The organism is Desulfovibrio sp. SGI.169, assembly GCF_050313595.1.
Lineage (GTDB): Bacteria > Desulfobacterota > Desulfovibrionia > Desulfovibrionales > Desulfovibrionaceae > Desulfovibrio.
In genome coordinates, this window is record NZ_JBNPLS010000009.1 from 1 (window position 1) to 54,396 (window position 54,396).

Sequence of the window (54,396 nt, forward strand, 5' to 3'; positions counted from 1 at the left end):
AAAATTGGAGTTTTTAACTTCAAATAACAAACTGCCGAACCTCAAAAAACAAACGAGGAAAGGCGGATCAAGTAACCAAGAGCTATCTCTCTTAAAGACCTGACACAGCCGTGGCTCATATCGGTAATACTGACGCACTGCCTCCTGCATTTGTACGGAAGTTTATCCACGTGGGCAGGTTACTCCATCGGCTCCGGCCAGACACAGCCGCCCCTTCTTCTGATGCGGATACCGGTAGGTATCTTGGTGGGCATCCTCTGCCTAGGCGGCTGTATGATTGAGGGCATTCTCGCAGCAAAAGCCTGTGGCGAGGGCAGCGGCATATGGCGCAAGCACGCACTTGCGGCGATGGTTCTGCTCGTGCCGGGCACATGGAGCATTAGCATGGTTGTGTTCCGAGCAATGACGATTTTTTGTTATTTTAGATAGTTATGAACAGCACCTCGTGACTCTTTTCAGCGTCCATTCGAGCAAGGTATGCTACCTTCAGGAGAATAGAACCTTCCCTCATTGAACACGGAGAACCATCGGGAGGATTATTTTCAACTTACATAATCCTACCACTGCCGCTCGAAAATCCCACATGCTACAGCTTATGTCCGAAAACCGATTTCTCGGAGGTTGTAGCTATGCAAGGACTCTCAAGACGACAGAGGCAAATTGTCATGCTGATGGTGATGGGGAAGTGCCCCAAAAGAGATTGCCCGCATGTTATCCATTCAATGCACAACTGTTTACAGGCATCAAGCGACCATCAGGAAATTATATGGCGTGAATGGAAGCATTAAACTTATGCGGGAAATTCTATCTGAAACGACAAAAGCGCTATCTCAACTTGTCCTTACTCCTCGTGGAAAGGAAGTTTTTGAACTCATTCTGGATGGAAAAACAAGTAACGAAATTTCCAGATTCCTCGGCATAAGTTATAGTGGAGTTCTTCGCCACAGAGAAAAAATCCTGGAACAAAATGATTGTCACAGCATGAACGAACTTGTCGCAAAATATTACGGGCTGTTAGCTGATTCACTCCCTGATTGTATCGGAGCCTGATATATGCTTACAGAAAAACACACAGTCATCGTCACCACTCCTGAAGAATTGCTTCCCCTGCTTATGGAAGCTATACGGGCAGTGGAAGAAGAGAGAAAGACTGATGATGTCGGTTCACAAGGAAAAAGACTGCTTTCTCCAAAAGATGTCGAATACGAGTTCGGTATCCACAGGAAAATGCTGGCCGAATGGCGTGCAGAGGGGATTGGCCCAGCGTACACCACATTCGGCAGACGCATCCTCTATGAACGGGCAGTCGTCGAAAACTACATCATTTCCAAACGGATCAAAACTTCCGGGTACTCTGGCATATGACGATTTCAGGCCAGCATCTCTCCTATAATCGAAAGCTTCTCGCTTTCCTGCCCTGGGAAAAGGTGGGCGTATCTCATGGTCATGGTGATATTCTTGTGACGCATGAGCTTTTGCAGCTCCATGAGCGAGACCTTGCCGGATTGCGCCAACCAGGAGGCGAAGGTGTGCCTCATGGTGTGCAGGGTAACAGCGTACAGGCTGTCGCCATCTTCCGACGCCAGTCCGAGCTTCCTGACTGCGGTCTGGAAGCAGGCGGGCGTCTTGTCAAACGCCGTCCGTTTGCGGGGCTGCTGGAAAATAGGTTCCACAGGCTTGCGCCTGTATGCCTGAAGCATCTGGATCATATCTTCCGGCACACGGACGAAAACACGTTTTCCCCCTTTCTGAATGACATAGAGGCCGCAGGCGTTGGCATCCACATCCTGCCCGCGCAGCTTGAAAATCTCCGTGGGCCGGAGGCCCGTTCGCAACGAGAGCAGGGCCATGTCGTGCAACTGAGGATGACGCTTTTCGAGATCATCCAGAAGGGCTTTGGCTTCCTCTCTGGTCAGGAAGCGCAATCTTTCATTGTTGGCTTTGACCATCTTCCATGTGCCGCTCTTGGTGGACAGCGGATTGACGCCGCTCCATGCGCCGGTGGCGATGGCACGGTTTATGGCGGAGCGCATGAACGAAAAAATATTGTTCACGGTCTGCCCGGCAAGCGTTTTCCTGGGCTTTGTCTTGGAGACGGACTTGACGGCGCTGCTCTTTTTGGGCTTTGTATTCCCGGTGGGTGTGGCGAGCAATTCAGCCTTGAGATTGGAGAGCAGCCCGGCACTCAGATCGGAAACCGGCAAATCGTGAATTTTGGCCTTGAGGTGGGCGCTGTACTGGCTGTAGTGCTGGTCAACATACTTCCCTTCGCTTCTGCCCCATTCAAGGTAGGCGTCCACGAGTTGGCCGACCGCCACTCTGTCGCGGGCTGCCGGGTCTATGCCTGTGACGGCGATCTCGGCAATGAATTTTGCCCGCTCGCTTTTGACCATTGGAGGTCGAACGCCTTCGCTGTGCCTGCCGACCGTCTTCCAATGGCCTTTGCCTTGGGCATCGGTGTAGCAGAAACAATAGATTCGATCCGGCTCTCCCGTCTTGGGGTTGCGTTTTTTGGAAGACAGGCGGTAGTACACGCCCTCGAACTTGGTTTTTATGTATTTTCTATCGGTTACGTCGCTCATGGAGACATGATAACGACGAAAAACTTAAAAGGAAAGATGGTTATCCATCCATTATCCAAAATGGATTTTCGGGATAAAAATGATGAAGATAACTACTTGTTTTTATTGATAATATTAGCAATATTCATGGCAGTATGTGAGAGAGATTCGCTCTCAAGCGAGCAAGGCTATGGAGAGTTACCCAAGCGCGATCATATATCTTGCGTCGTCGGGCGTTCAACAGAATTTTTTCAATATCCTGTTTTAAGGATTGCGAACCGTGAAAGCGGATAAGCGCGGCATGGATATCATCCTCTGACGCGCCTGGATTTCAGCCAAGGGGGGCATAAAGATCACGCATTGGTCAGCCTCTCGTATGCAGCCTTAATGCGGGAAAATGATTCCCCTGCCTCGCGCATGGCCTCCTCCCCAAGAATCTGATACTTATCAGGATGGTGAATTTTTACGAGGCGCACATATGCCTTACGGATTTCTTCTTTTGTGGCCCCTTCATCCAGACCAAGCAAGCCAAGATCGTGGAGTCTTATATTCTTGGGCGCTGTGGCGTCAGATGATGGGCTGTTGTCTGTGCCTTCGCGCTTTTGCCACCATGAAACATCATCTAGTTGGGGTAACTCTGGCAACGGACAACCACCAGAAACCTCTTTAAAAGCGCTTTCTAGCTCATTAGGTTGAAAGCGGAGAAGTCGAGTAAGGAACAGGAGAAATTCATGTTCAGATATGGTCAGATACCCATCGTCTATAGCTATGGCACACATGAGATTAATGATTGAAATCCTTTGCTGATAATCGGCGGATGCAATTACCTCACAGGCAAGCTGAAGACTGGCAAGATCATGTTCCGCAACGGATACTACCAACGTCTTTTGCTCTGTTTCCGTAAGGTCAGGGCAAAGTTTGTGCATCGTTTTCAGCAATTCAACTGGATCCCTACCACCGAATTTTGCCATCCACATTCCAAGCGAGGCTAAGGCACACTGGCGAGCATGCGGGGCGCAATCTATCATAAATGGGGCGAGCAGGGCATCAAGGAGCTTTGGCATCCTATTTTCCTCTTTTACCTTCTCCCTACCAGCAAACCGATAGGGGTGCAACGGGCGCGGATTTTTCTTGAGAAAGTCGAGAGAGTAGGGGCAAGAAAAAGCTCTTGATTTTTGTAGCTGATTAGCTACATTCATTTCATGAACACCATCTACCAGTCCGAAATTTTTACCCGATGGTTGAACTACCTGACTGACATGCGCGCCAAGTTCGCCATCCTTGCCAGAATACGGCGGGCCGAATTGGGAAATTTCGGAGATTGCAAGCCAGTGAGAGAAGGTGTTTCCGAAATGCGTATTCATGTGGGCAAGGGATACCGCGTTTACTTCATGCAAGATGGTGAGCGTGTATATCTGCTTCTCGCCGGGGGAGACAAGGCCAGACAGAGGAAAGACATCGCAACTGCCCTTGCTCTGGCGCGTGATAGGAGGGAATTACCGTGAAGTTCGCGAAGTTTGATATAACGGATTACCTTGATAATGAAGAGGCTCTTGCGGCCTACCTTTCCGCTGTTATGGAGGAGAACGACCCTGATTTGCTGCTTGTCGCGCTGGGAGACATTGCACGAGCCAGAGGCATGGCAAAGCTGGCGGAAGATTCCGGCTTGAATAGGGAGAGCCTTTACAAGGCGTTGCGTCCCGGGGCCAAACCGCGTTTTGATACGGTGTTCCGTATCATGACCGCGCTGAATATCAAGATGCAAGCAACGACAACATCATGAAGAATATGATTGAGGGCAAGAAAAAGCCGCCCGGAGGCGGCTGGAAAAATATGGGGGAGGGGACTACTTGAGGAAGGCGAACAGCGCGACGATGAACGCGATTTGGCCGGCGGCGATCCCCAGCATCCAGCGCAAAAGATCGTGCTTCAGTTCCGCCAGGCGGATATCAAGATGTTCCTTGGTGACCAGCTTGGAGTCAACTAGGTCGCGCAAAGCGTCTGTCTGCACCTTGGCTTGCGCTTCAGGCACTCCGGCGGCCTTCAATTTTTCAAAGTATCCAAGGGTATCAAATGTCGTGGTGGTCATGTTGGCCTCCTACAGCCCAGAGATAACCATTTCCAGGGCGGGTGTCCACAGAAAGCCGGGAGATTGAGGGCGGGTGAGCTTTGAGCGGGTCAAAACGCGGACAAATTTGCAGGTCTGGCCAGGTTTGGCCAAACCTGCGACTTAAAGGCTGACAAAAATTCCCACATGGGCAAAATGATTTTGAAAGCGGATATCCCGCTTTCGGAACCATTTCATCTCATCTGGAGGAATATCATGGCTGAATATGCAAGCAAGGGTGTGGCCGGTTCCGGTCTTGGTCTGGGCATTGCGGGCACCGCTCTTGGTCTGCTCAACGGCGGTTTCTTTAACGGTTTCGGCGGCTGCTTGGGCGGCAACGGCGCCGCGGCCATGGCCGGGCAGGGCACCTATCAGGTTGCCATCTCCGCCAAGGATGCGGAAATCGGTCAGCTCAAGGCCGAACGCTATGCCGACGGCGTGGGCGTCAACACGTTCAAGGAAGCCCTGACCGCCATGGACAAGCGCTTTGACGAAAACCGCGCTCGCATCGCCGCCCTGGAACGGCTCGTGGCCGAAGGCGCCGTACGCGAAGAGGCCATGCGCGGCGAAATCCGTCTGCTGCGCTGCCAGATGCAGGGCGCCTATGTTCCCGGCAAGCTGGTGATGCCCGCCGACGCCATCTGCCCCGAACAGATGCCGCGCTACAATTCGTGGGCGGTCCCTACCACTCCGCCGAAAAAACCGAGGAAAAGGCGCTCAAGACCGTTGACCACATCCTTGAGGAGAGCAACGGCCACCTGGACAGCGAGGAGCTGGACGACCTCAAGGACGCCTGGAAGATCATCTGCATGGCTTCTGGCTGCCATCACCATGAGATGAAGGCCGGAACCGCAGCCGGCAAATAGTCTTGACATCCTGCAAAATGGCCCCCGGTTCCCTATTGTGGCTCCGGGGGCTGTGTATTTTGGGGAGGGGAGGATTGCCCGAGCGGGCTGAGGATGTGCCCTTGGCACGTAGGGGAAAAGAGAAGTTGCACCACGGTGCTTGGTGCATGATTTATATAACTATATGAAATTATTAAATGGCATCTGGGACTTAGAATCCAGCACCTACGGTATGGGGGTTCAAGTCCCCCCTCTCGCACCATTAAGCTTCCTCTTGTCGCGGCCAAAACCTCGCTTCAGGCCCAGACCTCATAAAAAATACGTTATGGGTTTTGTTGGCGGGTAAAGAGAGAATCTTCCGCGCGCCGCCCGAAGCGGGCGAAGGGCGGGGCTGTCGCCGCAACAATCCAGAAAAGCAGGAATTTTCGCGCTGACAAGCAAATGGGCGATTTTTGGAGGGAGCGCACTCATGCGCATGACCGACAAAAATCGCACAGTGACGCGGCCAGCGCGCAAGCGGACGTTTTTGACGGATAATTGTGGCGGAACAACCCCCCTGGTCAGCGGCACATAAGAGAGTCTGACATGGAGCCTTTCAGGAAGGCATTTTCGCATGGCGCTCCTTGCATGGCGAATTCCGGCCTGATCTGGGAGCGTGAGAGACCGCCCCGCCGCCGAATGTCCACCCTCTTTTTGGCCCGACCGGGCGCGCACGGCCAGGCCATGCTCCCGGCTTCACAAAATCTGCCATGGACCGGGTGAGCCCGCTTGACGCCGTCGCGGCATACAGCTAGTATTTATATGTATTTCTATAAGATGAGTTCCTTGGTTGTGGTTAAGCGCATGAATTTTCCGGGCAGTATTTAGCGTCTTCCACAGGCTTGTTCCGTTGGCGTCATGCCTCTTTGAGAGAATATGGCCTTTTGCCGTTCAAGGGAAAATCGGGGCTGGGCTTGGCTTTGTCAGGTCAGAAGATCACGGCGTGTCGGGTTTTTTCTCTGTAAGGTCCTTGGGAGCTTTTCAAGAGAGGATGTCATGAGCATAGCCAAAGTCATAAAGATTTCCAATATCACCATATTGTTATCTATTTTTATGCTATCAGCCATTATCTATCAGTCTGTATCCAGCATTTATGAATATGTTGAGAAGGAAAACTTGAATTACAAATCAATAATGCTGGCTGGCGAATTGAGACATTCGTCAAGGGAACTGACGGAGAATTTCAGACTTTACATCATGACTGGAAATGATGAATATAATAAAGCATATTGGAACATAGCCAAAGAGCGTTCCGGAATAATACCCCGGTCACATGATAAAGCGGTGTCGCCTGGCGAAAAAACTGAACTTTCCACCGTTATAGAAAAAATTATACCTCACGAATATTTTTATATGGTAAAAAGAGCGCTGATGCTGTCAGATGATCTTATTCATTTTGAAAATGACGCCATGAATATAATAAAAAAACACGATCGTACGGAACAAGATGTTTTGAAGGCTAAGGAGTTGGCGTATAGTCCGTATTATATATTAAAAACACATGAAATAATGTCGATTATTGCTCAATTTTATACTGAAATCAATAATAAATCAAAAAATCCGTGGGGGATTTAAAAAACGTTATTTGATCATATTCTATTACTTTGTGCTATCTATATAATTTTTATAATCATGATAATATCATTTTTAATATATGTAAGAAAGAATGTGTGTAGTCAAATAGAAATGATAACACGTTTTGTCAGTGGTATTACTGACGGAAATCATTTGGAAAGAATTAAGATAATTTCAGATGATGAAATGGGAAAGCTGTCTCATTCCTTAAATGTAATGCTTGATAGGCTTCAGGATGAAACAATCAAGTCCAGTACGGATCATCTGACGCATCTCTATAACCGAAGAGTATTTGAAAAAAATCTCGAACAACTCAATGAGCGGCAACTTTTTTCCCTTCTCGTGCTGGACCTCGATTTGTTCAAGCATGTGAACGACCGTTTCGGTCATCTCTGCGGTGATGATGTTCTGCGGCATTTGGCGGAAATAATGCAAAAAAGCTGTCGAAAGGGGGATATTGTCGCGCGCCTTGGCGGAGAGGAGTTTGCCATTCTTCTGCCCGCGCCGGCTTCCGAGGCCGCCATTCTTGCCGAGCGCATCCGCGACGCCATGGAAAAGGCGGCCATACTTCCTGACGGCTCCTCAGTGACATGCAGCATCGGCGTTACGCAATATATTCCCGGAGAAAAGGGGAAGGAATTTTTGGGTCGCGCGGATCAGGCGCTCTACAGGGCCAAGGAGAACGGGCGCAACAGAGTGCATGTGGTGTGACGCTGCCGGAGCCTGATCGCCAGGTTCAGACCTCATTAAAAAAGATGTTCCGGGGTTTTGTCGCAAACGAAGCCATGAAACCCGACGGCGCGCGGAAGTGGCGGGCAATTTGCCTGACAGTCGCGGTTCTGATGCCGGTTGCGGCTCGTCTGGGACGCCTCCCGGGGGAAAAAAGTGGGCGGGAGCGGCATATCGGCATGAAAACGTTTAACCCGACCGAGGGAAGCCCTAACCGCTTGAGCCACTCAAGGCGCGAAAGATTCTGCCCGCTGCCGCTGATTACTTCCCGCCGAACAGACCGCCCAGAATGCCCCGGATAAGGGACTGGCCGATTTTGCGGCCCACGGCGCCGGTCACGGTGCGCCGGGTGGAGCGGGCCACTTCGCCGAGCAGCGCGCCGAAGACGTCATTCTTTTCCTCTTCCTTGCGGCGGCGGGTTTCTTCCCGTTCGCGCTCGCGTTCAAGGCGCGCCATTTCCTTTTCGCGTTTATGCTCTTCCCTGCGGCGCTTTTCCTGCTCTTTTTCGCGGCGCAGGGCGTCTTCTTCTCGCTGTCGCGCGGTAAAGCGGTCAGTCAGCATTTCATAGGCGGATTCCCTGTCAATGGGCGTATCGTACCGCCCCGCCATGCGGGAAGAGGCCATGGCGGCGGCGCGTTGCGCATCGCTCGCCGGGCCGACCAGCGATTCCGGCGGCAGAACCAGCGCGCGTTCCACCATTTCCGGCGCGCCCTTGGCGTTGAGGAAGGAAACAAGCGCCTCGCCGGTTTTCAGATCGGCAATGGCCCGCGCCGTGTCAATATTCGGATTGGGGCGAAAGCTTTCCGCCGCCGCGCGCACGGCTTTTTGGTCGCGTGGGGTATAGGCGCGCAAGGCGTGCTGCACCCGGTTCCCCAGTTGGGAAAGCACCGTGTCAGGTATGTCCGCCGGGTTCTGGGTAATGAAGCAGACGCCCACGCCCTTGGAGCGGATCAGGCGCGTCACCTGCTCCATCTTGCTCAGCAGGACGTCGGACACGTCGTCAAACAGCAGATGGGCTTCGTCAAACATGAGCACAAGCCGGGGAATCTCCCGGTCGCCCACCTCGGGCAATTGTTCGTAAAGCTCGGAGAGCAGCCAGAGCAGCAGGGCGGCGTAGGCGCGCGGCTGGTTGATCAGGCGGTCGGCGGCGAGAATGTTGATAATGCCCCGCCCTTCAATGTCGTTCAGCATGAGGTCTTCAATGCGCAGGGCGGGTTCGCCGAAAAAGGCGTCCGCGCCGTCCGCCTCCAGCTGGAGCAGCGCGCGTTGAATCGCCCCCAGGCTGGCCGTGGAGATATGCCCGTAGTCTTTGAAACTGTCCCTGTCTTCCCGCGCAAGGGCAAGCATGGCCCGCAGGTCTTTAAGATCAAGAAGCAGCAGCCCCTGATCGTCAGCCGCCCGGAACACGATATTCAGGATGCCGCTCTGCGCCTCGCTGAGGTTGAGCAGGCGGGCCAGAAGCAGCGGCCCCATGTCGCTGATGGCGGCACGCAGCGGGTGCCCCTTTTGTCCGCTTACGTCCCAGAAGCAGACCGGGCAGGCCCGGTTCACATAGCCGTGGGCCGGCAGGCCGAGCTCCGCGATGCGGGCCGCGATGCCGCCTTCGGGGTTGCCCGGCAGCATGAGGCCGGAAAGGTCGCCCTTGATGTCGGTGAGAAAGACCGGCACGCCGAGCGCGCTGAAGCTCTCCGCCATGTTCTGAAGCGTCACGGTCTTGCCCGTGCCGGTGGCGCCGGTGATCAGCCCGTGACGGTTGACCATGCGGGGGTTGAGACAGAGTTCTTTCATGGTTCCGTCTTTCTGCGGGGCGGAAGCGATGAACAGGCGTTTGTCGGATGTGAGCATGGAAACCTCCAGGACGAAATGCGGAACATGCAAAAGCGGCGCTTGCCTTCAATGTAGAAACAGGGCGGGCTCTTGTCCAGCGCGTGCAATGCGCTCCCCTGCGCTGATTTTTCCACCATGGGTTGAAAAAGCCGTGGCGCGTCGCGAGGAACGCCTTTTGCGGGCAAGAAAGCTGTGCCGGACCAGGCCGTTTTGCTATGGATATGTCCAGACGGCATACACGGCCTCCCGGCGGCGGGCTTGCGCGACGCTGGGCGTCAACCGCGGTATTGTGCGGCGCCCTCCTCCACAGGACCGGGATGCGGACCTCCGCCGACGCCTGCGGGAACTGGCGGAGGAACGGCGGCGTTTCGGCGTTCAGCGGCTGCATGTCCTGTTGCGGCGTGGGGGGCTTGTGGTAATCACAAAAGGACGGAGCGGCTCTCTTCATGGCGCGCAGGGCCACAGCTCAAAGGGCTCCGCTGGCAGACCGCTTTCGGCGCGCATAAAAAAACGCCCCGCTGGGGGCGTTTTTTTATGCGGCAATGTCGGAGCGGGCTTATTCAGCGGCCTTGGCGGCCTGATGTTCGGCAATGACCTTTTCGGCCACAGGCTGCGGCGCTTCCTCGTAGTGGTCAAACTCCATAGTGAAGAAGCCCTGGCCGCCGGTCATGGAACGCAGGTCGGGCGCGTAGCGCAGCACTTCGCTCATGGGCACATGGGCCTTGATTTCGGTGACGCCCGCCTGGGAGTCGGAACCCAGCACCTTGCCCCGGCGGGAGGAAAGGTCGCCGATCACGTCACCCATGCTTTCATCGGGAATGGATACGGTCAGCAGCACGATGGGTTCCAGCAACATGGGCTTGAGGCTTTCCATGGCTTTTTTGAAAGCCAGAGAGCCGGCCACCTTGAAGGCCATTTCCGAGGAGTCCACGGTGTGGTAGCTGCCGTCGTACACCTTGACGCGGAAGTCCACCACCTGGCAGCCGGCCAGAAAGCCGCGCGCCGCCGCCTCCTGAATGCCCTTGTCAATGGCCGGAATGTACTGGCGCGGGATGACGCCGCCCACGATGGCGTCTTCAAAGACATAGCCCGAACCCCGCGGCAGGCCCTCCATCTCGATCCAGCAATCACCGAACTGGCCGCGCCCGCCAGACTGCTTTTTGTGACGTCCCTGCACCTGGCATTTGCCGCGCACGGTTTCGCGGTAAGGCACTTTGGGCGTCTTGAGCACAATATCAATCTTGAAGCGGCGTTTGGCCTTCTCCACGGAAAGTTCGATATGCAGCTGACCCATGCCGGAGAGCAGGATGTCGCCGTTTTCTTCGTCGCGGCCCAGGCGAAGGGTGATGTCTTCGTCCAGCAGGCGCTGGATGGCCGCGTAAACCTTGTCTTCCTCGCCTTTTTCTTTGGGGGCCAGGGCATAGGTGATCAGTTGCGGCGGCAGCTCCGGCATGGGCAGGGCGAAAGGCGCTTTTTCGTCGCAGAGGGTGTCGCCGGTGCGCGTATTTTTAAGCTTGGCCACGGCCACAATGGCGCCCGGCCCCGCGGGTTCTTTGCAGGGGGTCTGGTTTTTGCCCACCAGATAGAGCAGGTTGCCCAGGCGCTCATTCTCTTCGCTGCGCATGTTTTTGAGCGTGGCGTCGCCGCTGATGACGCCGGAAAGCACCCGCATGATGGAAAGCTGCCCGGCAAAGGGATCAGCCAGGGTCTTGAACACAAAGCAGGCCAGCGGGCCGTCCGGGTCGGGCGCGCGTTCGGCCCCGGCGGCGTCTTTAAAGGGCGGCCGGTCCAGCGGCGAGGGCAGCAGGGCTTCCACCGCATCCAGCACGGCTTTGCCGCCCTTGTTCTCCAGGGCGGAGCAGACCAGCACCGGGGTCAGTTCGCCGCTGAGCACGCCCTTGCGCAGACCCGATTGCAGGTCTTCCAGAGAAAGGCCGCCTTCTTCCAGATATTTTTCCATCAGGGCTTCATCGCTTTCAGCGATGTTTTCCACCGTGACGTCGCGCAGCAGGCTCATGTCGTCCAGCAGTTCGGCGGGAACTTCCGTTTCGCTGACGGAACCGTTTTCGCCAAAGGTGAAGGCCTTGCCCGCCAGCACGTCCACCATGCCGGTAAACGCCTCGTTCTGCCGGATGGGCAGTTGCAGGGCCACGGGCTTGACGCCCAGGGCCGCCAGGCCGTCAAAGGCCATGTGAAAGTCGGCCCGGTCGCGATCCAGCTTGTTGATGACGATCATGGCCGGCAGGTTCTGCGCGCGCGTCATGCTCCAGAACTTTTTGCTCAGGGGGCGCACGCCGTCCACGGCATCCAGCACAAAGAGCACGCTGTCCACGCCCTTGAGCAGGCACTCCATATCGCCGGTAAAGTTGCCGTCGCCGGGGATATCCAGCAGAAAATGGCGGTTCTTGTTCCAGAGATAGGTGGCGCAGGCGGGCTGCACCGAACCGCGGCGGCGCACTTCCTCGGGTTCGTAGTCAAGGCAGGTGGCGCCGTCTTCAATGGCTCCCATGCGGGTCACGGTCCCGGCGTTGAACAGCAGCATTTCGGCCAGCGACGTTTTGCCGCAGCCGCCGGTGCCGACGAGAGCGAAAGTGCGTTGCATTTCCAGAGGGGTTGGCATGGTTTTCTCCCTATAGTAGGCGATATGGCGGCGCGAAAAGAAGAGCGCGCAAGCCGGGTGAACGAAGCCAGGGAAGGCCCGCGCGCGGGCCGCGCGCGCCAATCAGGGGTAACGATACAGTCTTGCACGGAAAAAGGGAAGAGCCTCGCGCCCCTGTCGTGGCCCCGCCGGATACGGTCGCGGCGCTTGACAGGGGCGCCGGCAATGACGAGAGTAGCCGCAAAGGGAGGATCGTGCCGATGCTTCTGGAATGGGCCGTGGCCGGAGCGGTAATTCTGGCGGGCCTGATTTTCTGTCTGCGCATCATGCGGCGCGGCATCACCACGCTGGAGCAGGATCGGGATCAGTATCTGGAGCGCATCCGGGCCGGCGAGCTTCAACTGCGCGAGGACAGAAAGAATATTTCCCTGGAAGAACAGTGCCGGGTGCTGCGTGCGGCGGTGGAGGATCTGCTGCGTCTGGCGGGCAACCCGCCCGGCCATGAACTGTCCGGCGACGGCCCGCGCCTGCTGCTGCGCACCCCGACAGGGGAGTGGCGTCTGGAGCTGAACATGCGCGAGCGGTCGCTGCGCACCACCCGCAAGGTTCCGCACGGCCGCAGCCGCTGGCTGTTGAGCGGCGGCGGCCATGAAGAAAGCTTTGACGACCTGGCCGACCTCATGCGCAGTCTTAATGCCCGCTTGCGCGGCGACGAAACGACGCCGACCGGGCTGGAGCACCTGGCGCGCCGTCTTTCCCGCCGGCGTTGACGCCGCCCGCGACAGGCCGGCAGCGCGGGCTGTCCGGTCGCGGCGCGGCCCCGCGTCAGTCTCTGTCTTTCACGCACAAGCTCCGAAACCAGTCCGGCACGGGCACGGGGCGTCCCTGGGCGTTGACCAGGGCGTGCTGGGTCATGCCTTCGGCCAGCAGGCGCGTCTTGTCCTCGTTCCATATCTCATATACAAAACGCAGTGACGCCCGCCTCCATTCGCTGACGGCCGCGCGCGCCAGCACCAGATCATCGTAACGCGCCGGCGCGCGGTAGCGGCACTGGGCCTCGCGCACGGGCAGGATAATCCCCTTTTTCTCCACGTCCGCATAGCTCATGCCACATTGCCGGATGTAGGCGCTGCGGGCGCGCTCAAAAAGATGCAGGTATTCCGCGTAATATAAAACCCCCATGGTGTCCGTTTCGCCGTAGGACACGCGATGGGGCAGCCACACTTCTGGAGAGGGAAAGTCATGCACGGGCAAGCTCCTTGTTTCGACGCGCGCCGCAAAGGGCGCGCGACAGTATGGGGGGGCGCGTTGCGCCCGGCCTTGATTGTGGTTTTGCTGGCGAGTCTCGCGCTTTCCGCCTGCGCCGGCAAAAAGCCGCGGCCCGAGGAACCGCCGCCGGGGCCGGCGGTGGCCGCGCGGGAAAGCCCGGAATTTTTCGTCGCCAATCTGGCCCCCCGCAACCAGGATTTGAGCAGTTGGAAGGACATGGCGCCTACCGTGCGCAAGTCTTTGCGCTATGTCAACAGCAAGCCGCGGGACGCCGTGGCCGTCAAACGGCCGGGCCTGACCGTGACCTGGGGCGAACTTGCCCGCAGCCTGACCCGTCTGCGGGATTTGCTGCCGCGCCTGGATGCGGAACCCGGCCTGCTGCTGGCGAACTTTCGCTGGGTGGAAGTGACGGGCGGCATCAACTATTCCGGCTACTACGAACCGCAGGTGCGGGCCAGCCGCACGCGCAAGCCGGGCTATACCCAGGCCATCTACGGCTTGCCGCCGGATCTTGGGCGGGTGCGCGCCAAACGCGGCCGCTACTATGACCGCCGCGCCATTGAGGAAAAACAGGTGCTGGCCAATCGGGGCCTGGAACTGGCCTGGGCCGCGGACCCTGTGGATGTCTTTTTTCTGGAAATTCAGGGGTCGGGCCGTCTGATTTTTGATGACGGCACACAGGCCTATGTGAACTACGCCGGGCAGAACGGGCACAAGTACAAGAGTTCGGGCCGGATCATGCGTGAAAAGGGTCTGCTCAGGCGCGGCGACATTTTTGAGCAGCGCGAGTGGTTCAGAAACAACCCCGGACGGGTGCGCGAAATTCTCAATGACAACCCCAGTTACGTCTTTTTCAAATTCGGCGGCCGCGGCCCCACCGGAGCCATGGGGCATGAGGTGGACGACTGGCTCTCCCTAGCCACGGACCGTTCTTTCATCCCCCTGGGATCGCTGGTGGCTTACGGAGTAAACGCGCCGGACGAGCGGCGCGGCAGCCTGCCCCTGCGCGGGATCGGCTTTGCCCAGGATGTGGGCGGGGCCATCAAGCGCAACCGCATTGATATTTTCTGCGGCGGCGATGCGCGGGCCAATTATGTGGCCAGTCATCTGGACGCCAAGGGGCCGGCCTGGGTGCTGCTGGCCCGCTGAGGGCGCAACCCAGCCGCGTCAGCATGCCGCCAAACCGCGAAGCGGCTCAGACGGCGCAAACAGCGCAAAGCTGGTTTTGTCATCAATAAGGCCCCGGCGGTCGCCGGGGCCACGGTGCAATGCGGTGCGGTGGGGCGTCATGCCTCCAGAAATGCCTTGTAGGCTTCCAGCGTGGCGTGCAGGTCCGCCACGCTGGTCAGCTCAAAGGGGCTGTGCATGGAAAGCACGGCCGGGCCCAGATCAATGACCCGCATGCCATAGGCCGCCAGAAAAAGGGCCACCGTGCCGCCGCCGCCCAGATCCACCCTGCCCAGTTCGGCCGCTTGCCAGGGAATGCCCCTGGCGTTGCACAGGCCGCGCAGCTCGCCGAAAAATTCGGCGTCCGCCTCGCTGGCGCCGTATTTGCCGCGCGAGCCCGTGAATTTGGAGAAGCAGGGGCCGTAGCCCAGCTGGGCGGCGTTCTGCTTTTCATGCGCCTCCTGAAAATCCGGGTCCAGAGCGGCCTGAACATCGGCGGACAGGGCGCGGCTGCGCAACAGCACATGCGAGGCGGACGCGCCCGGAGCCCAGGCCCGGGCCAGATCCTCCACGCAGTACTGGAAAAAGCGCGAGGAGGCGCCCGTGGCCCCGTCCGAGCCGATTTCCTCCTTATCCCAGAAAATCACGGCCATGTTGCCTTGCCCTTCAGCCGTGAGCAGGGCTTCCAGGGCCGTGAACACGCAGATGCGGTCATCCTGCCCGTAACCGCCCACCAGCGCCCTGTCAAAGCCCACGAAACGCGCCGGCCCGGCGGGCACGGCCTGAAGCTCGGCGGTGATCAGGTCTTCTTCGCTGACGCCGTATTTTTTGTGCAGGATGTCCAGCAGCTGTTCCTTGATCGGCTCCTTGGGCGCGTCCTTGCCTTTTTTGCCGCCCCTGGCCTGCTTGGGGCTGTGCGCCAGGATGAGATTCAGCTTTTCGGCCTCAAAGGCTTCGCTGATGGTCTGGCCGTTCTGTTTCTGGGCCAGATGGGGCAGCAGGTCGGCGATGCAGAACACCGGCTCGCCCGGCTTTTCACCAATGTTTACCGCGATGCTCTCGCCGTTTTCGCGAATGATTACCCCATGCAGGGCCAGAGGCCGCGCCAGCCACTGATACTTGCGTATGCCGCCGTAATAGTGGGTCTTGGCCTGGGCCACGCCGGGCTGCTCGATGAGCGGGCGCTGCTTGAAATCCAGGCGCGGGGCGTCGGCATGGGCCGCGATGAGCGCCAGACCTTTCTCCAGCGGGCGGGAGCCGCGCCGGGCCGCGAACAGGGCCTTGCCGCGCAGGGGCCGCAGCACGCGGTCGGCGGCGAAGTCTTCGCTGTATCCGGCCTGGGCCAGACGTTCACGCGCGTAGGCCACGGTTTCGCGCTCGGTCTTGCAATGGGTCAGAAAGTCGATGTAGCGGGCGGCCAGGGCTTCCATGTCTTTGCGACGTCTGGCGCCGGCATAAGTCTCCCAGGCGTTTTGCGGTTTGTAAGCCAGTGTCTTTTCCATGTTTTTTCCTTTTCCGCTATGCGGTGCGCTTGTTGTCCGCCGTGCGCAACGCCGTTTGCAGGGCGCGCAGAAGCGGCGGGTATTCGTTGCTTTCCAGGGTGCGCGGGTCCAGACAGAAGTGATCGTCCTCCAGGCGGCCCAGCAGGGGGGGGTCAGCGTCCAGCAGGGCCTTTTTCAGGGCAGTGGCGCTGAGCCGCGCGGGTTTGAGGCAGACCAGGCTGGTGGGCAGGTCGTACTGCGGAAAGGCCCCGCCGCCCACGCGCGAAACATCCGGGCGCACGCTCACGGCGCAGCTCTCGCCCAGGGCCTTGCGCAGCCGGGCGGCCAGGGCGCGGGCGCGCCTGCTCAGCTCTTCGGGGCGCAGGCAGATGCGGCGCAGGGTGGGAATGCGCTGGCGGGCCTGTTCCGGGTCCAGATAAAGGCGCAGGGTGGCTTCCAGAGCGGCCAGGCAGAGTTTGTCGCAGCGCAGGGCGCGGGTCAGGGGGTCGCGCTTCAGCGCGTCCACCATTTCTTTGCGTCCGGCGATGATTCCGGCCTGCGGGCCGCCCAGCACCTTGTCGCCGGAAAAAGTCACCAGATCAGCGCCGCCCGCCAGCACCGAAGGCACGGTGGGCTCGTTGGGCAGACCGTGGGAGGAAAAATCCATAAAGCTGCCGCTGCCCAGGTCTTCAAAAAGCGGCAGGCCGCGCTCATGCGCCAGGGCGGCCAGCTCCGGCAGGGGCACGGCGGCGTGAAAGCCCACTATGCGGTAATTGGAGGTGTGCACGCGCAGCAGGGCGCGGGTGTTTTCGTTGATGGCCGCCGCATAGTCGCGCAGATGAGTGCGGTTGGTGGCGCCCACCTCGCGCAGTCGCGCGCCGCTTTTTTCCATGACTTCGGGGATGCGAAAACTGCCGCCGATCTCCACCAGTTCGCCGCGCGAAACGATCACCTCGCCGCCCTTGCAGAAGCCGTCCAGCATCAGCAGCACGGCGGCCGCGTTATTGTTGACCGCCAGGGCGGCTTCGGCCCCGCTCAGGCGGCAGATCAGCTCTTCCACCAGTTCGTAACGGCTGCCGCGCCCGCCGGTGTCCAGGTCAAGTTCCAGATTGCAGTAGCCTCCGGCGGCCAGGGCCACGGCCTGCCGGGCCTCCCGGGCCAGCACCGAGCGCCCCAGGTTGGTGTGCACCACCACGCCCGTGGCGTTGAGCACCGGCCTGAGCCGGGGCCGCAGCCCGGCGCGCGCATGGGCCAGCAGGCCGGGCAGTTGGGCGTCCAGGCTTAACAGGGCGGCCTCGCGGCAGCGTCCGGCGCGGATGTCCTGTCGCCGGGCCTCCCAGAAGGCGGCGACCAGTTCGCGCAACAGGGCGCGCGGAGCCGCCTCCAGTTGGGGATCGGCCCTGGTCAGGGCGTCAAGGCAGAGGTCGGCGGCGGGTATGGCGCGGAAGAGTTCGTTCATGGCAGTGCCTTTGGCGGCGCGGCCGCCGCCAGATTGGGGAAAAGGGTGAAAAATTCGGCCAGCAGATAAAGAGAGCCGGTCAGCAATATGGGCCGCTCAGGGCTTGCGCCTTTCACGCGGCGCGCGGCGGCCAGGGCTCGCGGCAGGGCGTTCGGGCCCTCCAGGGGCCGGGCGGTGGCCGGGGGGAGGCTGTCGCAGGCGGCGGCCACGTTGTGGATATCGGCGGCGCGCGGATTGTCCAGAGCGGGGATGAACAGGGGGGCCGCGCCCAATCGGCGTTTGAGCATCAGTGCCGAGGTGCGCCAGTCCTTGTCGCCCAGGCAGGAAAAAACGGCCCCGGCGGGGCGGACGCCCGACGACTGTTCCAGATAATCCAGCGAGCGCAGCAGGGCGCGCATGCCGTGGGGGTTGTGCGCGCCGTCCAGCAAGAGGGGCGGATACTCCTCCGCAGCGGGTACGCGCTGCAAACGGCCTGCCAAAAAGGCGCGGGTAAGGCCGCGTGTCTGGGCGGCGGCATCGTCGGCCCGTCTGCCCAGCAGCGGGGCCAGTTGCCGCCAGGCCGCGAGGGCCAGCCCGGCATTGACCAGTTGGTGCGGCCCGGCCAGCCCGAGACGGGGCAGCCATGCGGCGGGCAGAGCCTCGGCCTGATGCAGGGGCGCATGGCGGGCGCGCGCGGCTTCTTCCAGACAACGCGCGGCCGCGGGAAATTGCGGGGCCGTGCAGAGCGGGGCCGGGCCGCGCACGGCGGCGGCCTTGTCCGAGGCAATGGCCGCGAGGGTGGGGCCCAGAATGTCCCTGTGATCCAGGGCAATGGGCGTGTAGCAAAGCAGGTCGGCATCCAGGGCGGTGGTGGCGTCGTGGCGTCCGCCCAGTCCGGCCTCCAGCACGGCCACATCCACGCCGTGTTCCCGGAAGAGCAGCAGGGCCAGCGCTGTGAGAAATTCAAAGTAGGTCAGGCCGCCGGGCGGGGGGGCCTCGGCCATGAGCGCATTGGCGCGCGCGGTCCAGCTTTCGCCGGGCAGGGCCTGTCCGTTCACGCGGATGCGCTCTTCTGGCGAAACGAAATGCGGCGAGGTGTACAGGCCGGTTTTGCAGCCGTGAGCCGCGCAAAGCGAGGCCAGAAAGGCCGCCGTGGATCCCTTGCCGTTGGTGCCCAGAATCTGAACCACCGTGAAGGGCGGCCGGGTCAGGCCCAGGGCGCTCAGGGCGCGGCGCATGCGGCCCAGGCGCATGTCCATGTGGAAGAGGCCGAGGCTGTCCAGATGGGTCAGTATTTCCCGAAAATTGTGAAACATCGCGCTCATGCCCGCCACAATATCTGAAAGCGCGCCGTCTGTCAGCGGGGAAGAGCATGCTCTTCGGCCGGGGCGTCGGCGGAACGGCGCTCGCGCCTTCGGGGGCCCTTGCCGCGAAAAGCGGCCGCCATGACGGTATGGCGGCCCGGGGCACAGCGTCGCGCGCGTCTTGACGAGGCGGGCCGCCGTCTCTATAGTGAGCGCGCACATGGCGGCTTGCCCGCCGGCCTGGCCTGCGCCCATAGCTCAGATGGATAGAGCAGGAGCCTTCTAAGCTCTTGGTCGGGGGTTCGATTCCTCCTGGGCGCGCCAAAAGAAAACACTGGTCCGCGAGTGACGTCGCGGGCTTTTTTTATGCCGGGGAAGGGGCGTTGCGCGCGCCGTTGACACGGGCGGCATCTTCAAGCAACCTGTCAGCGCGTTTTTTCATGAAAAAAGGGCCATTCAAGCGCTTTGTCGCCTGTCCGCGCGCGGGCCCGGAGCCCGCAACGCCGGGCAAGTCGCCTGCCGCATCGCGGGGCGGGCCGGATCAGAGCGGCCGGAATAACTTCTGAACCCGGCTCGCTTCCCCGTCATAAATCTGGAGGAAATTCATATGGATATGAAAACACTGCGCCAGCAGGCGCGGGAACGCATGAACGGCGCCTGCCGCGTCTGCCCCCACTGCGACGGTCGGGCCTGCGCCGGAGAATTGCCGGGCATGGGCGGCATTCGCACCGCCGCGTCCTTTCGCGCCAATATCGCCGCTCTGGAAAAAGTCTGTCTGAAAATGCGGCTGATCCATGAGGTGCGCGCGCCGGAAACCGCCTGCGAGGTGCTGGGCCTGCCCCTGAGCCTGCCGGTGCTTATAGCGCCTCTGGCGGGCACGGCTTTTAATATGGGCAATGGCCTTTCCGAAGAGCGCTTTGCCCGGGTGGTGACGGAGGGGGCCCGCTCGGCCGGCGGCATCGCCTGCACCGGCGACGGCACGTCCGAAGCTTTTGAGAGCGGGCTGAAGGCTGTTGAGGCTGTCGGAGGCTGGGGCATTCCCGTGATCAAACCCTGGGCGGGCGACGCCTTTTTTGAGAGGCTGGAACGCGTGGCGCGGGCCGGTTGCCGGGTGGTGGGCATGGATATTGACACCGCCGCCATTACCGCGCTGGCCAAGAGCAAGCGCCCGGTGTCGCCCAAAAGCCGTGAGGAACTGAGCGCCATTGTGGAAAGAACGCATGCCCTGGGCCTGAAGTTCATGCTCAAGGGCGTGCTCAGCGTGGAGGACGCGCTGGCCGCCGAAGAGTGCGGCTGTGACGCCATTGTGGTTTCCAACCACGGCGGGCGGGCCTTTGAAGCCGTGCCGGGCACGGCCGCCGCTCTGCCCGCCATTGCCCGCGGCGTGAAAAAAATGACCGTGCTGGCGGATGGCGGCGTGCGCTCCGGCGCGGATGCGCTCAAGATGCTGGCTCTGGGCGCCAGGGCCGTGCTGATCGGACGCCCGGCCATTATCGCGGGCATGGGCGGAGAGGAAGAGGGCGTTCAGATGCTGCTTTCCCGCATGCGGCGTCAGCTTCTGGAGGGCATGCTGCTCACGGGCTGCGCTTCGGTCAGGGAGGCCGGGCCGCATCTGCTGGCCTGAGCTGAGCGCGTTTTGTCCAAAAAATGAAGGCGGCGGCATCATGCGATGCCGCCGCCTTGCCATGCGGAAAAGCGAAGATTATTTGTTCAGGCATGCCTTGATGGCGTTGATCAGACGGTCAATGGGCTCTTCACGCGCGCCCTCGCCCATGACGCCCACGCGGATGACCTTGCCGGCCAGTTCGCCGAGGCCGCCGGCCACTTCGATCTTGTGCTCCTTGCGCAGGCCGGCGCGCAGGGCATTGGCGTCCACGCCGGCGGGCGGCAGGTAAAGGTTGATCTGCGGCGCGCCGCCTTCCTTGGCGAAGGGGATGAAGCCCAGTTTCGCCAGGCCGTCGCTCAGGCGCTGGTGCATGGCAATGTGCCGGGCAAAGGCGGCGTCCAGACCTTCGGTCAGCAGATTGTCCAGGGCCTGGTGCAGGGCATAGTACATGTTGATGGGCGCGGTGTGGTGGTACACGCGCGGCGACCCCTCCCAGTACTTGCGTATGAGGGAGACATCCAGGTACCAGTTGGGCACTTTGGTTTTGCGCCTGGCAATGGCCTCCATAGCCGCGTCGGAGAAGCTCGCGGGCGCCAGCCCCGGAGGCACGGAGAGGCACTTCTGCGAACCGCTGTAAAAGGCGTCGATGCCCCATTCGTCCACGCGCATGTCCACGCCGCCCAGGCCGGCCACGCTGTCCACCAGATAAAGGGTGTCGCTGTTTTTGACCAGTTCGCCGATGGCGGCGATGGGGTTGTTGATGCCGGTGGATGTCTCGGCATGCACGACGGCCAGAATCTTGTAATGTTTCTTGTCCAGTTTGGCCTTGACGACGGCCGGGTCAATGGGACGGCCCCAGGGGCATTCCGCCACATCCACCCGCGCGCCCAGGCGGGTGGCCACTTCCACCATGCGCGAGCAGAACACGCCGTTGTTGACGATCAGCACATCGTCGCCGCGCTCCACCAGATTGACGAAGGTGGCCTCCATGCCGGCGGAACCCGTGCCGGAGATGGGGAAGGTCACGGCATTCCTGGTTTTGCACACGGCGCGCAGTTGTTCCTGAATGGCGTCCATGACCTTGATGCAGTCGGGGTCAAGATGCCCCAGCGTGGGGATGCTCATGGCCTTGAGCACATTGGGGGCGACGGGGCTGGGGCCGGGGGCCATCAGCAGGACATGATCCAATTCTCCGAAAACCGTGGCCATATCAAGCTCCTGTTTTTTGGGTGTGGTGCCTCGGATGCTCAGAAAACAGCCCGGCACTGTAACAACATTTATAAGAATAAAGCAGTATGCCCATCAAACAGTACAAAGCCCGGCGGAGGCGCAAAAGCGGTTCCGGCAGGTTCTCAAGCAAAAATACTGTCGGATGTGTCGGCGGGGACCATCCAGACGCGTGTCGTTTGCAAACATCGGACGCCGGCCTGCGGACGCCGTGGCGCTGGTTGTCTCTTCTGCGAGGCGCTGTCATGTCAACGCTGTTATTCAGAAACGCGCGATATAAAACCGCCATGTTTTCATATTGCCCGGATTCTCCATAATCCGCGGCGCAAAAAAAGCGACGCCGGCCCATAGTATGCCGTGGCATAAGAGTACGTCAAAACGGAACGGCTGTACAGCGAAAGAAAAAGCAATGCCGCGTTCATCCGGCGCGGCAGCCGGAACCTCTGGCGCGGGGCCAACGGAAGTTCCGAAACGCGCTATTTGCGAACTTCTCTGCCCGAATGCAGGTGGGGAACCCGCCTGGGCGCCAGCGGCGCGCCCGCCGTTTTTTCCCGCACCATCCGCAGAAAATCGGCAAGCGCAAAGCGGGCCGCGCCCACCACCGGCGGGGCATAGACATTCGCGGCCGCCGGCGCGTGCAAACGGGGATTGACAGAGGGGGCATCGTCGGCCGCAAACTCTCCGCGAACATCCGGCGACTGGGCCGGACTTGTCGCATCGCCCCGCCCGGACGGCGCAAGCGGGCGTGTTTCTTCGGCAAAGGGCGCGTGCAGGGCCTCTGGCGGCTGCGCGTAAAAGCGCACCCGCACTTCACGCCTGTCGCCCCGGCCCCAAAGCTCCAGAAACAGGACGCCCGCCGGGGGAATATCGTTGGGCGGGTAGCCCCCGGCCTGCCAGTTGACGCCCAGCAGCGCGCCCAGATTGGCAATATTGGTGTCGTGCCCCACAAAGACCACCAGCGAGGCCGCGTTGAGGCGCTGGTCATAGTGCGTGCCCGTAAGCGCGGCGGTCATTTCCGTCAGCAGGGAGGAGCCGCGCGCCCAGGCCACCAGGGGGGCGCGGTTGACCACATCAAAGATGCGACTGTGCACGGGCTGCGTCTGGCGCAAGGTTGCGCCGTCCACCTGGCCCCAGGCGGCGGCGCTGCCGGGCCATTGCCCGTACTCCAGCAGAAAGATTTCCGCCAGGCTGGAGGCGATGCCCAGACCGCCCGCCAGGCCCACGCTGCGGCCTTCCGGCGAGATGCTTACGGAGTTGGGAATTTCCGAAAGGCGGCATTGCGGCGGCAGGCCGAAACGGCTGCACAGCTTTGCCGAAGGCGGCGCGCTCAACCGCTCAATAAGGGCCAGCGGGGCCGCCAAATCTTCCTGAAGGCGATCCAGCCCGCCGTCGGTCATGCCCAGAACGCTCTTGGCCGCGGCCGCGGGGTCAAAAGCGTACAGACCGGCCTTGACCGGGTGAAAGAGGGGGTCGGGTTCGGCGTCGGCCACGGCGTAGCCCTGCGCGCAGCCCGGCGTCAGGCCTTCCAGCAGGGCATGGGCCGTGGCCCTGGTGCGCTGGTCCGTATCCGCGCGCACGAAAATCGTTCCCGGCGGGGGGCAGGCCGCATCCGGCAGCAGGCCGCAGTTGAGCAGCGTTCCGCGCAGATCCGCCCACATGGCGGTGACCAGACGGGCGCCGCGCGGCGTCAGATGCCCGCGCTCCACCGGCCAGCGCGGCCAGAGGCGCTCGCTCCAGAGAGCGAGCGTTTCCGGGGCCTGCGTGGGCGAGCGGACGCCGTGCCGGGAAAGGGCCACTATCTTGAGCGGCCGGGCCTCGTCGGCAACGGCGCCGGCGACCGGGGACGCCATGAGGATGACGCAGATCAGGCCGGAAAAAAGCAGGTGCAGGGTGCGCATGATACTTCTCCTTGAGGCTGCTGAAGCAGCATAGCCGCAAAGCATGCCGACGGCAACGCCGCCAGGAAGGCCCCCGCTGTTTCTGGCGTTCCCGGACGCGCCGCGGCATGCGGCGCAGGGCTTCCGCCGCGGAGGGCTTCAAGGGCGTCGCCAGGCGTCGGACGGGCTTGCGAAGTTTGTTGAAAGGAGTTATAATTGTATCTTATCAGTAACGATACCTTTTAAGAGAGAGAACGTGTCCAGCAAGTCCGAACAGATCAAGCGCACCTATGCGATGGGTTTATTGATTACCAGCGTCATTCTTGTCTGCGGCCTGATTTTGCTGCGTCAGGTCAGTTCGCAGAAAGAGCGGGAAAACGCGTTCTATCTCTATGATACAGTCAATCAGTTGCAGACCCTGCTGCAACGCCAGATCGCGCTGGACTTCCAGACGCTGTATGGTCTGGCCATCAGCCTCGGCCATATGCCGGAAAAGGAAATCCTTCCCGTACTGAAAGAAATCAACGACAACAACTCTTTTTTGCGCATGGGGCTGGCCGGGCGCGACGGGCGGGCGGATCTTGTGGATATCAGCGGCGAACTGCACCGGAATGTTGATCTGTCCGACGCTCCTTTTTTTCAGGAGGCGCTTGCGGGCAGGGCCGCGCTTTCCAACGTGCGCGGGAACCTGTTCGGCCCCGGGGCGGTGGTGTACTGCGCGGTTCCCATGCATGACCAGAACGGCGCGATCAGCGGCGTGCTCATGGCCGCCAATTCGGTGGACGTTTTTCTGGGCATTCTGGGCATGTCACTTTTTGAAAACAAGGCGGTGACCTCGCTCATTGACGGCAATGGCGCCTATGTGCTGCGCTCCTCCGCCTCCGCTGCCGACGCAGAAGAGGATATCTTTCGTCTCGGCGTTCTGGAAAACATGACGCGGGAACGGGTGCTGGAAAACCTGCAAAAGAACCGGCGCGACGTGTTCTCCTATACCTCGAACGGCGCGGAGTATTTCGCCGCCTACGAGCCTTTGGGCGTCAACAACTGGTTTTTGTTCTGCACCGTGCCCGCGACCGCGCTGTCTCTGGCCCCCAAGGCCTTGTGGTTCAGCGTGTATGCGATTCTCGGCCTGGCCTTGCTGCTGACCTTTTTTCTGCTGTGGCGCGCGCAGAAGATCGGCAATCAGTACCACGGCGAGCTGGAGCGGCTGGCCTTTATGGACCCCCTGACCGGCATACGCAACTTTCGCAAGCTCAAGATGGACGCCGCCGCGCTGATGCGCCGCAACCCCGGCATTACCTTTGCGGTTTGGTATGCGGACATCAAGAATTTCAAATATTATAATGAAATGTTCGGCTATGAAATGGGCGACAAGGAACTGGTGCGCGTCGCCAGGCTGCTGGCGGACGGCGGCGGCCCCATGAGCCTTTGTTGCCGCGCTTCGGCGGACAAGTTTGTGGGCATCTGCCCCATGACCGATCGCGCGGAGTGCATACGGGAGTTTCAGGAATGGGGCAAGCGTCTTGGGGAGGGCAGCCCGCATTCCAGCGCATTTCCGCTGGTTCTGCATGTGGGCATATACAGTACGGATACGCACCGTGCCGGAGAAATATCTTTCATGGGCATGGTCAACCGGGCCGACATCGCCTTGAGCATGGCCAAAAAAGACAGCACCCACACCTGCGCGTTCTATTCCGAGTCCATGCGCAGGTTGGGCATGCAGCAACTGGAGCTTGAGGGCAAGATGGAGGCCGCCCTGCAGAGCGACCAGTTCAAACCCTATTTTCAGCCCAAGGTTGACATCCAGAACGGCAACCGCATCCACGGCGCGGAGGTGCTGGTGCGCTGGTTCAGCGACCGCCCGGTGCCGCCGTGCGATTTTATTCCGCTGTTCGAGCGCAATGGCTTTATCATCCAGCTTGACCGGTATATATTCACCCGCGCCTGCGAATGGTTGCAACAGCGTCTCAGGGATGGCAAACCCATGCTGGATATCGCGGTGAACGTCTCGCGCCTGAGCCTGATGCAGGACGATTTTCTTCTCTACTACAGCAGCACCAAAGAGCGTTACGGCATCCCCGACGGTCTGCTGGAGCTGGAGTGCACGGAATCTCTGGCGCTGTTTGACGAGTGCTTCGCGGATATTCTGCAGGAACTGAAGTCTCGCGGCTTCATCTGTTCGCTGGACGATTTTGGCGCGGGCTTTTCCTCGCTCAACGTGCTCAAGGATATGCCCATCGACGTGCTCAAGCTGGATATGCTTTTTCTGCGCAACAGTCACGATCTTAAACGCGAGCGCATAGTCATTTCCAGCATCATCGCCATGGCCCAGCAACTGGGCATCCGCACTGTGGCGGAAGGTGTGGAGCACGCCGAACAGGTGGACTTTCTGCGCTCCAAGGGCTGTAATCTGGTGCAGGGTTATGTATTTGCCCGGCCCATGTCCGAAGAAGCCTTCAATGCCCTGCTGGACGAACTGCGCGACGGACCCATGCCGCTGGCCCAGGCCTGAGCCAGCGCCCGACGCCCCCTGGCCGCGCCGCCCCCGCGCCGTGGGCCGGGCGGCCGCAAACACCGACAGGTAAAAAAACAATGCCCATAGCCATTCCCCGTTTTGACGCCGGGGATACCATCATTGTACCGGACGTGCGCGTCAGCGAGGCGTCCGCGCTGGAAATTCGCCCCGCCCGCGTGGGGGATGTGCACGGCATGTCGGCCCTGATCAACCAGTATGCCTCTTCCAACGTCATGCTGGCGCGGGGCCCGCAGTATCTGTACCAGCATATTCAGGACTATATGGTCATCACGGCCCCGGCGGCGGACAGCGGGCGGGAAACCGTGGTGGCCTGCGGTTCTCTGCATGTGCTCTGGGAAGACCTGGCGGAGATACGCTCCATCGCCGTGCATCAGGCCTGCCAGGGGCGGGGCCTGGGGCGGCGGCTGGTGGAGGCCCTGGTAGAGCGTTGCCGCCGCCTGGGCATTGCCAGGGTTTTTGTGTTCACTCTGGCCGAATCTTTTTTCAGCCATTGCGGTTTCGCGGTATTTCAGCGGGAAAGCCTGCCCCCGGTCGTCTGGGTTGAGTGCAGCAAATGCCCGAAATTTTACCATTGTGACGAAATCGGCATGATTCGCATGCTGTGACGGCCGGCGCCCCATGGCGAAAACGCTGGCGCGGCATGCCGCCGGGGGCTTTGCCCCCGCTTTTGTTTTCACCCTTTCCCGGGCCCATGCGGGCCGGAGCAGCGCATGAACAGACTGGAACGCAGAAATTTTCTGAAAGAGATTGATTTCACCCCGGAAGATCTGACCTATCTTCTGGATCTGGCGGCCTGGCTCAAGGCTGCCAAAAAAGCGCGGCGCGAGCCCAAGTTCATGAAGGATAAAAATATTGCGATCCTTTTTGAAAAGGATTCCACGCGCACCCGCTGCTCCTTTGAGGTGGCCGCGCATGATCAGGGCGCGCACGTCACCTACCTGGGGCCGTCCGGTTCGCAGATGGGCAAAAAGGAATCCATGGCCGATACGGCGCGGGTGCTGTCCCGCTTTTTTGACGGTATTGAGTACCGGGGCTATGAGCAGGCCCGTGTGGAAGCTCTGGCCAGGTTCTCCTCCGTGCCGGTCTGGAACGGGCTGACCAATGAATGGCATCCCACCCAGCTTCTGGCAGATATGCTGACCATGCGCGAATGCTGTTCCAAGCCCCTGAACGGGCAGTGCCTGGCCTATCTGGGCGATGCCCGCTACAATATGGGCAACTCGCTGATGATCGGTTCGGCCATGCTGGGGGTGAACTTTCGTTCCGTGGCCCCCAGGGCCCTCTGGACTTCGGACGAAATTTTTGAAATGGCGCGGCGGATTGCACGGAGCACCGGGGCTGAAATCACGCGCGCAGAAGATGTGGAAGAGGGCGTCAAGGGCTGCGACTTTTTGTACACCGATGTCTGGGTTTCCATGGGTGAGCCGGATGAGGTCTGGAAAGAGCGCATCGAACTGCTCACCCCCTACCGGGTGAACATGGCCGTCATGGAAAAGACGGGCAATCCAGATTGCAAGTTTCTGCACTGCCTGCCCAGCTTTCACAACCGGGATACCGCCGTGGGCGAGGATATTTACCAGCGCTTCGGGCTTGAGTGCATGGAAGTGGATGACGCCGTATTTGAATCTGACCGCAATATGGCCTTTGAAGAAGCGGAAAACCGGATGCACACCATCAAGGCGGTGATGGTGGCCACTCTGGCAGAGGAGCCGCTGCCCTTCGAGCAGGCCGGGCCGGGCCATCACTAGCGTCTGATTGCAAAAATCCTTCGCGGAATTCCGCGAAGGATTTTTGCGGGATCGTTGGCGAAAAAACGCGCTTTTTCGCAAGGAGCCCGACCACGCCGCCGCAAACCCTTGCGGGTTTTGTAGTGCCTACTTTTGCGGGCAGACACCAGGCGCAGACCTCATTGACAAACAGGTTATGGGTTTTGTTTGCCGCCAGGCCGCCTTTTTCATGCGGCGGCATGGGGGCGAATCGCCCCTGAAAAAGGCATGAGCTTCGGGCGGTCGCGAGAGCGGACGCCCACGCTCGATGAGGCCGCGTTTTTCAGGCGCGCGCCCCATTCTGCGGGGAAATGCGGCGTCGCTTTTGAAATAGTGACTTTCAAAGGCAAAATGCTTTTGAAAACGAAAATTGCCCACGCTCGCGGGCCAGCGCGGGCAATTTTTGTTGCACGCCGCGCCGGCCCGAAAAACGGCTTTTTGGCGGTTGACCGCCTGACGGGCGTGGAGACTGGGCGCGTTCATGCCGCGCCGGCGCATCGGGCGGCTGGCGGCAACACCGTTTGCTGTAAAGGTTTTCCCACTTCGCGAATGGCGGCGCTCTGCTCCGCGCGCCCGCGGGAAACGCGTTATCCAGCGTTTCACTGAATATTGCGGCCATGCGCGGGGCGGGCACAAGGGCCGGGCGCTGGTCAGCGGTATTCGCGGCCGGACCAGAGCACGCGACCGATAACCCGGAACTGATCCGCACAGTCGCCGCGCAGATCCAGACTCACGGGCGGATAGGCCGGATTGACGCTGTGCAGGATAATCTTGCCCGGCAGTTTGTCGATGCGCTTGATGTAGATGGCGTCTTCAAAACCCACCGCATAAAGGCGGCCCGGGCTGATTTCGGTCTGGCCGCGATCCAGCAGCACCAGGTCATTGTCAAAAATTTCCGGAACCATGCTGTCGCCTGACACGCGCATCAGCACCATGCGCCGGGGGTTGCCCTTGCGGCGCAGAAAATCGCCGCGAAAAGCATAACCGCCCTCGGTGTCGGCGCTGACTTCCATACTGCCCGTTCCGGCGGACAGGCGCGCTTCGGCCAGCGGAATGGTGATCAGCTCGGTTTCGCAGTCTTCCTGCACGCTGGGCAGTTCGCCTTCAGCGGCTTCGGGCAGGCGCATGGGCCCGCTGCCAAAAAAAAGCCAGTGGGCGTTGACTCCGGTCTGCGCGGCGCAGGCCTGAATCCAGGCTGGCGGCACCTCGCCGCGTTTGCGCGCCCCGCTTATGGACTGGGGCGTGATGCCCAGGGCGCGGGCCAGCTCGGCGTCGCTGCCGGCGTTCAGGGCCCGCAGCAGTCGGGTCAGAGTTTGAGAAAAAGACGTTTTGTCGGACATGGCAAACCTCATGCTGCCCGGTAGGGCATGGAAACGCGTACAGATTCAGTGTGCGGACTGATTGTGGTAAATTTTATATGAACTATATCAATTTCAGGTGTTGATTGCAAGGGCTTTGCTTCGCAAAAAATTGATGGAGCCTGTGGGCCGTCGCGCAGCCATCGCTTGCACGCCACGCGCAATGACAAATGGAATACGCCGGCTGCGCCAGGCATGCCCTTTGCCGGAACGGAGGCGGCCGGAAGGCGCGCTTTTGGCCGCGCCGCAAAAATCAGCGGATTTCATGGCATATCTGGGGGCTATGGCGCGTCCGGGTCAGAGACATGCAGCGCCCACCAGGGCAGTTCCCGCCAGGCGCGGGTGAGGGCTTTTTCCATATCCGGCCAGCGCGGCGAAAAGCGGGCCAGCTCGGCCCGGAACGCCGGGGAGTGGTTCATCTGGCGCAGATGGCAGAGTTCATGCCAGCAAAGGTGCTCCAGCAGGGGCACAGGCAGAAGCAGCGCCCGCCAGTTCAGGGCGATGCGCCCCGCCGCGGGGGGCGCGTCCGCATGGGCCGCGCTTTCCCTGCCGTGGGGGCTTTTTCTTCCCGTCAGCCTGTCCAGAAGGCTCCGAAATCCGCCGGCCTCGCGCGGCGGCGCGTTTTTGCCGCCGGCGCGCGAGCAACTGCCCCAGCGCCCGCGCTGGTCGCGCACGTTCACCGCGCTCAGGCAAAAATTCGCCCCGGCGGCCAGCCGCAGAAGATAGGGCGGCAGCAGGCGGGCGGCCTGGCCCCGGCACCAGCGGCGCAGGGCCAGCGCGCCGAGGGCCGCGTCTTCCGGCGGGCCGAACAGGCGCAGGCGGCCCGGCGTTTCCAGCAGCAGCAGGCGGCGCGCCCCCCGGCTGACCAGCAGAGAGCGCGCGCAGCTCTGGCTGCGTCGCCGGCCCTCGGCCAGATCGCCGCCCGGTTCCACCTGAAATTCCAGGCCCGGCAGGGGCAAAACAATCACGCGCGGCAGGGCGGCTTTCGGCGCGTGTTGCCGGTGTCGCCGCCAGGCGCGCTCCAGCCAGGGCAAAAAGCGGGGCAGCGTCCGCTCGACGGCGGCGGCGGGCCAGTGGTCGGGGGCCGTCAGCAGCAGAGCGCCGTCCGGGGCCAGGCTCAATCGGGCCTGGCGGGCGCGGGGCGAACGCCGCACGCGCGCCGTAAGCCGGGCGCCGTCGGCAAGCGTGAAGACCGCCGTAAGGTTTGGGGCGTCTGGCGACAGAAAGGCGGCAGTTTTTTCGGGCATGCGGGCAGGCTGCCACAGGCGGGGGGGGAGTGTAAAGCGGCGGATTGCGGCAGCCCGTTTTTTGGCGCGAAACTTGCTTCCCCCCAGCGTGGACACGCAGTGGGAGAAAAAATTTCCCAGCCAGCGCAGGAGAGCAGCCATGGAAGTGGGAACCGCATATAATGCAGGCAGTCTTTGGGGGCTTGACGCCGTTTCTGCCACGGATTCGACCGCGCGGAAAGCCGCGTCCGCGAGCCGGGGCGACGCCTCGGGCGATACGGTGAGCATTTCCGACGAGGCCAGAAAGCTTTTTTCTGGAAAGATTCACAAGTATGATGCGGGCAGCGCCGCGTCAGCGGCTGAGGGCCAGGGCGGCGGTTCCGGCGGCGGGACGGCTTCGTCGTCCTCTTCGGGTTCCAGCGACGCGGAAAGCATCAAAAAGCAGATTGAGTCACTGACAAGCCAACTGTTGAGCCTGGCTTCACAGATCAGCGGCGGCGCGGCAGATGCGGGAGTCAACAGCAGGATAAGCGCCCTGCAATCCCAGATTGCCGCGCTGGAAGCGCAGTTGAACGCCGCCGGGCAGGCCTGAGCGTGCGCCCGGCTTGACAGATAAACCGACAGTGGGTAAGAAATTAAAAGGGATAGCGGGGCTATCCCTTTGTTTTTCTCTTCTGCAACTCATTCAACCATGCCCGACAGCGGGCTGAGGTACAGCATGAAATCTCTGAAAGGCACCCAGACTGAAAAAAATATTCTGACCGCCTTCGCCGGCGAGTCCCAGGCCCGCAACCGTTATGATTATTTCGCCGCCAGGGCCAAGTCGGACGGCTATGTGCTTGTGCGCGACATCTTTACGGAAACGGCCCTGCAGGAGAAAGAGCACGCCAAGCGCCTGTTCAAGTTTCTGGAAGGCGGCGACGTGGAAATTCAGGCGGCCTATCCCGCCGGCGTCATCGCGGACAGCGCGGCCAACCTGATCGCCGCCGCCGCCGGCGAAAACCATGAGCACACCGAAATGTACCCCGCCTTTGCCGCCGTGGCCGACAAGGAGGGCTTTGCTGAAATCGCCGCCGTCATGCGCAATATCGCCGTGGCCGAGGCCTATCACGAAAAGCGCTTTCTGAAGCTGGCCGCCGACATCAGGGAAGGCCGCATGTTCATGCGTTCCAAGCCCACGGTCTGGCGTTGCCGCAACTGCGGTTGCCTGGTGAAGGGCGCAAGCGCGCCGGACGTCTGCCCCGCCTGCAATCACCCCCAGGCCCATTTTGAGGAACTGAATTACACGTTCTAACCCGGCTGTCTGATGCGAAACCCGCGTCGCGCCCCGCTTTCAGGAGGCATGCGCGGGTTTTTTTGCGCCGTTTGCCGGCCTGATCTGATTTAGGGCATTTCGTTCATGGAAACGCTCTGCGAATCCGGGTGGGGCGAGACTCCGCCGTCACATCGGCGCAGCGGCGCTACATTGCTGTCGCTCTGATGGAGGCGTGAAACCTGCGGGTCAGAACATGGTTTTGGCTGGCGGATATTTTCAAATGCAAAATGTTTTAATGGAGATACGCTGTTATGTGGGATACGCTGGTTCTCTGGGTTCACCCCGTCATGCAGAGTGTGGCCGCGCTCATCGGCCTGCTGGCCATGTGGCAGGGATGGAAGCGCGTTCAGATGTTGCGTGGCCGCAAGGTCGTCTTTCCCTGGCGAACCCATGTGCGCTTGGGCACGCTGGGCCTTTTGATCTGGACGGCCGGGGCCTTCGGCTTTTATGTCACGCACAGCCTGTTCGGCGCCACGCACATCACGGGCGGCCACGCCTTCATGGCCTGGCCGGTCATGGCCTTGTCCGTTCTGGGCCTGATCACCGGCGGGGTCATGAACAAATACAAGAAAAAACGCTTCTGGCTGCCCCTCGTGCACGGCGTGGGCAACACCATACTGATTATTCTGGTGCTCTACGAGTGCTGGACCGGCCTTGAGCTGTACGACGCGTTCATGGCGTAGGGCGCTCGTATATTTAAATGCAAGGCCCCGGCATCTCGACGGATGCGGGGCCTTTTTGCGTCTGCGCGAGGGAGGGCGCGACGCGGCTGACGCGCGCGGGCGGTCTTTTGCCGCCGGGCGGGGCGGCTGCTCCGCTACCCGTTCTTCACGCTCAGAAAGCCGCTGACGACCTGGGCCGCCGACAGCAGGGCGGCCTGCCCCAGATGGGCGTACCGCATGGTGGTTCTGGGGTCGCTGTGTCCCAGCAGTTTTTGCACCTCATAAAGCGAATGCCCGGCATTGACCAGAAAGCTGGCAAAAGAGTGCCGCAGGTCATGAATGCGCATATCGGCCAGGCCCAGCCCGCGCCGCAGGGCACTCCAGAAAAGAAAAACATCGCTGAGCGGCTTGCCCGGCGCATGGCCGGGGAAAAGCCATGGGCAGCCCGGCGCGCGCGGCAGGGCGCGGATGACGGCCACGGCTTCGTCAGAGAGCAGAATATGGCGCGGCCTGCCCGATTTGGACAGGGGCACGGTGAGCAGGCGTTGATCCAGGCGCACATTTTCCCAGCGGGCCCTGAGAATTTCGCTTTTGCGCGCGCCGGTGAGCAGCAGCAGGCGGATGGCCGCGGCCGCCGGGCAGGGCGAACGCTCCAGCGCCCGCATGAGCCGCCGGGCTTCCGCGAGATTGAGGCAGCGTTCCCGCTGCCAGTGCGTTTTGAAGGCGCGCACGCCCGCGCAGGGCGACTGGCCGGCGGGAAGCACGCCGTGCAGCATGGCAAGGGAACAGACGCTTTTGAATACAGCCAGATTGCGGTTGCAGGTGGCCGGGCTCAGACCCTGGGCCGCCAGACCGTGCAGCCAGTTTTCCACCTCGCCCCTGAGGATGCCGTCCAGCCGCCTGGCCCCGAAAACCGGTGAAAGGCGTTGCCGGGTAATGCGCTCATCCACGCGCCAGCTGCGTTTGCGCATTTTGACGTGCGGCAGGTAGACGGCGTTCACAAAGGCGTCGAGCCGCAGAATGTCGGAGGGGGGAGATGTGGGCGCTTGAGGGCGACTGCGCTGTGCCATGCGGTTTTCTCCTGATGAAAAAGGTGTGGGGGAGGTATGCGCAACGCCCCGCCCCCGGGAAAATGCTTTTCTCAGGGGCGGGGCGACGTCAGCCCGGAAGCGGGGCACGGTTTCGGACGCTTGTTTCACGGGGCGGAAGCCGCGTGGGATATCGATTGCGCTATATGTATGTGTTGATGTAATTGCCGGGAATATATTGAACAGTATGATCAGGGCCGGATTTTTACGCCGCGGCCCGGCGGAAGTCTACCGCAGGCGCGGGCCCCGCGCGCCCAGCGTGAAAAAGTTGCGTCCGGTTCGGCTTGCGCCGTTGAGCAGGGTGGAGCCAAGGCCCAGATAGTCGGTATTGCTTCGTTCGCGCAGGTATCGGGCTTCAAGGCCGGCGCTCTGGGCCTGATTGCGCAGGCCCCAGGCCCGCAGCCGCTGATTGTGGGCCGCATCCGCGCCCCGTTGTTGCAGAGAGAGGGCGTCCAGTTCGCCTTTTTCCGCCGTGTCCAGCACGCGATCCAGCGCGCCGCCCGCGTCGGCCCGCGCGCCCGACGCCCCGGCCTCGGCCCGTTGCGCGCCGATAATCCGGGCTGTCTCCTGCCGCTTGCGGGCCGCGTCCTCGACGCCTTCCCTGCGGGCGGCGCGGGCCTCTTCATCGGCGAGGGCGGCATTTTGCTCCGCAATTCTGGCGTTGCGCTCCGCCAGGCCGGCCTGGTAGCGGGCCTGACGTTGCTGGTTCCGGGCCTGTTGAACCGCGCTTGCCGTGCCCGCCGCCGCGCCGGCCAGGGCCACAGCCGCGCTGATGGCGGCGGCGACGCCGCTTGCAATGGCCATTCAGCGCACCTCCTTCGGCATGATGTTTTTGTGCCAGACCGTTTCGGTATGCCGCGCGCCGAGACGGCGATAGAGCGCGTCGCAGGGGCGTGAAGCCGGCGAACTGTACTGGACAAGCCCCACGCCGCGCGCCGCGAGGCAGGCTTCGGCGCGGCGCAGCAGGGCAAGGGCGGCCAGGCCCCGCCGCGCCCCGGGCGCGAGGTACAGGCCGTCCAGGGCCGCCAGCGTGAGGCCCGGCCGGTGCGGGCAGGGCAGCGCCGTGAAGGCGGCGTAGCCCGCCAGACGACCGTCATCGTGTCTGGCGGTGAGCACAACCAGCATATCCAGTTTCTCCAGAGTGGCGTATCGCGCCGTGTCCGGCTCATAAACCTGCGCGCCGTGCAGGGCGGCTTCCACCTCATCCCAATGGGCCCTGGCCAGAGACCGAACCTCGTCCCGTATCTGACTGAATCCTTCCTTCTGAAAACTGAGCATGGCTTCCTCCGTCAATGTTCGCCAAAGTCCACATCCAGCACCAGCGCCGTCAGCCGGAAGGGCAGGGGCCTGTCCTGCACCAGCCAGACTGTGGCCGCGCTGCTCTGGCCGCCGCCGGGAATGCAGTCCACATCCCCGGAAAAGGGGGGCACGGCCATGCCCCAGCGCTCCGGCAGAAAGGGCAGGTCGTACAATTCATCCCGCCTGGGGCCGTATTTGCCGCCCACGCTGCGGTGCAGGCGCACCGTGCAGCGCCCGTGGGAACGCCCGCGCCCCAGAGTGGAGCCGGACTGGGTGTCGCTTTCCACCGGCAGGGGCGAGAGGGCCGAAACAAAGCCCAGCCCGGCCTGAACCACGCCCGCCGGATAGGGCAGGACGATGCCGCCTTGCCGCACTACGCAGCCCTCCACCGGGCTGCCGTCGGCCAGCACCGAAAGTTCGCGCCCTTCCAGGTGCTCCAGGCCGTCCACCCGCGCGGACGGAGAGTCACGCCGGAAGGTCAGGCCGCAGTCCACAAAAAAAGCCTCCTCCACGGGCGCGCCGTCCTGCCACTGATCGCCCAGGCGTTCCAGAAAACAGCGCGTCTCGCCCTGTATTTCGCGTTCCACCACCAGAAGCAGCACATCGCTGTCCCGGCCCGAAAGGGCGGCCACGGAGCGCACTCGGCCGTCCGTGATCTGGCGCGACCAGCCCCAGATGTCGTGCTCCTTCATATAGGTGAAGGCCAGCAGCAGGCCGTCGTCCCGCACAATCCAGATGGTGGAGCCCGGCGTCTGCTGATAGGCCCACTGCTTCAGACTGTGCCCCTCGAAAAGGTGCGGCGCAAGAATGGAAAGGTCGTTGCCCGCGTAGCCGTCTTTTTCCAGCGAGTAGAAAAGGTCGCGCACGCGGGCCCCGTGGCGCTGAACATGCAGGATGGAATTGCCGATGATGATGGGCGTCAGCCCGGCGCTGCCCCAGTAGGACTGGGCCGTGATGCTCACGCTGTTGGGGGTGATGGCCGCGCCGTCGCCGCCCCCGGCCTTGTATTCGCTGCCTGATGTGCCCAGCAGCAGGTCGCCGAAGCTGGCGGCCCAGGTGATGGCGTCGATGGAGCCGGAGGCGATGAGGTATTCCACCGGGTCGTCGTCCTGAAGGGGACGCGACTTGCGAAAGTTTTCAAAATCGCCGGTGCGCGACATGTAAAAGGCCTGGGGCGCCGCCGGTGTGGCGGCCAGAACCATGCGCTGCTGGTGAAAGGCCACCACGCCGGGATTGTTGCCGTCGGCAAAGGGGTTCCAGTCTTCGCGCGGGGTGTCGGTTGTGTCGGCCTGGTAGTTCTGGTCGCTGAACGTGACGCCCCGCGAGATGCCGATAAAGCCGAAATAGCCTGCCTCTTCGCGGTAGATATTGTATTCTGCCGCTCCTTCCACGGCCTGCCAGGAGATGACGGCGCTGTTGCCCTGCACCCAGTCCGAGGGATGGCGCGCGCCCGCGCTCTGCCCTGCGGGCGACGGCAGCGACTGGCGGCCCTTGTGGTCCACGGCGGCCACCTTGTAACGCAGCGTGTGGGAGCCGCCGCTGCCGGAAAAGCTCACCGACGGCGCCGCCGGCGCGGGCAGGGAGGTGTTCAGAACCACTTCTTCCAGGCTCCAGGCGTAGCCGCCGGAAGCGCCCGCAGCGTCGCGCCGCACCACCTTGTGCAGGGGGTAGCGGCGGTGGGCCAGGTAAATCACGTCGCCGGTCTGGGCGTGGGAAAGCTCAAACAGGTCTTTTGCCTCGTAGGGAGCGACGATGGGCGGCACGCCTTTCACAAGCCCGTGGACGTCGGCAATGCGCAGGCTTTTTTCGCCGAAAACAAGGGCGAAATTCTGCCCGGCCTCGGCGCTGAAACTGAAGGGAATCAGCACCGCGCCGCCGCCCAGGTCAGCCAGAAAGCGGGTGCCGGGCCGCCGGGCCGCGTCGCCGTGCGGGCCGGGCAGCATGTTTTCCATGCAGGCCACGCAATTGCGGTAGCGGGCCAGATCATAGCGGGCGGAAAGCGTCGGCGCCACCTCGCCGCCGGTAAAGTTTTGCAGGGCTATGCGCATACGGCTCCTTTTGTTTGAACTTATATGCTAACTTATATACTATGCCCCTGACGCAAATCTCGCGTGCTCAGCCACATGCAAACCGCGGCTCAGGAGGAGGCCCATGATGAATGAAGGCGAACTTAAGCAACGATATCAGAACTCCTATAATGACAGGACAAAAAGGGCCTTGAAGCCTGAACACTATATTCGTCTTTATTTCAACTACTTAGGGCGCCTTGCGGACCGGGAGATTTCATTTCTCGAACTGGGCATATTTGACGGCAATTCCCTGGAATTTTTCGCCGGGCTGCTGCCCAAGGCCACGGTTTGCGGAGTGGATATCAATGAATGCGGCCGCGTTTTTTCCACGCCGCGCATCAAGACCTACACGGGCTCGCAGGACAGCGCCGCGCTCTACGATAAAATACTCGCCGAAAACGGCATGCGGCGCTTTGACGTCATTGTGGATGACTGTTCGCATATAGGCACGCTGACGCAGGCCAGCTTCAAGCTTCTTTTCCCTTTGCTGGCACCGGGCGGGCTGTATGTTATTGAAGACTGGGGCACGGGATACTGGCCCCGTTTCCCCGGCGGAAAAAAGCTGCATATGGCCGGCCATATGTCTGTCAGCCAGTGGATTCCGCGCTGCCTGAGCACACTCTGGAAGGGCATGCCCCTGCGCCTGAAATTTCTGGGCGAGCGCTTCAAAAGCCATCAGAGCGGCATCCCCGGCTTTCTCAAACAACTGGCGGATGAGGTGGGCATGGGGGATGCCGCCTGTGATCATGGCCTGGGAACAATGCGGCGGACGGATCTTGAATATCTGCATATCTATCCGGGCATTGCTTTCATGCGCAAACGCCCGTGAGCGGCCTTACCCCGCCGGAAGCGCCTGTTCCGGCCAGGGCGTCGCCTCCCCGCCGCCGTCCCAGGGCGCGCCCTCTTGCGCGGGCAGGTCGCGCAGGGCCTGGCGATATGCGCTCACGCTGGCCCTGACCTCCTGATTCAGCGGATAGTCCGGCATGAGCAGGTAGTCTGTGGCCGTAATGCGCCGGTCGCGTTTCGCGCGCAGCGAGGCGAACAATTCCGCTTCCGTTGGCGCGGGCTTGGCCGGGCGCTCCGTCACGGCCCCGGCGGGCAGCGGGCCAGGGGCATCCATGTAACGCGGCGGGCTTTGCCAGTCGTCGCCTTCCGCCGGCAGCCAGTAGGCTGTGGCTTCCTGCGCCAGCGCGGGCGCGTAACCTTCTTCCGCGCGCCGGGCGCGGTGGTCTTCGACCAGCGCCCAGGCCCCGCCGCTCCAGCGCGGCCAGACGCGGCGCCAGGGGCGCGCGGGCGGGGCTTGGCGCGTGCAGTTGTGGGGCAGGGGGCCGCCGTGGTCGTCGCACGGGCCGATAAAACGGCCCGCGCTGTCGTATTGCCAGACAATGCTCATTCCTGCTTCCCTCCTGTATACACGCAGGGCAGCATGCCGAACGTGCGCGGGCGGGATTCGGCCTCGCCCGCCCAGCCGGTTGAAATTGTTCCGCCGTAGCTGGACAGCCACCGATTGCTGCCGTCCGACCCCTCGCCCCAGCCGTTGGGATTGAAGGGCGACAGGGTATGCTGATGGCTCTTGACCGTATCAGGAACCCACTGACCCACGTCTGGCAGCAGGGCGTGCCCCGCGCCGCGCGTATAGTCGCCGCGCGTGTCCGGCAGCCTGATGGTTCTGGCGTCATCATCCACCACAAAGAAAGGCGCGCCGCCCACGCCCCCGGCCGCGGCGGAAAGGGCCTCCCATTCTTCAGAGGTCTTGCGTTTCCAGGCGTTTTCCGCCGCGTGCAGGGCCGCCCACAGGGCGGGAAAGGCCGCGTCGGCGTTTTCCAGCACGGCCCCGTTGCGCACGGCCCAGCCCGCGGGCGGATTCTGCTCGAAGAAGTCGCGGAATTCGGTTGGATAGCCGGTCATGACCACTGAAACGCCGATGACCGACAGTTTGCCGTCTTCGTCTGCCGCCAGGGTGACGCCGTCCGGGCGGACAAGGCCCGCCCTCTCCGCCGAGGCCAGGGGAATTTCCACGGAAATGACGCCCTCCGCGTCCACACCCACCCCCGCGCCGATGCGCACCAGCCCCAGACTGTCCGGCGTGGCCGGGCCCACGCTGGCTATTTCAGCGGCTCTGTCGGCTTCGGCTTTGGCCCGGTCGGCCGCGCTCGTGGCCGTGGCGGCCTGCTGCGCCGCCGCCTGCGCGTTTTGGGCCGTGTCCTGGGCCGAAGCCGCCGCATTGCCGGCGGCCCGCTCGGCCCGTTCCCTGTCAGCCCTGATGCCGTCCACCACCTCTTGCGGGCTTTGTTCGCTGGTGGGCGGCAGAATCACGGCGCGCGAGAGCTGTTCCAGCAATTGCTGGCGTTCGGCGGCGGCCTGATCCAGACCGTCTTCCATAACCTGCGGGTCAAAGCGGGCACCGCTGACCAGATCAATATCCTGACAGAAGGGCATGTTGCGCACAATGGCCAGCTTCCAGCCGCCGGGCAGGGGCGCGCCCTTGTGCAGATACCTGACCGTGCCGCCGCTGTCGCTGAGTGTGGCCGTCCAGCCTGTGGCCCGACTGGTTTCGCCCTGTGGCGAGGTCAGGCTGACCACCAGCTGGCTTTCCTCCCAGACCCGGAAGGAAAAGGGAAATTGCGTGGCCGCGCCGTTGCCTTCAAAAAGCGCGCGGCTCGCGCTGTAAGGCATGGTCATAGCACCCCCTGTCGCGCCGTCAGCCATGCGTCGTCCGGGGCGGATTCGCGCCGTTCGGAGGCGGTCGCCTGGCGGGCCTGGGGCAGGCTTTCGGCATAGAGTTTTTCCAGTTCGGCGACTTTCTGGCTGTTGTTCTTGAGCAGGGGCACGGCGACAAGGGCCGCCAGCTTGCGGGAGAGCATGTGGGCAAAAAGGTCGTCGAACAGGCGGCTGTTTCGCACGTCGCCGGTATAGAGCAGCAGGGCGCGGGCCGCATCGGTGACCAGAAAGACCCCCGACCCGGCCGCGTCCGTCGTATTCTGGGCCAGGCTGAAGGGCCGGGGGGCAATGCCCTCATGGCGGACTTCATGAACCTTGAGGCAGTCGTCCGGCAGGGCGTAGGCAAAGCGGAATTCGCGCTCAAAACCTTCGGGCGGGGGCAGACGCGCGAGCCAGACCCGGCGCTGGGCGAAGCACCAGGGAAAGTCGCGCAACACCTGCCGGCGCGCCGAATCCCAGTACAGGCGGCATTGCAGGGCTTCGGGCGTGTTTTCCCGCTCCGAAGCGACGCTGCGCGTGCCCAGAAATCCAAGAGCGCGGTTCCAGATGGATATCTGACTGATGGTCATGCGTGTCCTTGAGGTGGATGTTTGAAAAAGAGGGCTTGCCGCCCGGACAGTCTTTTTGCCTGTCTTCTAGAGCGTTTTTTGATTGAACATATCCATTTTCAATCAAAAAACGCTCTAATGGGGCCTGACCCTACTTCACTTGAAGCGCCGGCTCATAGGGCAAATCCTCCTCGCGCAACAGGGCCGCGAAGATGCGCCCCGCGCTGACGCTTTTGCCGCTCTGCGGGCTAAGCGTGAAAGCAAGGCGCAACCAGGGCTTGCGCGCGCCCTGCGGCAGAAAGCGGGGGCCAAGGCGTGCCCCCAGGCCGAGCTGCGCGCCCGTGAAGCTCCAGGTAGCGCCGGGCACGGCGGCCCAGGCGGCGCTGGCAGCGTCGGGGGCGTCGGCCTCTTCAAGAGTAAAGGACAGGCTTTGCACCTCTTCGGGCGCAAAGGCCTGGGTGACGGACACGCGCATGGGCATGGGCTCCATGCGGCCCGGCAGTTTCAGGGCGGTGAGGGGCACGACCGCGCTTTGGACGTCGGCGGTCAGCGGGCCTTCAAAAAAAACGGCGTTACGGTCGATGATGGCCATGAAAGCTCCTTGTGTTTGTGCGCGAAAGGGTTTGCGTCAATGCCCTATACGGCGTTTTCGCCGGAAAGCACGGCGTCGCACTGGCGCACAGGCCGCCCGTGCAGCACGGGCACGGCCCTGGCGTCGAAAAATTCGCCATACTGCAACTGCACGTTGCCCGCGTCGGAATTCTGGAGTTCCAGAGCCGTAAGCACATCGGCATTGGCGTACCAGACGGCCTTCTGGCGCAAATGCTGGGGCATGTGGTTTTTGGCCTCTATGGTCAGCTTTTGCAGGTCGATGAAGCCGCTCTGGCCCTTGCGCTTGTTCAGATCCTTGACCGGCAGGTTGGCCACGCGCACCACGCCGCGCCAGTCGCGCACGGCCAGGCCGCAGCGCCAGTTGTACTTGTCGCCCACCACCTGATATTTGCGGCCGTCCGAATCTTGCGCCATGTAGGTTCGGAGGTCTTCATGCGAAAGGCCGCCGCTGCTGCCCTTGGGGTAGATGCCATGCACGGCCTGCGCCCCCCAGGAGATCAGCCAGAGCGAGGTGCAGCCCCCCTCGTCGCGGCCGCCCGCGTCCAGCACGTTGTTGGCGTCGCGGGCCGGGTAGCGCATGGCCAGGCCGTTAAATTCGTCGGGGTTCAGATTGCTGTCGCCGTAAAAGAGGGTGGCGGCCACTTTCTGGCGCATGGCCTCGGCAAAGGCCACCCCCTCGCTCATGCGGAAGGATTTGTCGCGGTTGCCGTAGAGGCGCAGTTCCTCCACGTCCAGTTCCATGATGGCCTCCAGAATGCCGCAGCCTTCCTTGACCTGGCTCCATTGCGACTTGGAGGGCGGCGTGCCCTGATACAGCCTGCGCCAGTAGACCTCGGGCAGGCCCGTGCGGATGCGGGTCAGATGCCCGTCGGACTGGTTGGCCTCCATCCAGAGCACATCGTCCATGATGTCGTTGGTTTTGTTCATCAGTTCGATGATCTGCCCGGCCTTGCCGCCGCGGTAGAACTGCTCCATTTCAGCCAGGGAAACCACAAAACCCAGAGTATTGGACATAATTACCTCATGCTGTCGGCGCTGCCGCGGTTTTTCGGAACAGGTTCAGGTTGAAAACGCGCTCGGGATGCGTGGCTCAGCTGTTGGAACTCCAGCCCGCGTACATGCGTTCCTCCAGCGGGGGCATTTCGTGTTCCGGCCGCCCCAGGGCCGGGCTGTCCTCCATGAGAGCGTCGGCCATGCGGTTGAAAAAGCGGATTACCGCCGGATGGTTGCCGTAGCCGGATTGTTCCAGCAGGCGACCTATGCTTCTGTCATGGTCGAAGCGATCCAGGGCCAGTTGCGCGCGCGCCACGGAGGCCGGCAGATTGTCGCCGCCCAGGTCGGGGTCGCGGGCCACCTCCCGCCGCCACTGCTCCACCTGCGCCTGCCAGCGCATGCGCTGTTCATTTTCATGCTGGCGCAGACGGGTCGTGATGCGCTCGTTGAAGGCGGCCTCGGCGTCAATGCCGTCCGCCCGCGCCTCGTCCCGGCGCGCCTCCTGAGGGGCCGTGGCCGGGGCCGCAGCCGGATTGGCCGGGCTGGCCGTGGCGTCGCTTCCGGCTGCGTCGTCGCCGGGGATGAAGCCGGGCAGGGGAAAATCCGTTTCAGATGGCATGGTCGTCCTCCTTGGTTTGCAAAAGCCGGGGCAGATGGCCGGCATCGGCCTCCTGCATGAGCCGCAGCAGGCGCATGCCCACAAAGCGGCGGCCTTCGGCGAAAATCAGCCGATGGGTGTCCAGACGGGCGTTTTCCGCAGGGGCCAGGGCCTGAAAGCACTGACAGAGCTGGAGCAGCCAGCGCAGCAGGCAGCGACCGTCCGGGCCGTCCATGAGCGCGTCCACGGCGGCGCGCAGTTTTTGCTCCTGCCGTTGCGCCTCGCGCCAGGCCAGGGCCTCGCCTTGCGGGGCCTGTTCATAGGGGGAGAAAACATCCATCACAGCGCCCCTGCGGAAGAGACCGGGGCTTGCGCGTCCGCATCCGGGGCCTGCGCCTGGCCCGCGCTGTGACGCAGCAGGTTGAGCAGGCCGTCCAGCACGCTGCCGTCCCCGCCGTTTGTTCCGGCCCCGGCCAGCGGGCTTTGGGCCAGGGTTTTGAGCAGGCCCGCCGCTTCCCCAAGCTGTTTGCCCAGCGCGTCGTTTCGGGCGGCGTCGGCCCGTGCCTGGCGGAGCCGGCGGCGCTCTTCGGGCGGGCGGGTCAGGCTCACGGGCAGGCCCAGGCTTTCGGCGTAATTGTCCAGCAGATTGTCCACATGAAGGCTGTCCAGCGCTTCGGGCCAGGCCGCGGAGGCCCTGAGGGTCAGGGCCAGGTACTGGTCCGCCGCGCTGACGCCCACCAGCTTCTGGGCCTGGGCCAGCAGGGAGACAAATTCCACCCTGAGGCGGCGGCCCGCCAGCTCGGGCGGGCAGGGCGGCAGCATGTCCAGACCGCGCATCAGCTCAAAGGTGCGGTCAATGAGCGGGATGAACAGCTCGTCGTGCAGACGTTCCAGCACCGGCCCGATGAGCACCAGTTTTTCCTCCTCCCTGGCGGCGATTTCACTGGCCGTGACCTGGGCGCGGCCCTCCAGAATCAGTTTGAAGAGATCATTGTACAAGCCGGCGCGAATCTGGTTCTGCACCGCTTCCATGGCCGTGCGGGCCGTGGCCAGATCCGGCCTGACCTGAAGCAGCGGCGTGGCCGCCTGCGGGCTCTGGCCGGGCGGGCTGTCCACATAGTTGATGCCGCCTGGGGTCAGATCCAGCCCCACGGACCTGAGCCCGGCGGCCACGCTCATGGGCGGGTCCACGGCCTTGTGGATGGCCTTGAGCGTGGTGATGCCCATCTGTTGCAGCATGCGGCAGTCGGGCAGGGCGTCCATGGCCGGGGAACGGCCGTAGATGTCGTTGCCGGCCGCATCCCAGCGCGGGCCGAAACCGGGAAAGGACGCAAAGCCCGATTCACGCAGGGCATGCGCGCCGCCCTCGCGCCCCTCCAGCCAGTGCACCGAGGCCACGGGCATGTCCGCGGCCGCCGGCCGCCCCGGCGTGTGCCCGCGGCGGGGGAAGACCGCCTGGACCACCGTATGCCGCTCCTCCGGGTTGCGGCGAAGCGACTCGCGCAGCGATTCGGGCAGGGCGGCTGCGCCGAAGGTCTCTTCCATCTGGCGCAGGCTCATGGAGACGCGGCGAAAAACCGTGTTCACCCTGTGGCGGGCGTCGCAGTCCAGCGCGTATTCCCCGGCGCAGAGCGGCACAAAGCGAAAGCCCCAGCGCGTATCGGCCAGCTCAAAGGCAAAGGCCGTGCCGAAAGTGCCCAGTTCGGCATAAAGGGCGTGCATGGCGTTGTAGAAGTTGGAGCGCTGAAAGACCACGCGCATACGCGCGGCCACTTCGTCCAGCCAGGACTGCCCGGCGCGGCTTTTGGCCAGTTCGGCGTCGTCCAGGGAAAGGCGGAACCAGGGCCGGGCCGGGCTGGTCAGCCCGCCCTGCAGGCCGGCGGCCAGTGTTCGCATGGCAAGAATGCCCGTGGCGTCCACCAGACGGCTGTTGAGCATGGGGCCCTGTTCGGCGTCGCCGCCCGCGGGGCGCAGGCGGCAGCGCGTGGGCAGAAAGTGGTCCGCCAGGCTTTGCCAGGCCGCATCCCAGGGAGCGCGCCGGCGCAACAGCGCGCGGTGGCGGCGGGCCAGCGCGCGCACGTCCGCCCTGATGCGGGGGGCGTCGCCCGCGCCAAAGACGTCGCGTCTGATGGGGCTTGCGTTCATGGTTTACTGCCCCAGCAGGGTTTTGCGCGTGTTGCCGTCCGCGCGGTTCAGGGGGCTGGTGTAGATGGAGCCGCCGATGCCCGCGGCCCTGGCGGCCTTGTCCCGCTGGTTTTGCCGGGCCGCCGTGGCCGCCTCGGTAACGGGTTTTTGCACCTCCTGCTTGGGCGCGGGCGCGGGTTCGGGAATGCTGGGCGTGCCGCCCCCTCCTCCAAATCCCATGATGACCTCCTTTGTTTGCATGACCGCGTTCAGATATTCCCTGGTGCAGAGCACCAGCCAGATTGATGACAAAGCTCGCTTTGCGGCGTTTGCGCCTTTTAAGCCGCTCTGGGGCTTGAAAGACACGAAAATCACTCGCTTACGGCGCGGCGAAGCCGCAACCTGCTCCTGATTTTCGGGGCTGCTGACCTTTGTCAGCAGCCTCTCTGGTGCAGAGCACCAGAACGCCGTCCACATATGTGCCCTTGCGGGCGTAAAAACATGCCCTGGGCAGACGCGCCAGAATACGGAAGCCGCAGGCTTCGGCCAGTCGCCAGGCATGCCGGTTGGGAAGCGGGCAGACCCCCATGACGGAGGTGCAGTCCTGCCGCCTGAACATCCAGGCGAAGCCGCCGCGCGCCTGTTGCGCCGCCACGGCAAAACCCGCCCGAAAGGCCGTGAAGTCAAAATGCCAGACGCGGTAGGGCTGGCGCGTGAACAGGCCGCAGCCCAGAACGCGCCCGCTTTCGTCCTCGCAGCGCAACAATACCGACGCGTCGCCCCCGGCGGACGTAAGCGCCAGCCAGTCCCTGAGCGTGGGCTTTGCCCAGGCGCTCATGGCAAAGGGCAGCAAACCTTCCTCTTGCATCTGGCGAAAGAGGGCCGCGCGGGCGCGCTTGCCCAGGCATTGGCGGTAACGGAGTTTCATCAGCCGTCCTTTGTTCAGCGTTCTGTCCCTGTGGCTTCGCCAAAGATATCGTATTCCGTGCGCGCGCGTCGCGCCGCGCCGCTGGTATCCGGCAGGGGCCGAAAGCCCGTGACCGCATAGCGCAGGGCGTCAGCCGCGTGACTGGCCCAGTCGTGCAGGGGGCCGGAGGCCGGGTTTTCCTGCCGGGGCCGCCAGAGCCGCCGGTAGGAGCGCAGGGCCTTGATGCCGTGGGCGCAGCGCGCGGCGTCGAACCAGAGCCGGGGCAGCAGGCGACGGGTGGCGTCAATGCCGTCGGCCAGGGGCAGGGAGGGTGCCAGGCTGAAGTTGATGCCCAGACGCGCCGCGCTTTCCATGCGGCTCTGGCCCGTGCCCAGTTCGCGCACGCGTATGTCATGCGGGGCCAGGTGGCGGCCGTAGCAGAAGCCCCGGCCGGGCGCGGCCCCGTCGGGACCGGCCTCGCCCTGACCGGGGGGCAGGGCTTTCTGCCGCAGCACATGGGCGTAATGGGGCAGGCCCTCGCCGCTGGCCTCGTAATAGTCCAGCATGCGCCACTGGCCGGACGGCTCCACCTGAAAAAACCAGATGGCTGTGGCGTCGTCCATGCCCAGATCCCAGGCTGTATGCACCGGCAGATCCGGCGCGGGAGAGAGGTTCACGATACGACCCTCGTTTTCGGCCTGATCCAGCAAAGAGGCGTAATAGGCCCCGCGCACGGCCGCCGCGAAGGAACATTCAAATTCCTGCCGGTACTCGGCCTCGTCCATGCCGCGCCGGGCGGCGGCCAGTTCCGCCTCTGGCAGATAGCCGGTGCTGGAGGCCGGAAAGCGGAAGCGCGACCACAGGCCGTCAGCGTCGGCCCCGGCCTGCCGCCAGACATCGTAGAGCAGGTTGTCCGTGCCGTGGGGCGTGCCGCAGAACAGGGCGCGCCCCTGACGGTCGGCCAGCATGGGCCGCAGCACCTGACTCCAAACCCGACGCGGCATGTCCGCCGGTTCGTCCAGCACCAGATCGTCCAGATACAGGCCGCGCAGGGCCTCGGCATTGTCCGTGCCCAGCAGGCGGATACGCGCGCCGTGGGGCAGAATGCAGGTCAGCTCGCTTTCCAGAAAGCGCGTGCCCGGCACGGCCCCGGCAAAATGCTTGCAGTAATCCCAGGCCACGGCCTTGGCCTGGCTCAGAAAGGGCGCGGCATAGGCGGCCCGCCAGTCCGCGCCGCCACGACGCAGCGCCTCCCGGATCAGGTCATTGACCGCGGCCACGGTTTTGCCGAAGCGGCGGTGGCAGAGCAGCACGCAGAAGCGGGTGCGCTCCTGATGAAAGCGCCATTGCAGCGGGCGCGGGCAATAGGGGATCACGCAGGGCATGTCGTCACCTGTCTGTGGAGCTTGCGTTTTTCTTGCGGCGGGCCGCGGATGTCACGCCCGGCCCGGCGGAGGATGCGCCCCGGCTCGCGGGGCCGCCCCAGACCACCACCAGACGCCGGACGGGCGCTTCCGCCGGGGCGGCTTCCCGCAAGGAGCGCAGAATCATATGCAGCTCTTTGATTTCCCTGACGATATCTATGCTCTTTTCCGCTATTTCAGCGTCATCCAGGGTGCGACTGAGCAGGTCAAGGCGTTTTTCCAGGCTGTCCAGAAGTTTGGCGGGCGGCGTGGGGGGCGGGGCTTCCGTCCGGGCCATCAGCGCGCGCTCCCGGTCAGGGGCGCGCCGGCGGCGCAGCGCGGGCCGGGCAGCAGACTCAGGCGGTCTTCCTGGCGATCCAGGCCGTGCTCCAGCCGTTCCAGCAGGCGGTCAAGACCGGAGATGCGCGCGTTCAGGGCCTGGATTTCACCGCGCAGGGCCGCCAGCTCGCCATGCAGACCGGCCATGTCGTCGCCCGCCGGCATTTGCCGCAGCTGTTCCTCCAGGGCGCTCAGGCGGCGGGCCGTGGCCGCCTCGCGCCTGGCTTCGCGCTGAAGGTGAAGCTGGTAGTCGTCGCCGCGCACGAAGGCGCGGCGCAGGCTCCAGAGCGCCCAGGCGAACAGGCCCTGAACAACGAGAATCAGCAGCGATGCGCCCGGAGAGGTGAATATTTCGGTAAGCATGGGAATCTCCTTGCCGTTAGAGCATGTTGCCGATGAAAGCATCTGCGGGACGGATATTTTCATCAGGTTTCGCCGCCGCCATTCAAAAAACGCACAGTGACGCGGCCAGTGCGAAAAACCACGTTTTTTCGCGAGCGATCCCGCAAAAATTCTTCGCGGAATTCTGCGCGGAATTTTTGCAATGAGACGCTAGAATCCCAGGCCAAGCATGCCCAGCAGAAGCGCCATGATCTGCTCCAGCGCCGAGGGCGGCAGATCGCGTTCCCAGCCGGCGAAGAACAGGGGAATCACAACCAGCCTGCCCACCACCTCCCAGGCGAAAAGCAGGCTCAGAATCCAGCCCAGAAAGGAGCGCCAGAGTCGCAGACGGCTGGCGGGCGCGCCGCTTGCCTCGGTTTCGTTGATTCTGCTCTGGGCGTCGTTTTGGCGACCGCGATCCGGCAGCGACCTGGACAGCCCTCCGGCCACGCCGCCCAGCAGTTTTCCCAGCAGGGCCCACATCAGACTGCCCCCCGTTCCAGTTCGGCCAGGTATTGCGCCAGGGAACGCGCGCGGTTGCGCCAGCCCGCCAGAAAAACCCGCATGGAAGGCCGCCGGGCGGCCAGATCACGATAAAAGGTTTCACGCAGGCGCAGGCTCAGCCGGGCCGCGTAAAAATCCAGATGCGCCTCGGCCAGGGCTTCGGCCAGTTCCCGGGTGCGCGGGCCCATGACGCCGTCCTCGGCAATGGGGCTGTAGTGGTCAAGCTGCGCATCGCCCGTGACGTTCATGGCCCGCTGCAACTGGCGCGTGGCGCGCGCCGGGCCCATGTTCACCGCGCCGTCATAGAGGGTCACGGCCAGCGGCAGGGGCAGAGCCTTGCAGTGCAGCTTGTCCCAGAAATGAGCCTTGAACAGCGCTGCGGCCTGGGCCCTGGTGCAGGCCCGGATGTCGTCGGCGTCCACATCGCCGTCCGTATCAAGGTCAAGGCTGTACCAGCCGCACCGGGGTGTGGAGCGTTGCGCGCAGCCGTCGCAGCTGCGGAGCAGGCGGCGGCATTCCTCGCGGGCCTGCCGGGCCAGTTCCCGCACCCAGCGCAGGGAAACGCCGTGGTTGGTGAGGCCGCCCGGATCGGACGGGTGGTCGGAAAGGCCGCCCTCCCACCGGGCGGTGAAGGCATGGGCCAGTTGAAAGGCGTCGGACATGACGGCTCCTTGGCGTTGGGGTTGCCGCCGCCAAATCCGGCGGCGTGGGTAGAACATGCCAAAAAGCCCGGCGTGCGTAAGACTGAAGGGTTTCAGTAAGGTGAAAGCCTTGAACGGCGCTGGCCAGAGCCTTTCCGGGGGGCGCGCTTTCCCGGAAAAACAAAAAAAAGCCCGCGAAATGGCGGGCTTAAAAAAAGCGAAAGCTTGTTTGTTGTTAAAATAAGTAATGATTACTCCATGTTGAAAGTATTTTTGCGGCCCTTGCCCGCATCGCTCAAGGCTGCGGAATCGCCCAGACGGCGAAGCACGCGGGCCTGGGCCGGGGCCGAGGCATCCTTTTTAAGTATCTGCCAGATGCGCCTGTCAGACAGGTCATGCCGCAGGGCCAGGGCCGCCACGGCGGCGGTGCTGCTCAGACCGTGGGCCGTATGCCTGCCGAAGGCTTCGATGATTTCCCGCTGGCGCAGTTTTTCGCGCAGGGCGCTACAGCGCGGTACATAGACAAAAGTGCCGCCAAAGACCGCCATGAGCCTGCGCACGCAGCGCAGGCCCAGGCGGCGGCGCAGGGGGTTGTTGGCGTCCGGCTCCAGCCGGGGCACGCGCACATTGCGACCGCCATATGCCTGCAGCACGCGCCAGAGCAGGCGCGCGTCACGCAGGGCGTTCCAGAGCTGGCGCACATTGTCCGGCAGATAGGGCAGAAGTTCCTCCCAGTCCCGTTCCTCCCGGGCCAGACGCAGGGCATGCCCCCAGGAGTCGCGCCCGCGCGGCAGCGGGGGACGCCCCTTGCAGCCCGTCCGGTCGGCATTGGATGCGGCCTTACTGGGGCACATGGCAGACCTCGCCCGTGACGGCGGGGGAAGGGCCGCGCCGCCGCGCGCCGGTGGAAGCCCACCGGCGCGATCGTCGTAAAGCGACAGGTTTCTGGCCAGCAGACGAAGGTGACTGCTGGCCAGACGCAGCACGGGCCGCTGGACGCCGCGCGCCTCGATTTGCAAAAGTTCCAGCACAGCGCTCAGGTTTTGGATTTCATCTTGCAGTTCGGACATGCCATGCTCCCTATCAAGGTTCTCACCACAAAAAACAGGTTTTTCATCTTGATATATGTTTTTATGTTATTTATCAAGAAAAATTATATTATAAAAAGAAAACTTTTAATCAGGGGCCTGCAAAGAACTGCCGCGCGAGACACAAAAGTGGGCGGCGAACCTGGGGAAGACGTGAATATGGCGCTATTTCAAGGGAAATCTTGCCTTATGCGCGAAAATTGTCTATCTTTGCCAGAAACAATGCCCATTTTGCATGTTTTCATATTTTTTTCAAAATAAAAATTTATAATTTTCCCTGTATGTTCCGTCTAACCTCCTTACGTTATTGACGTAAAAAAGGCAGCGCCATGAGCTCGACATCCCTTTTGGCCCCCGATGTTCACAATGGTTTTTCCGCGCGGCTGCGGCGACGTCGCTTGCAGCTCGAACTGCGCAAGCGGGAGCTGGCGGCCCAGGTGGGCGTGAGCCTGACCACCATTCAGCAGTATGAGAACGGGCAAATGCCCAAGGGGGAGTACGCCGTGCGTCTTTCCGAGGCGCTGCGCTGCTCTCTGGACTGGCTGCTGGCCGGCAAGGGAGACGCCGACGGCGGCATTCTGGACACTTCAGAGGCGCGTCTGGTCATGGTGCCCATGGTGGAGGCGCGGCTTTCAGCCGGCACGGGCAGTTTTGAAACCGGCGGGGAAATACTGCGTCATTACGCCTTCCGCTGGGATTTTTTGCACCGCAAGGGCAACCCCGCCCGGATGGCGCTGCTGCGCGTGTCCGGCGACAGCATGCAGCCGCGCATTCTGCACAACGATGTGGTGCTCATCGACCAGTCCCAGAGCGAGCCTGTGCCGGGCCGCATTTATGCGGTGGGCGTGGAGGACATGGTCTACCTGAAAATCGTCAACGCCATGCCCGGCCGTTTGATTCTGAGCAGCGTCAATCCTGACTACGCGCCCATTGAGGTCGGCGTCGGCGAACAATTGGCGGATCTTGTGCGGATTATCGGGCGGGCGGTGTGGGTTGGCCGTGAACTGGATTAGGCCCGGATATCATGTCACTTTACTTTACAAGGACGACGCCGTGAATCTTGAACAGCTCTTGCAATACCTGGATGACGGAAAGCCCCTGACGGCGGGAACGGAAGCCTGTGAACTCATGGAGCGTTATACATATGAAGCCATGCGGTTGACCGCGGAGCTGAACAACGCATATCACGCGCCTGATGAGGTGTGCGATTTCATGCGGCGCATAACCGGGCGGGAAGTGGACGACTCTTTCAGGCTGTTTCCTCCATTTTATACTGACTTTGGCAAAAACATCCGCCTGGGAAAAAACGTCTTTATCAATGCCTGCTGCTGTTTTCAGGATCAGGGCGGCATTACGGTGGGGGATGGCGCGTTCATCGGCCACCGCGTTACGCTGGCAACGATCAATCACGGCTTGCGGCCCGATGAAAGGCATATTCATCATGTCGCCCCCATAATCATCGGCGAAAATGTCTGGATAGGCTCCGGCGCCATAGTGCTGCCCGGCGTGACCGTGGGCGACGGCTCTGTGGTGGCCGCCGGGGCGGTCGTGAGCAGAAGCGTGGAGGCGGGCAGCATTGTGGGCGGCGTTCCCGCAAGGCTGATGGGGCGCGTCGGTGTTGACGCGCCGTCGGAGAAAGAGGGATAAGGCCTGTGCTCTCTTCGCGGGGCGCATTGTCGAAGCGGGCAAATCTGGGTAGAAGTCGTCTCATGCTTCGCGCGCAATGCCTTTCAGGCCGGGGGAGAGCCCGGCGCGATGCAAAACGCGCCGTGAATGAGCAAAAAATCATATTTTTTTGAGCCAATGGCCTTCATGCTTCGGCCCAGGGCTGAAGCATGAAACGAGTTCCGAACCGCATGCGCCGAGCCTTGCAAAAAGCTGTTCCGCATGCCGTCCTGTGGGGAGCGTCAATGAAACTTTGTCCCGTGATCTTGTGCGGCGGCGCCGGCTCCAGGCTCTGGCCGCTGTCACGCCGCCTGTATCCCAAACAGTTCATGGACATGGGCGGGCATACGCTGTTCGGCGACACTCTGAAGCGCCTCGGCGGCCTGCCGGAACTGACGCCGCCTCTGGTGATCTGCAACAGGGAACAGCGTTTTCTGGCCGCCGCCCAGATGCAGGAGCAGGGGCTGGAGCCCGCGGGCCGCGTGATTCTGGAGCCGGAAGGCCGCAACACCGCGCCCGCCATCGCCGTGGCGGCCCAGGCCGCGCTGGAACGGAACCGGGGCGAGGATGCGCTTTTGCTGGCGCTGCCCTCCGACCATGTGATTCGTGAGGTCGGGGCCTTCGCCCGCGCCGTGGCGCAAGCCGCGGCCTGCGCCGGCCAGGGGCGGCTGGTGACCTTTGGCGTTGAGCCGGACGGCCCGGAAACCGGCTACGGCTATATTCAGCGGGGGGAGGCCCTGAGCACGGGCTTTGCGGTGCGTCGCTTTGTGGAGAAGCCCCGTCGCGAGGCGGCCGAGGCCATGCTGGCCGGGGGCGGCCACTACTGGAACAGCGGCATGTTTCTGTTCCGGGCGTCGCTGTTTCTGAGTGAACTGCGCCGCTACGCGCCGGACATGTTCCGCGCCGCCGCCGACGCCTGGGAAGAGCGGGCTGAAGAACATGATTTTATCTGGCTGGGCGAGGCTTTTGCCGCCTGTCCGGCGGACTCCATTGACTATGCGGTGATGGAAAAAACATCTCTGGCGGCTATGGTGCCGCTGGACGCGGGCTGGAGCGATCTCGGCTCCTGGAGCGCCGTGTATGACGCGGCGGCCAAGGACGCCGCCGCCAATGCGCTGGTGGGCGATGTGCTGGCCGAAAACGTATCGGGCAGCTATCTGCATTCCAGCGGTCGGCTGGTGGCCGCGCTGGGCGTCAGGGATATGGTGGTGGTGGAAACCGGCGACGCTGTGCTGGTGGCCGGCAAGGAGCATTCGCAGGAGGTCAAGACCCTGGTGGCCCGGCTCAGCCGGCAGGCCCGATCTGAAAAGGACACCCACTTGCGCGTCTTCCGTCCCTGGGGCTGGTATGAAACGCTGGCTCTGGGCGAGCGCTTTCAGGTCAAGCGCATCATGGTCAAAAGCGGCGCTTCCCTGTCGCTGCAACTGCACCATCAGCGGGCCGAACACTGGGTGGTGGTCAGCGGCGTGGGCCGGGTCACCGTGGGCGACAAACTGCTGGAACTGCATGCGGACCAGTCCACTTATATTCCGCTGGGCGTCAGGCATCGCCTGGCCAATGCCGGGCCGCTGCCTCTGGAGATCATTGAAATCCAGAGCGGCTCCTATCTGGGCGAGGACGACATCGTTCGGTTTGAAGACACCTACGGGCGCTGTTAGAACGAATTGCCTTTGAAAAAGGCATTTGCTCTGGGGCAGACCCCAGGCCCCCGCATGTTCGGTTTCACGGCCGGGCCTCCCCACAGCGCGCCCGTGCATATTGATGGCAGAATCAGGCAATTTTTCGCGAGAATCGTATCTTTCTCTTTTGCCGACGCGCGGCTAATCTGTGCGCAGGCCATGAATCCGTCCGCCGCAAGGCGGCTTTTTGCCACAGAGCGTTGTTGCGCGGCGGGCGGTTTGCTTCACGAGAGTTGAGGGCAAGATCCGTCAGCGGCAGCGCCGCGTCTGATGAAAAGCGGCGCGGTCAAAAGGGAAAAGACCTCCAGGGGGGATGTTATGAACGGCTATTCTCGACGCGACTTTCTGAAAGGCGGCGCGCTGACCGCCGGCGCGCTGGCCGCGGGCGTATTTCTGAAGAGCGCTCCGGTTCTGGGCGCCGCCCCGGAAAAGGCGCGGGTTTTTTTCACCAGAGACCTCAGCGCGGAAGGGCTGCTCAAGATTTTTGCCAACGTCAATGCCGGCCTGAGCGGCAAGGTGGCCATCAAGCTGCATACCGGCGAGCCCGACGGGCCCAACATTCTGCCCCGCCCCTGGGTGCGGCGCATTCAGGCCGCCATTCCCGACAGCACGATTGTGGAATGCAATGTGCTTTACAACAGCCCGCGTCAGACCACGGCCGGGCATCGGGAAACCCTGAAAAAAAACGGCTGGACCTTCTGCCCCGTGGACATCATGGATGCCGAGGGCGATGCCGCCCTGCCCGTGCCCGGCGGCAAATGGTTCAGGGAAGTGGCCGTGGGCAGGAATCTGCTGAACTATGATTCAATGCTGGTGCTGACCCATTTCAAGGGGCATACTATGGGCGGCTTTGGCGGTTCGCTGAAAAACATCGCCATCGGGTGCGCTTCGGGCAAGGTGGGCAAGGCGCAACTGCACCGGGAAGGCGACGAGCTCTGGTCCGGCGGCCCCAACTTCATGGAACGCATGGTGGAGGGCGGCAAGGCCGTTGCCGCGCACTTTGGGCCGCGCATCACCTATATCAATGTGCTGCGCAATATGTCAGTGGACTGCGACTGCGCCGGAACCAGCGCCGCCCGGCCCACAACGCCGGACATCGGCATCCTGGCTTCCACGGACATCCTGGCCGTGGACAAGGCGTCGGTGGATATGGTCTATGCCCTGCCCGAAGACCAGCGGCGCGACCTGGTGGAACGCATTGAAAGCCGCAGCGGCCTGCGCCA

56 protein-coding genes and 1 tRNA gene (1 of these 57 only partly in view) are annotated in these 54,396 nt (G+C 62.5%); 24 read left to right on the top strand and 33 right to left on the bottom strand.

Translation table 11 applies throughout. The features are described 5' to 3' along the window. The first annotated feature begins 273 nt into the window (after window positions 1-273). From ACQRA4_RS06225 to ACQRA4_RS06235, 3 genes are all read left to right on the top strand, one after another. Window positions 274-429: a hypothetical protein gene (locus tag ACQRA4_RS06225; protein WP_427822230.1), complete on the top strand. Its 156-nt coding sequence runs from the start codon at window positions 274-276 to the stop codon at window positions 427-429. Between the two features lie 279 nt (window positions 430-708). Beyond that, window positions 709-1,050 carry a helix-turn-helix transcriptional regulator gene (locus ACQRA4_RS06230; RefSeq protein ID WP_427822231.1) on the top strand — a complete coding sequence of 114 codons (342 nt, stop codon included), beginning with the start codon at window positions 709-711 and terminating at the stop codon, window positions 1,048-1,050. 3 nt (window positions 1,051-1,053) lie between these two features. Next, the gene (locus tag ACQRA4_RS06235) at window positions 1,054-1,365 is read left to right on the top strand and encodes a hypothetical protein (RefSeq protein WP_427822232.1); all 312 of its coding nucleotides are present in this window, start codon (window positions 1,054-1,056) and stop codon (window positions 1,363-1,365) included. 5 nt (window positions 1,366-1,370) lie between these two features. Here ACQRA4_RS06235 and ACQRA4_RS06240 read toward each other — a convergent pair whose 3' ends face one another. Further along, complete coding sequence (locus tag ACQRA4_RS06240; protein WP_427822233.1) at window positions 1,371-2,393, bottom strand: tyrosine-type recombinase/integrase; 1,023 nt, start codon at window positions 2,391-2,393, stop codon at window positions 1,371-1,373. A gap of 21 nt (window positions 2,394-2,414) precedes the next feature. Here ACQRA4_RS06240 and ACQRA4_RS06245 point away from each other — a divergent pair, with 21 nt between their 5' ends. Then, the gene (locus ACQRA4_RS06245) at window positions 2,415-2,855 is read left to right on the top strand and encodes a hypothetical protein (RefSeq protein WP_427822234.1); all 441 of its coding nucleotides are present in this window, start codon (window positions 2,415-2,417) and stop codon (window positions 2,853-2,855) included. Between the two features lie 59 nt (window positions 2,856-2,914). Here the strand turns inward: ACQRA4_RS06245 and ACQRA4_RS06250 are convergent, their stop codons facing one another. Beyond that, window positions 2,915-3,925, bottom strand: coding sequence for a J domain-containing protein (locus ACQRA4_RS06250; protein ID WP_427822235.1), 1,011 nt, complete (start codon window positions 3,923-3,925; stop codon window positions 2,915-2,917). Between ACQRA4_RS06250 and ACQRA4_RS06255 the strand changes: the two genes are divergently transcribed. Further along, the gene (locus ACQRA4_RS06255; protein WP_427822236.1) at window positions 3,821-4,066 is read left to right on the top strand and encodes a type II toxin-antitoxin system RelE/ParE family toxin; all 246 of its coding nucleotides are present in this window, start codon (window positions 3,821-3,823) and stop codon (window positions 4,064-4,066) included. The genes ACQRA4_RS06250 and ACQRA4_RS06255 overlap by 105 nt on opposite strands. Next, window positions 4,063-4,344 (top strand): addiction module antidote protein, encoded by a 282-nt coding sequence (locus ACQRA4_RS06260; RefSeq protein WP_427822237.1) that lies wholly within the window; start codon window positions 4,063-4,065, stop codon window positions 4,342-4,344. Before ACQRA4_RS06255 ends, ACQRA4_RS06260 begins: the two co-directional genes overlap by 4 nt. Window positions 4,345-4,407: 63 nt before the next feature. Here ACQRA4_RS06260 and ACQRA4_RS06265 read toward each other — a convergent pair whose 3' ends face one another. Beyond that, on the bottom strand, window positions 4,408-4,650 hold the full coding sequence (locus ACQRA4_RS06265) for a hypothetical protein (RefSeq protein WP_427822238.1): 243 nt from the start codon (window positions 4,648-4,650) through the stop codon (window positions 4,408-4,410). A gap of 234 nt (window positions 4,651-4,884) precedes the next feature. On the opposite strand from ACQRA4_RS06265, the gene ACQRA4_RS06270 reads away from it, so the two are divergent. The 3 genes from ACQRA4_RS06270 to ACQRA4_RS06280 all read left to right on the top strand — a co-directional run bounded on the left by ACQRA4_RS06270 (window position 4,885) and on the right by ACQRA4_RS06280 (window position 7,838). Further along, window positions 4,885-5,508 (top strand): hypothetical protein, encoded by a 624-nt coding sequence (locus ACQRA4_RS06270; protein ID WP_427822239.1) that lies wholly within the window; start codon window positions 4,885-4,887, stop codon window positions 5,506-5,508. Between the two features lie 1,040 nt (window positions 5,509-6,548). Further along, window positions 6,549-7,127 carry a CHASE3 domain-containing protein gene (locus ACQRA4_RS06275; RefSeq protein ID WP_427822240.1) on the top strand — a complete coding sequence of 193 codons (579 nt, stop codon included), beginning with the start codon at window positions 6,549-6,551 and terminating at the stop codon, window positions 7,125-7,127. A 111-nt stretch (window positions 7,128-7,238) separates the two neighbouring features. Beyond that, a complete protein-coding gene (locus ACQRA4_RS06280) occupies window positions 7,239-7,838 on the top strand; it encodes a diguanylate cyclase domain-containing protein (protein ID WP_427822241.1) in 600 nt (199 codons plus the stop codon). A gap of 279 nt (window positions 7,839-8,117) precedes the next feature. Here ACQRA4_RS06280 and ACQRA4_RS06285 read toward each other — a convergent pair whose 3' ends face one another. Together ACQRA4_RS06285 and ACQRA4_RS06290 are read right to left on the bottom strand one after the other, a co-directional pair. Beyond that, window positions 8,118-9,701, bottom strand: a complete 1,584-nt coding sequence (locus ACQRA4_RS06285; protein WP_427822242.1) for a helicase HerA-like domain-containing protein — start codon at window positions 9,699-9,701, stop codon at window positions 8,118-8,120. A 538-nt stretch (window positions 9,702-10,239) separates the two neighbouring features. Then, entirely contained in the window at window positions 10,240-12,303 is a 2,064-nt protein-coding gene (locus ACQRA4_RS06290) for an elongation factor G (protein WP_427822243.1), read from the bottom strand. A gap of 239 nt (window positions 12,304-12,542) precedes the next feature. Between ACQRA4_RS06290 and ACQRA4_RS06295 the strand changes: the two genes are divergently transcribed. Continuing rightward, window positions 12,543-13,052 (top strand): translation initiation factor IF-2, encoded by a 510-nt coding sequence (locus ACQRA4_RS06295; RefSeq protein WP_427822341.1) that lies wholly within the window; start codon window positions 12,543-12,545, stop codon window positions 13,050-13,052. A gap of 55 nt (window positions 13,053-13,107) precedes the next feature. Here the strand turns inward: ACQRA4_RS06295 and ACQRA4_RS06300 are convergent, their stop codons facing one another. Next, a complete protein-coding gene (locus ACQRA4_RS06300) occupies window positions 13,108-13,530 on the bottom strand; it encodes an acyl-CoA thioesterase (protein ID WP_427822244.1) in 423 nt (140 codons plus the stop codon). 78 nt (window positions 13,531-13,608) lie between these two features. Here ACQRA4_RS06300 and ACQRA4_RS06305 point away from each other — a divergent pair, with 78 nt between their 5' ends. Beyond that, window positions 13,609-14,700, top strand: a complete 1,092-nt coding sequence (locus ACQRA4_RS06305) for an MltA domain-containing protein (RefSeq protein ID WP_427822342.1) — start codon at window positions 13,609-13,611, stop codon at window positions 14,698-14,700. A gap of 137 nt (window positions 14,701-14,837) precedes the next feature. Here ACQRA4_RS06305 and ACQRA4_RS06310 read toward each other — a convergent pair whose 3' ends face one another. Genes ACQRA4_RS06310 through ACQRA4_RS06320 form a run of 3 tightly spaced genes read right to left on the bottom strand, consistent with a single transcriptional unit; the run spans window position 14,838 to window position 18,962 of the window. Next, on the bottom strand, window positions 14,838-16,220 hold the full coding sequence (locus ACQRA4_RS06310; RefSeq protein WP_427822245.1) for an aminopeptidase: 1,383 nt from the start codon (window positions 16,218-16,220) through the stop codon (window positions 14,838-14,840). Window positions 16,221-16,236: 16 nt separating this feature from the next. Next, window positions 16,237-17,658, bottom strand: coding sequence for an L-seryl-tRNA(Sec) selenium transferase (gene selA, locus ACQRA4_RS06315; protein WP_427822246.1), 1,422 nt, complete (start codon window positions 17,656-17,658; stop codon window positions 16,237-16,239). Next, a complete protein-coding gene (locus tag ACQRA4_RS06320; RefSeq protein ID WP_427822247.1) occupies window positions 17,655-18,962 on the bottom strand; it encodes a bifunctional folylpolyglutamate synthase/dihydrofolate synthase in 1,308 nt (435 codons plus the stop codon). Before ACQRA4_RS06320 ends, selA begins: the two co-directional genes overlap by 4 nt. A gap of 226 nt (window positions 18,963-19,188) precedes the next feature. Here ACQRA4_RS06320 and ACQRA4_RS06325 point away from each other — a divergent pair. Beyond that, window positions 19,189-19,265 (top strand) — tRNA-Arg (locus tag ACQRA4_RS06325). A gap of 283 nt (window positions 19,266-19,548) precedes the next feature. Beyond that, the gene (locus ACQRA4_RS06330; protein ID WP_427822248.1) at window positions 19,549-20,565 is read left to right on the top strand and encodes an alpha-hydroxy-acid oxidizing protein; all 1,017 of its coding nucleotides are present in this window, start codon (window positions 19,549-19,551) and stop codon (window positions 20,563-20,565) included. Between the two features lie 78 nt (window positions 20,566-20,643). On the opposite strand, the gene ACQRA4_RS06335 is transcribed toward ACQRA4_RS06330, so the two are convergent. Together ACQRA4_RS06335 and ACQRA4_RS06340 are read right to left on the bottom strand one after the other, a co-directional pair. Beyond that, window positions 20,644-21,756, bottom strand: a complete 1,113-nt coding sequence (locus ACQRA4_RS06335) for a pyridoxal-phosphate-dependent aminotransferase family protein (protein WP_427822249.1) — start codon at window positions 21,754-21,756, stop codon at window positions 20,644-20,646. Between the two features lie 494 nt (window positions 21,757-22,250). Next, window positions 22,251-23,672, bottom strand: coding sequence for a histidine-type phosphatase (locus ACQRA4_RS06340; RefSeq protein WP_427822250.1), 1,422 nt, complete (start codon window positions 23,670-23,672; stop codon window positions 22,251-22,253). 235 nt (window positions 23,673-23,907) lie between these two features. On the opposite strand from ACQRA4_RS06340, the gene ACQRA4_RS06345 reads away from it, so the two are divergent. From ACQRA4_RS06345 to argF, 3 genes are all read left to right on the top strand, one after another. Continuing rightward, complete coding sequence (locus ACQRA4_RS06345; RefSeq protein WP_427822251.1) at window positions 23,908-26,163, top strand: bifunctional diguanylate cyclase/phosphodiesterase; 2,256 nt, start codon at window positions 23,908-23,910, stop codon at window positions 26,161-26,163. 80 nt (window positions 26,164-26,243) lie between these two features. Further along, on the top strand, window positions 26,244-26,792 hold the full coding sequence (locus ACQRA4_RS06350; RefSeq protein ID WP_427822252.1) for an N-acetyltransferase: 549 nt from the start codon (window positions 26,244-26,246) through the stop codon (window positions 26,790-26,792). A gap of 105 nt (window positions 26,793-26,897) precedes the next feature. Beyond that, window positions 26,898-27,935 (top strand): ornithine carbamoyltransferase, encoded by a 1,038-nt coding sequence (gene argF, locus ACQRA4_RS06355; protein WP_427822253.1) that lies wholly within the window; start codon window positions 26,898-26,900, stop codon window positions 27,933-27,935. 668 nt (window positions 27,936-28,603) lie between these two features. Here the strand turns inward: argF and ACQRA4_RS06360 are convergent. Beyond that, a complete protein-coding gene (locus ACQRA4_RS06360) occupies window positions 28,604-29,293 on the bottom strand; it encodes a LexA family transcriptional regulator (protein WP_427822254.1) in 690 nt (229 codons plus the stop codon). Window positions 29,294-29,592: 299 nt separating this feature from the next. Continuing rightward, a complete protein-coding gene (locus ACQRA4_RS06365; RefSeq protein ID WP_427822255.1) occupies window positions 29,593-30,558 on the bottom strand; it encodes a M48 family metallopeptidase in 966 nt (321 codons plus the stop codon). A 139-nt stretch (window positions 30,559-30,697) separates the two neighbouring features. Here ACQRA4_RS06365 and ACQRA4_RS06370 point away from each other — a divergent pair, with 139 nt between their 5' ends. The 3 genes from ACQRA4_RS06370 (at window position 30,698) to ACQRA4_RS06380 (ending at window position 32,535) form a co-directional block, all read left to right on the top strand. Further along, window positions 30,698-31,129, top strand: a complete 432-nt coding sequence (locus tag ACQRA4_RS06370; protein ID WP_427822256.1) for a FlxA-like family protein — start codon at window positions 30,698-30,700, stop codon at window positions 31,127-31,129. Window positions 31,130-31,255: 126 nt separating this feature from the next. Next, window positions 31,256-31,831 carry a rubrerythrin gene (gene rbr, locus ACQRA4_RS06375; protein WP_427822257.1) on the top strand — a complete coding sequence of 192 codons (576 nt, stop codon included), beginning with the start codon at window positions 31,256-31,258 and terminating at the stop codon, window positions 31,829-31,831. 272 nt (window positions 31,832-32,103) lie between these two features. Next, window positions 32,104-32,535, top strand: coding sequence for a hypothetical protein (locus ACQRA4_RS06380; RefSeq protein ID WP_427822258.1), 432 nt, complete (start codon window positions 32,104-32,106; stop codon window positions 32,533-32,535). Between the two features lie 134 nt (window positions 32,536-32,669). On the opposite strand, the gene ACQRA4_RS06385 is transcribed toward ACQRA4_RS06380, so the two are convergent. From ACQRA4_RS06385 to ACQRA4_RS06400, 4 genes are all read right to left on the bottom strand, one after another. Beyond that, window positions 32,670-33,584: a tyrosine-type recombinase/integrase gene (locus ACQRA4_RS06385; RefSeq protein WP_427822259.1), complete on the bottom strand. Its 915-nt coding sequence runs from the start codon at window positions 33,582-33,584 to the stop codon at window positions 32,670-32,672. Window positions 33,585-33,830: 246 nt separating this feature from the next. After that, entirely contained in the window at window positions 33,831-34,406 is a 576-nt protein-coding gene (locus ACQRA4_RS06390) for a hypothetical protein (protein ID WP_427822260.1), read from the bottom strand. Further along, window positions 34,407-34,880: a GNAT family N-acetyltransferase gene (locus ACQRA4_RS06395; RefSeq protein ID WP_427822261.1), complete on the bottom strand. Its 474-nt coding sequence runs from the start codon at window positions 34,878-34,880 to the stop codon at window positions 34,407-34,409. Window positions 34,881-34,891: 11 nt separating this feature from the next. Continuing rightward, the gene (locus ACQRA4_RS06400; protein ID WP_427822262.1) at window positions 34,892-36,949 is read right to left on the bottom strand and encodes a hypothetical protein; all 2,058 of its coding nucleotides are present in this window, start codon (window positions 36,947-36,949) and stop codon (window positions 34,892-34,894) included. A gap of 103 nt (window positions 36,950-37,052) precedes the next feature. On the opposite strand from ACQRA4_RS06400, the gene ACQRA4_RS06405 reads away from it, so the two are divergent. After that, window positions 37,053-37,799 (top strand): hypothetical protein, encoded by a 747-nt coding sequence (locus ACQRA4_RS06405; RefSeq protein WP_427822263.1) that lies wholly within the window; start codon window positions 37,053-37,055, stop codon window positions 37,797-37,799. Between the two features lie 6 nt (window positions 37,800-37,805). On the opposite strand, the gene ACQRA4_RS06410 is transcribed toward ACQRA4_RS06405, so the two are convergent. The 16 genes from ACQRA4_RS06410 to ACQRA4_RS06485 all read right to left on the bottom strand — a co-directional run bounded on the left by ACQRA4_RS06410 (window position 37,806) and on the right by ACQRA4_RS06485 (window position 49,811). Next, on the bottom strand, window positions 37,806-38,363 hold the full coding sequence (locus ACQRA4_RS06410; RefSeq protein ID WP_427822264.1) for a tail fiber assembly protein: 558 nt from the start codon (window positions 38,361-38,363) through the stop codon (window positions 37,806-37,808). Continuing rightward, a complete protein-coding gene (locus ACQRA4_RS06415) occupies window positions 38,360-39,652 on the bottom strand; it encodes a hypothetical protein (RefSeq protein WP_427822265.1) in 1,293 nt (430 codons plus the stop codon). The genes ACQRA4_RS06410 and ACQRA4_RS06415 overlap by 4 nt, the downstream gene beginning before the upstream one ends. Continuing rightward, window positions 39,649-40,260, bottom strand: a complete 612-nt coding sequence (locus ACQRA4_RS06420; protein WP_427822266.1) for a hypothetical protein — start codon at window positions 40,258-40,260, stop codon at window positions 39,649-39,651. The genes ACQRA4_RS06415 and ACQRA4_RS06420 overlap by 4 nt, the downstream gene beginning before the upstream one ends. 130 nt (window positions 40,261-40,390) lie before the next feature. Next, window positions 40,391-40,831: a hypothetical protein gene (locus tag ACQRA4_RS06425; protein ID WP_427822267.1), complete on the bottom strand. Its 441-nt coding sequence runs from the start codon at window positions 40,829-40,831 to the stop codon at window positions 40,391-40,393. Window positions 40,832-40,875: 44 nt separating this feature from the next. Continuing rightward, window positions 40,876-41,865: a major capsid protein gene (locus ACQRA4_RS06430; RefSeq protein WP_427822268.1), complete on the bottom strand. Its 990-nt coding sequence runs from the start codon at window positions 41,863-41,865 to the stop codon at window positions 40,876-40,878. Between the two features lie 76 nt (window positions 41,866-41,941). Next, window positions 41,942-42,463, bottom strand: a complete 522-nt coding sequence (locus tag ACQRA4_RS06435; RefSeq protein ID WP_427822269.1) for a hypothetical protein — start codon at window positions 42,461-42,463, stop codon at window positions 41,942-41,944. After that, complete coding sequence (locus ACQRA4_RS06440; protein ID WP_427822270.1) at window positions 42,453-42,782, bottom strand: hypothetical protein; 330 nt, start codon at window positions 42,780-42,782, stop codon at window positions 42,453-42,455. Before ACQRA4_RS06440 ends, ACQRA4_RS06435 begins: the two co-directional genes overlap by 11 nt. Further along, window positions 42,782-44,587, bottom strand: coding sequence for a portal protein (locus ACQRA4_RS06445; protein ID WP_427822271.1), 1,806 nt, complete (start codon window positions 44,585-44,587; stop codon window positions 42,782-42,784). The genes ACQRA4_RS06440 and ACQRA4_RS06445 overlap by 1 nt, the downstream gene beginning before the upstream one ends. A 3-nt stretch (window positions 44,588-44,590) precedes the next feature. Then, window positions 44,591-44,878, bottom strand: coding sequence for a hypothetical protein (locus ACQRA4_RS06450; RefSeq protein WP_427822272.1), 288 nt, complete (start codon window positions 44,876-44,878; stop codon window positions 44,591-44,593). A 67-nt stretch (window positions 44,879-44,945) separates the two neighbouring features. Then, window positions 44,946-45,494 (bottom strand): GNAT family N-acetyltransferase, encoded by a 549-nt coding sequence (locus ACQRA4_RS06455; RefSeq protein ID WP_427822273.1) that lies wholly within the window; start codon window positions 45,492-45,494, stop codon window positions 44,946-44,948. A 14-nt stretch (window positions 45,495-45,508) separates the two neighbouring features. Beyond that, window positions 45,509-46,858 (bottom strand): terminase large subunit domain-containing protein, encoded by a 1,350-nt coding sequence (locus ACQRA4_RS06460; RefSeq protein ID WP_427822274.1) that lies wholly within the window; start codon window positions 46,856-46,858, stop codon window positions 45,509-45,511. A gap of 4 nt (window positions 46,859-46,862) precedes the next feature. Continuing rightward, the gene (locus ACQRA4_RS06465) at window positions 46,863-47,174 is read right to left on the bottom strand and encodes a hypothetical protein (RefSeq protein ID WP_427822275.1); all 312 of its coding nucleotides are present in this window, start codon (window positions 47,172-47,174) and stop codon (window positions 46,863-46,865) included. Next, window positions 47,174-47,578, bottom strand: a complete 405-nt coding sequence (locus ACQRA4_RS06470; RefSeq protein ID WP_427822276.1) for a DUF2730 family protein — start codon at window positions 47,576-47,578, stop codon at window positions 47,174-47,176. Before ACQRA4_RS06470 ends, ACQRA4_RS06465 begins: the two co-directional genes overlap by 1 nt. A 189-nt stretch (window positions 47,579-47,767) precedes the next feature. After that, entirely contained in the window at window positions 47,768-48,079 is a 312-nt protein-coding gene (locus ACQRA4_RS06475; protein ID WP_427822277.1) for a hypothetical protein, read from the bottom strand. After that, entirely contained in the window at window positions 48,079-48,762 is a 684-nt protein-coding gene (locus ACQRA4_RS06480) for a glycoside hydrolase family 108 protein (RefSeq protein ID WP_427822278.1), read from the bottom strand. Before ACQRA4_RS06480 ends, ACQRA4_RS06475 begins: the two co-directional genes overlap by 1 nt. 230 nt (window positions 48,763-48,992) lie before the next feature. Continuing rightward, window positions 48,993-49,811, bottom strand: coding sequence for a Mor transcription activator family protein (locus tag ACQRA4_RS06485; protein ID WP_427822279.1), 819 nt, complete (start codon window positions 49,809-49,811; stop codon window positions 48,993-48,995). A gap of 347 nt (window positions 49,812-50,158) precedes the next feature. On the opposite strand from ACQRA4_RS06485, the gene ACQRA4_RS06490 reads away from it, so the two are divergent. The 4 genes from ACQRA4_RS06490 to ACQRA4_RS06505 form a co-directional block, all read left to right on the top strand. Further along, window positions 50,159-50,842 (top strand): XRE family transcriptional regulator, encoded by a 684-nt coding sequence (locus tag ACQRA4_RS06490; RefSeq protein WP_427822280.1) that lies wholly within the window; start codon window positions 50,159-50,161, stop codon window positions 50,840-50,842. A gap of 40 nt (window positions 50,843-50,882) precedes the next feature. Then, the gene (locus ACQRA4_RS06495) at window positions 50,883-51,476 is read left to right on the top strand and encodes a DapH/DapD/GlmU-related protein (RefSeq protein WP_427822281.1); all 594 of its coding nucleotides are present in this window, start codon (window positions 50,883-50,885) and stop codon (window positions 51,474-51,476) included. A 263-nt stretch (window positions 51,477-51,739) separates the two neighbouring features. Continuing rightward, window positions 51,740-53,152, top strand: coding sequence for a mannose-1-phosphate guanylyltransferase/mannose-6-phosphate isomerase (locus ACQRA4_RS06500; protein WP_427822282.1), 1,413 nt, complete (start codon window positions 51,740-51,742; stop codon window positions 53,150-53,152). Window positions 53,153-53,491: 339 nt separating this feature from the next. Beyond that, window positions 53,492-54,396, top strand: partial view of a DUF362 domain-containing protein gene (locus tag ACQRA4_RS06505; protein ID WP_427822283.1) — the 5' portion only. Its footprint extends 61 nt past the window's final position; 905 of the gene's 966 nt are visible here — the first part of the coding sequence; it begins with the start codon at window positions 53,492-53,494; its stop codon lies off the right edge, out of view.

Coding starts and splice junctions, on each gene's coding strand:
- ACQRA4_RS06475 (WP_427822277.1), bottom strand. CDS start 48,079: ATGTGGGCCCTGCTGGGAAAACTGCTGGGCGGCGTGGCCGGAGGGCTG.
- ACQRA4_RS06370 (WP_427822256.1), top strand. CDS start 30,698: ATGGAAGTGGGAACCGCATATAATGCAGGCAGTCTTTGGGGGCTTGAC.
- ACQRA4_RS06485 (WP_427822279.1), bottom strand. CDS start 49,811: ATGTCCGAACTGCAAGATGAAATCCAAAACCTGAGCGCTGTGCTGGAA.
- ACQRA4_RS06420 (WP_427822266.1), bottom strand. CDS start 40,260: ATGACCATCAGTCAGATATCCATCTGGAACCGCGCTCTTGGATTTCTG.
- ACQRA4_RS06365 (WP_427822255.1), bottom strand. CDS start 30,558: ATGCCCGAAAAAACTGCCGCCTTTCTGTCGCCAGACGCCCCAAACCTT.
- ACQRA4_RS06470 (WP_427822276.1), bottom strand. CDS start 47,578: ATGCTTACCGAAATATTCACCTCTCCGGGCGCATCGCTGCTGATTCTC.
- ACQRA4_RS06465 (WP_427822275.1), bottom strand. CDS start 47,174: ATGGCCCGGACGGAAGCCCCGCCCCCCACGCCGCCCGCCAAACTTCTG.
- ACQRA4_RS06445 (WP_427822271.1), bottom strand. CDS start 44,587: ATGAACGCAAGCCCCATCAGACGCGACGTCTTTGGCGCGGGCGACGCC.
- ACQRA4_RS06295 (WP_427822341.1), top strand. CDS start 12,543: ATGCTTCTGGAATGGGCCGTGGCCGGAGCGGTAATTCTGGCGGGCCTG.
- ACQRA4_RS06415 (WP_427822265.1), bottom strand. CDS start 39,652: ATGACCATGCCTTACAGCGCGAGCCGCGCGCTTTTTGAAGGCAACGGC.
- ACQRA4_RS06455 (WP_427822273.1), bottom strand. CDS start 45,494: ATGAAACTCCGTTACCGCCAATGCCTGGGCAAGCGCGCCCGCGCGGCC.
- ACQRA4_RS06330 (WP_427822248.1), top strand. CDS start 19,549: ATGGATATGAAAACACTGCGCCAGCAGGCGCGGGAACGCATGAACGGC.
- ACQRA4_RS06430 (WP_427822268.1), bottom strand. CDS start 41,865: ATGTCCAATACTCTGGGTTTTGTGGTTTCCCTGGCTGAAATGGAGCAG.
- ACQRA4_RS06410 (WP_427822264.1), bottom strand. CDS start 38,363: ATGAGCATTGTCTGGCAATACGACAGCGCGGGCCGTTTTATCGGCCCG.
- ACQRA4_RS06225 (WP_427822230.1), top strand. CDS start 274: ATGATTGAGGGCATTCTCGCAGCAAAAGCCTGTGGCGAGGGCAGCGGC.
- ACQRA4_RS06340 (WP_427822250.1), bottom strand. CDS start 23,672: ATGCGCACCCTGCACCTGCTTTTTTCCGGCCTGATCTGCGTCATCCTC.
- ACQRA4_RS06405 (WP_427822263.1), top strand. CDS start 37,053: ATGATGAATGAAGGCGAACTTAAGCAACGATATCAGAACTCCTATAAT.
- ACQRA4_RS06385 (WP_427822259.1), bottom strand. CDS start 33,584: ATGGCACAGCGCAGTCGCCCTCAAGCGCCCACATCTCCCCCCTCCGAC.
- ACQRA4_RS06440 (WP_427822270.1), bottom strand. CDS start 42,782: ATGGATGTTTTCTCCCCCTATGAACAGGCCCCGCAAGGCGAGGCCCTG.
- ACQRA4_RS06360 (WP_427822254.1), bottom strand. CDS start 29,293: ATGTCCGACAAAACGTCTTTTTCTCAAACTCTGACCCGACTGCTGCGG.
- ACQRA4_RS06270 (WP_427822239.1), top strand. CDS start 4,885: ATGGCTGAATATGCAAGCAAGGGTGTGGCCGGTTCCGGTCTTGGTCTG.
- ACQRA4_RS06285 (WP_427822242.1), bottom strand. CDS start 9,701: ATGCTCACATCCGACAAACGCCTGTTCATCGCTTCCGCCCCGCAGAAA.
- ACQRA4_RS06290 (WP_427822243.1), bottom strand. CDS start 12,303: ATGCCAACCCCTCTGGAAATGCAACGCACTTTCGCTCTCGTCGGCACC.
- ACQRA4_RS06230 (WP_427822231.1), top strand. CDS start 709: ATGTTATCCATTCAATGCACAACTGTTTACAGGCATCAAGCGACCATC.
- ACQRA4_RS06380 (WP_427822258.1), top strand. CDS start 32,104: ATGTGGGATACGCTGGTTCTCTGGGTTCACCCCGTCATGCAGAGTGTG.
- ACQRA4_RS06500 (WP_427822282.1), top strand. CDS start 51,740: ATGAAACTTTGTCCCGTGATCTTGTGCGGCGGCGCCGGCTCCAGGCTC.
- ACQRA4_RS06390 (WP_427822260.1), bottom strand. CDS start 34,406: ATGGCCATTGCAAGCGGCGTCGCCGCCGCCATCAGCGCGGCTGTGGCC.
- ACQRA4_RS06275 (WP_427822240.1), top strand. CDS start 6,549: ATGAGCATAGCCAAAGTCATAAAGATTTCCAATATCACCATATTGTTA.
- ACQRA4_RS06400 (WP_427822262.1), bottom strand. CDS start 36,949: ATGCGCATAGCCCTGCAAAACTTTACCGGCGGCGAGGTGGCGCCGACG.
- ACQRA4_RS06350 (WP_427822252.1), top strand. CDS start 26,244: ATGCCCATAGCCATTCCCCGTTTTGACGCCGGGGATACCATCATTGTA.
- ACQRA4_RS06435 (WP_427822269.1), bottom strand. CDS start 42,463: ATGCCATCTGAAACGGATTTTCCCCTGCCCGGCTTCATCCCCGGCGAC.
- ACQRA4_RS06250 (WP_427822235.1), bottom strand. CDS start 3,925: ATGAATACGCATTTCGGAAACACCTTCTCTCACTGGCTTGCAATCTCC.
- ACQRA4_RS06235 (WP_427822232.1), top strand. CDS start 1,054: ATGCTTACAGAAAAACACACAGTCATCGTCACCACTCCTGAAGAATTG.
- ACQRA4_RS06320 (WP_427822247.1), bottom strand. CDS start 18,962: ATGAGCGCGATGTTTCACAATTTTCGGGAAATACTGACCCATCTGGAC.
- ACQRA4_RS06460 (WP_427822274.1), bottom strand. CDS start 46,858: ATGCCCTGCGTGATCCCCTATTGCCCGCGCCCGCTGCAATGGCGCTTT.
- ACQRA4_RS06280 (WP_427822241.1), top strand. CDS start 7,239: ATGATAACACGTTTTGTCAGTGGTATTACTGACGGAAATCATTTGGAA.
- ACQRA4_RS06480 (WP_427822278.1), bottom strand. CDS start 48,762: ATGTCCGACGCCTTTCAACTGGCCCATGCCTTCACCGCCCGGTGGGAG.
- ACQRA4_RS06265 (WP_427822238.1), bottom strand. CDS start 4,650: ATGACCACCACGACATTTGATACCCTTGGATACTTTGAAAAATTGAAG.
- ACQRA4_RS06310 (WP_427822245.1), bottom strand. CDS start 16,220: ATGGAAAAGACACTGGCTTACAAACCGCAAAACGCCTGGGAGACTTAT.
- ACQRA4_RS06395 (WP_427822261.1), bottom strand. CDS start 34,880: ATGCTCAGTTTTCAGAAGGAAGGATTCAGTCAGATACGGGACGAGGTT.
- ACQRA4_RS06240 (WP_427822233.1), bottom strand. CDS start 2,393: ATGGTCAAAAGCGAGCGGGCAAAATTCATTGCCGAGATCGCCGTCACA.
- selA (WP_427822246.1), bottom strand. CDS start 17,658: ATGAACGAACTCTTCCGCGCCATACCCGCCGCCGACCTCTGCCTTGAC.
- rbr (WP_427822257.1), top strand. CDS start 31,256: ATGAAATCTCTGAAAGGCACCCAGACTGAAAAAAATATTCTGACCGCC.
- ACQRA4_RS06490 (WP_427822280.1), top strand. CDS start 50,159: ATGAGCTCGACATCCCTTTTGGCCCCCGATGTTCACAATGGTTTTTCC.
- ACQRA4_RS06335 (WP_427822249.1), bottom strand. CDS start 21,756: ATGGCCACGGTTTTCGGAGAATTGGATCATGTCCTGCTGATGGCCCCC.
- ACQRA4_RS06255 (WP_427822236.1), top strand. CDS start 3,821: ATGCGCGCCAAGTTCGCCATCCTTGCCAGAATACGGCGGGCCGAATTG.
- ACQRA4_RS06425 (WP_427822267.1), bottom strand. CDS start 40,831: ATGGCCATCATCGACCGTAACGCCGTTTTTTTTGAAGGCCCGCTGACC.
- argF (WP_427822253.1), top strand. CDS start 26,898: ATGAACAGACTGGAACGCAGAAATTTTCTGAAAGAGATTGATTTCACC.